General features: G+C 58.6%; 48 protein-coding genes, 1 rRNA gene and 2 pseudogenes (1 of these 51 only partly in view). 31 read left to right on the top strand and 20 right to left on the bottom strand.

Going from position 1 to position 57330, the window contains the following annotated elements; all coding sequences use genetic code 11:
- Positions 1–76: ribosomal RNA gene (gene rrf / locus GIW69_RS26405) — 5S ribosomal RNA — on the top strand; the annotation flags it as partial.
- 214 nt (positions 77–290) lie between these two features.
- Positions 291–2183: a penicillin-binding protein 2 gene (gene mrdA / locus GIW69_RS16155; protein ID WP_236483756.1), complete on the top strand. Its 1893-nt coding sequence runs from the start codon at positions 291–293 to the stop codon at positions 2181–2183.
- Between the two features lie 9 nt (positions 2184–2192).
- On the opposite strand, the pseudogene GIW69_RS16160 reads toward mrdA, so the two are convergent.
- The 3 genes and pseudogenes from GIW69_RS16160 to GIW69_RS16170 form a co-directional block, all read right to left on the bottom strand.
- Positions 2193–2336, bottom strand: a pseudogene (locus tag GIW69_RS16160) (LysR family transcriptional regulator); the annotation flags it as partial.
- Between the two features lie 73 nt (positions 2337–2409).
- Positions 2410–2814: a lysozyme inhibitor LprI family protein gene (locus tag GIW69_RS16165; protein ID WP_236483879.1), complete on the bottom strand. Its 405-nt coding sequence runs from the start codon at positions 2812–2814 to the stop codon at positions 2410–2412.
- Positions 2815–2868: 54 nt separating this feature from the next.
- Positions 2869–3789 (bottom strand): ADP-ribosylglycohydrolase family protein, encoded by a 921-nt coding sequence (locus GIW69_RS16170; RefSeq protein WP_236483758.1) that lies wholly within the window; start codon positions 3787–3789, stop codon positions 2869–2871.
- 197 nt (positions 3790–3986) lie between these two features.
- Here GIW69_RS16170 and GIW69_RS16175 point away from each other — a divergent pair, with 197 nt between their 5' ends.
- Positions 3987–4475 carry an SRPBCC family protein gene (locus tag GIW69_RS16175; RefSeq protein WP_236483760.1) on the top strand — a complete coding sequence of 163 codons (489 nt, stop codon included), beginning with the start codon at positions 3987–3989 and terminating at the stop codon, positions 4473–4475.
- 295 nt (positions 4476–4770) lie between these two features.
- On the opposite strand, the gene acnA is transcribed toward GIW69_RS16175, so the two are convergent.
- Positions 4771–7512 (bottom strand): aconitate hydratase AcnA, encoded by a 2742-nt coding sequence (gene acnA, locus GIW69_RS16180; protein ID WP_236483762.1) that lies wholly within the window; start codon positions 7510–7512, stop codon positions 4771–4773.
- 220 nt (positions 7513–7732) lie between these two features.
- Here acnA and rlmM point away from each other — a divergent pair, with 220 nt between their 5' ends.
- Together rlmM and tusA are read left to right on the top strand one after the other, a co-directional pair.
- Entirely contained in the window at positions 7733–8806 is a 1074-nt protein-coding gene (rlmM, locus tag GIW69_RS16185) for a 23S rRNA (cytidine(2498)-2'-O)-methyltransferase RlmM (RefSeq protein WP_236483763.1), read from the top strand.
- Positions 8807–8874: 68 nt separating this feature from the next.
- Positions 8875–9126, top strand: a complete 252-nt coding sequence (gene tusA / locus GIW69_RS16190; protein WP_236483765.1) for a sulfurtransferase TusA — start codon at positions 8875–8877, stop codon at positions 9124–9126.
- 132 nt (positions 9127–9258) lie between these two features.
- Here tusA and GIW69_RS16195 read toward each other — a convergent pair whose 3' ends face one another.
- Positions 9259–10668, bottom strand: coding sequence for an MATE family efflux transporter (locus GIW69_RS16195; RefSeq protein WP_236483767.1), 1410 nt, complete (start codon positions 10666–10668; stop codon positions 9259–9261).
- Positions 10669–10916: 248 nt separating this feature from the next.
- Between GIW69_RS16195 and pdxB the strand changes: the two genes are divergently transcribed.
- On the top strand, positions 10917–12059 hold the full coding sequence (pdxB, locus tag GIW69_RS16200; RefSeq protein ID WP_236483769.1) for a 4-phosphoerythronate dehydrogenase PdxB: 1143 nt from the start codon (positions 10917–10919) through the stop codon (positions 12057–12059).
- A 117-nt stretch (positions 12060–12176) separates the two neighbouring features.
- Here the strand turns inward: pdxB and GIW69_RS16205 are convergent, their stop codons facing one another.
- Positions 12177–12356: a PA1571 family protein gene (locus GIW69_RS16205; protein WP_236483771.1), complete on the bottom strand. Its 180-nt coding sequence runs from the start codon at positions 12354–12356 to the stop codon at positions 12177–12179.
- A gap of 259 nt (positions 12357–12615) precedes the next feature.
- On the opposite strand from GIW69_RS16205, the gene GIW69_RS16210 reads away from it, so the two are divergent.
- Entirely contained in the window at positions 12616–14391 is a 1776-nt protein-coding gene (locus GIW69_RS16210) for an ABC transporter transmembrane domain-containing protein (protein WP_236483773.1), read from the top strand.
- A 242-nt stretch (positions 14392–14633) separates the two neighbouring features.
- Here the strand turns inward: GIW69_RS16210 and GIW69_RS16215 are convergent, their stop codons facing one another.
- On the bottom strand, positions 14634–16562 hold the full coding sequence (locus tag GIW69_RS16215; protein ID WP_236483775.1) for a transglycosylase SLT domain-containing protein: 1929 nt from the start codon (positions 16560–16562) through the stop codon (positions 14634–14636).
- 215 nt (positions 16563–16777) lie between these two features.
- Between GIW69_RS16215 and GIW69_RS16220 the strand changes: the two genes are divergently transcribed.
- Positions 16778–18697 (top strand): ATP-binding cassette domain-containing protein, encoded by a 1920-nt coding sequence (locus tag GIW69_RS16220; RefSeq protein WP_236483777.1) that lies wholly within the window; start codon positions 16778–16780, stop codon positions 18695–18697.
- A gap of 90 nt (positions 18698–18787) precedes the next feature.
- On the opposite strand, the gene GIW69_RS16225 is transcribed toward GIW69_RS16220, so the two are convergent.
- Positions 18788–19225 carry a universal stress protein gene (locus GIW69_RS16225; protein ID WP_236483779.1) on the bottom strand — a complete coding sequence of 146 codons (438 nt, stop codon included), beginning with the start codon at positions 19223–19225 and terminating at the stop codon, positions 18788–18790.
- A 103-nt stretch (positions 19226–19328) separates the two neighbouring features.
- On the opposite strand from GIW69_RS16225, the gene GIW69_RS16230 reads away from it, so the two are divergent.
- From GIW69_RS16230 to GIW69_RS16260, 7 genes are all read left to right on the top strand, one after another.
- Positions 19329–19766, top strand: coding sequence for a hypothetical protein (locus GIW69_RS16230; RefSeq protein WP_236483780.1), 438 nt, complete (start codon positions 19329–19331; stop codon positions 19764–19766).
- Positions 19767–20294: 528 nt separating this feature from the next.
- Positions 20295–22442 (top strand): fatty acid oxidation complex subunit alpha FadB, encoded by a 2148-nt coding sequence (fadB, locus tag GIW69_RS16235; protein ID WP_236483783.1) that lies wholly within the window; start codon positions 20295–20297, stop codon positions 22440–22442.
- Positions 22443–22471: 29 nt separating this feature from the next.
- Positions 22472–23647 (top strand): acetyl-CoA C-acyltransferase FadA, encoded by a 1176-nt coding sequence (gene fadA / locus GIW69_RS16240; RefSeq protein WP_008028488.1) that lies wholly within the window; start codon positions 22472–22474, stop codon positions 23645–23647.
- A gap of 99 nt (positions 23648–23746) precedes the next feature.
- A complete protein-coding gene (locus GIW69_RS16245; RefSeq protein ID WP_236483785.1) occupies positions 23747–23983 on the top strand; it encodes a DUF1653 domain-containing protein in 237 nt (78 codons plus the stop codon).
- 114 nt (positions 23984–24097) lie between these two features.
- Positions 24098–26734 carry a type I DNA topoisomerase gene (gene topA, locus GIW69_RS16250; protein WP_236483787.1) on the top strand — a complete coding sequence of 879 codons (2637 nt, stop codon included), beginning with the start codon at positions 24098–24100 and terminating at the stop codon, positions 26732–26734.
- A gap of 187 nt (positions 26735–26921) precedes the next feature.
- Entirely contained in the window at positions 26922–27446 is a 525-nt protein-coding gene (locus GIW69_RS16255; protein WP_236483789.1) for a DUF6586 family protein, read from the top strand.
- A gap of 105 nt (positions 27447–27551) precedes the next feature.
- Positions 27552–27785: a hypothetical protein gene (locus GIW69_RS16260; RefSeq protein ID WP_236483791.1), complete on the top strand. Its 234-nt coding sequence runs from the start codon at positions 27552–27554 to the stop codon at positions 27783–27785.
- A gap of 96 nt (positions 27786–27881) precedes the next feature.
- Here the strand turns inward: GIW69_RS16260 and sulA are convergent, their stop codons facing one another.
- The gene (sulA, locus tag GIW69_RS16265) at positions 27882–28355 is read right to left on the bottom strand and encodes an SOS-induced cell division inhibitor SulA (protein WP_236483793.1); all 474 of its coding nucleotides are present in this window, start codon (positions 28353–28355) and stop codon (positions 27882–27884) included.
- Between the two features lie 10 nt (positions 28356–28365).
- Entirely contained in the window at positions 28366–28974 is a 609-nt protein-coding gene (gene lexA, locus GIW69_RS16270; RefSeq protein ID WP_236483795.1) for a transcriptional repressor LexA, read from the bottom strand.
- A gap of 228 nt (positions 28975–29202) precedes the next feature.
- Here lexA and GIW69_RS16275 point away from each other — a divergent pair, with 228 nt between their 5' ends.
- The 5 genes and pseudogenes from GIW69_RS16275 to GIW69_RS16295 form a co-directional block, all read left to right on the top strand.
- Positions 29203–29910, top strand: coding sequence for a TetR/AcrR family transcriptional regulator (locus GIW69_RS16275; RefSeq protein ID WP_236483798.1), 708 nt, complete (start codon positions 29203–29205; stop codon positions 29908–29910).
- Between the two features lie 170 nt (positions 29911–30080).
- On the top strand, positions 30081–31079 hold the full coding sequence (gene nagZ, locus GIW69_RS16280; protein WP_236483880.1) for a beta-N-acetylhexosaminidase: 999 nt from the start codon (positions 30081–30083) through the stop codon (positions 31077–31079).
- 12 nt (positions 31080–31091) lie between these two features.
- Positions 31092–31829 (top strand): S-methyl-5'-thioinosine phosphorylase, encoded by a 738-nt coding sequence (locus GIW69_RS16285; RefSeq protein ID WP_236483800.1) that lies wholly within the window; start codon positions 31092–31094, stop codon positions 31827–31829.
- Between the two features lie 130 nt (positions 31830–31959).
- A complete protein-coding gene (locus GIW69_RS16290; RefSeq protein WP_236483802.1) occupies positions 31960–32292 on the top strand; it encodes a hypothetical protein in 333 nt (110 codons plus the stop codon).
- A pseudogene (locus GIW69_RS16295) lies at positions 32286–32444 on the top strand (SNF2-related protein); the annotation flags it as partial. The gene GIW69_RS16290 and the pseudogene GIW69_RS16295, both read left to right, overlap by 7 nt.
- 131 nt (positions 32445–32575) lie before the next feature.
- Here the strand turns inward: GIW69_RS16295 and GIW69_RS16300 are convergent.
- From GIW69_RS16300 to mfd, 3 genes are read right to left on the bottom strand one after another with little or no spacing between them, the layout of a single operon-like run.
- Positions 32576–35266 (bottom strand): DEAD/DEAH box helicase, encoded by a 2691-nt coding sequence (locus GIW69_RS16300; protein WP_236483804.1) that lies wholly within the window; start codon positions 35264–35266, stop codon positions 32576–32578.
- Between the two features lie 9 nt (positions 35267–35275).
- Positions 35276–35842: a CsiV family protein gene (locus GIW69_RS16305; protein ID WP_236483806.1), complete on the bottom strand. Its 567-nt coding sequence runs from the start codon at positions 35840–35842 to the stop codon at positions 35276–35278.
- A gap of 10 nt (positions 35843–35852) precedes the next feature.
- Positions 35853–39302: a transcription-repair coupling factor gene (gene mfd, locus GIW69_RS16310; RefSeq protein ID WP_236483808.1), complete on the bottom strand. Its 3450-nt coding sequence runs from the start codon at positions 39300–39302 to the stop codon at positions 35853–35855.
- A 353-nt stretch (positions 39303–39655) separates the two neighbouring features.
- On the opposite strand from mfd, the gene GIW69_RS16315 reads away from it, so the two are divergent.
- A complete protein-coding gene (locus tag GIW69_RS16315) occupies positions 39656–41119 on the top strand; it encodes a glyceraldehyde-3-phosphate dehydrogenase (RefSeq protein ID WP_236483810.1) in 1464 nt (487 codons plus the stop codon).
- A gap of 162 nt (positions 41120–41281) precedes the next feature.
- Here GIW69_RS16315 and GIW69_RS16320 read toward each other — a convergent pair whose 3' ends face one another.
- Positions 41282–42580, bottom strand: coding sequence for an MFS transporter (locus GIW69_RS16320; protein WP_236483812.1), 1299 nt, complete (start codon positions 42578–42580; stop codon positions 41282–41284).
- 180 nt (positions 42581–42760) lie between these two features.
- Here GIW69_RS16320 and GIW69_RS16325 point away from each other — a divergent pair, with 180 nt between their 5' ends.
- Positions 42761–43717: an FAD:protein FMN transferase gene (locus GIW69_RS16325; RefSeq protein WP_496570925.1), complete on the top strand. Its 957-nt coding sequence runs from the start codon at positions 42761–42763 to the stop codon at positions 43715–43717.
- Between the two features lie 187 nt (positions 43718–43904).
- Entirely contained in the window at positions 43905–45299 is a 1395-nt protein-coding gene (sthA, locus tag GIW69_RS16330) for a Si-specific NAD(P)(+) transhydrogenase (RefSeq protein WP_236483816.1), read from the top strand.
- Positions 45300–45341: 42 nt separating this feature from the next.
- On the opposite strand, the gene GIW69_RS16335 is transcribed toward sthA, so the two are convergent.
- Together GIW69_RS16335 and GIW69_RS16340 are read right to left on the bottom strand one after the other, a co-directional pair.
- Positions 45342–46064, bottom strand: coding sequence for a glycerophosphodiester phosphodiesterase family protein (locus tag GIW69_RS16335; RefSeq protein ID WP_236483818.1), 723 nt, complete (start codon positions 46062–46064; stop codon positions 45342–45344).
- Between the two features lie 14 nt (positions 46065–46078).
- Positions 46079–46660, bottom strand: a complete 582-nt coding sequence (locus GIW69_RS16340; RefSeq protein ID WP_236483820.1) for a PilZ domain-containing protein — start codon at positions 46658–46660, stop codon at positions 46079–46081.
- 94 nt (positions 46661–46754) lie between these two features.
- Between GIW69_RS16340 and GIW69_RS16345 the strand changes: the two genes are divergently transcribed.
- The 5 genes from GIW69_RS16345 (at position 46755) to queF (ending at position 51540) form a co-directional block, all read left to right on the top strand.
- Positions 46755–48005 (top strand): lipoprotein-releasing ABC transporter permease subunit, encoded by a 1251-nt coding sequence (locus tag GIW69_RS16345; protein WP_236483822.1) that lies wholly within the window; start codon positions 46755–46757, stop codon positions 48003–48005.
- A 7-nt stretch (positions 48006–48012) separates the two neighbouring features.
- Positions 48013–48696 carry a lipoprotein-releasing ABC transporter ATP-binding protein LolD gene (gene lolD / locus GIW69_RS16350; RefSeq protein ID WP_236483823.1) on the top strand — a complete coding sequence of 228 codons (684 nt, stop codon included), beginning with the start codon at positions 48013–48015 and terminating at the stop codon, positions 48694–48696.
- A 62-nt stretch (positions 48697–48758) separates the two neighbouring features.
- A complete protein-coding gene (locus tag GIW69_RS16355; protein ID WP_236483825.1) occupies positions 48759–50003 on the top strand; it encodes a lipoprotein-releasing ABC transporter permease subunit in 1245 nt (414 codons plus the stop codon).
- A gap of 111 nt (positions 50004–50114) precedes the next feature.
- Positions 50115–50648, top strand: a complete 534-nt coding sequence (gene copI / locus GIW69_RS16360) for a copper-resistant cuproprotein CopI (protein ID WP_236483827.1) — start codon at positions 50115–50117, stop codon at positions 50646–50648.
- A gap of 61 nt (positions 50649–50709) precedes the next feature.
- Positions 50710–51540: an NADPH-dependent 7-cyano-7-deazaguanine reductase QueF gene (gene queF, locus GIW69_RS16365; RefSeq protein WP_236483829.1), complete on the top strand. Its 831-nt coding sequence runs from the start codon at positions 50710–50712 to the stop codon at positions 51538–51540.
- A gap of 99 nt (positions 51541–51639) precedes the next feature.
- Here the strand turns inward: queF and GIW69_RS16370 are convergent, their stop codons facing one another.
- Together GIW69_RS16370 and pcrP are read right to left on the bottom strand one after the other, a co-directional pair.
- Complete coding sequence (locus tag GIW69_RS16370) at positions 51640–51903, bottom strand: DUF4404 family protein (RefSeq protein ID WP_236483831.1); 264 nt, start codon at positions 51901–51903, stop codon at positions 51640–51642.
- Positions 51904–52011: 108 nt separating this feature from the next.
- Positions 52012–52632 (bottom strand): HAD superfamily inactivated hydrolase PcrP, encoded by a 621-nt coding sequence (gene pcrP / locus GIW69_RS16375; RefSeq protein WP_236483833.1) that lies wholly within the window; start codon positions 52630–52632, stop codon positions 52012–52014.
- Between the two features lie 196 nt (positions 52633–52828).
- On the opposite strand from pcrP, the gene GIW69_RS16380 reads away from it, so the two are divergent.
- From GIW69_RS16380 to rssC, 3 genes are all read left to right on the top strand, one after another.
- Positions 52829–53518 carry an MlaA family lipoprotein gene (locus tag GIW69_RS16380; RefSeq protein WP_236483835.1) on the top strand — a complete coding sequence of 230 codons (690 nt, stop codon included), beginning with the start codon at positions 52829–52831 and terminating at the stop codon, positions 53516–53518.
- Between the two features lie 318 nt (positions 53519–53836).
- Positions 53837–55018: a two-component system response regulator RssB gene (gene rssB, locus GIW69_RS16385; protein WP_236483881.1), complete on the top strand. Its 1182-nt coding sequence runs from the start codon at positions 53837–53839 to the stop codon at positions 55016–55018.
- Positions 55018–55500 (top strand): anti-sigma factor antagonist RssC, encoded by a 483-nt coding sequence (rssC, locus tag GIW69_RS16390; RefSeq protein WP_042560140.1) that lies wholly within the window; start codon positions 55018–55020, stop codon positions 55498–55500. The genes rssB and rssC overlap by 1 nt, the downstream gene beginning before the upstream one ends.
- Positions 55501–55667: 167 nt before the next feature.
- Here the strand turns inward: rssC and tal are convergent, their stop codons facing one another.
- Both tal and GIW69_RS16400 read right to left on the bottom strand, forming a co-directional pair.
- Positions 55668–56594, bottom strand: coding sequence for a transaldolase (gene tal, locus GIW69_RS16395; protein ID WP_236483837.1), 927 nt, complete (start codon positions 56592–56594; stop codon positions 55668–55670).
- A gap of 215 nt (positions 56595–56809) precedes the next feature.
- Positions 56810–57330, bottom strand: the 3' portion of a protein-coding gene (locus GIW69_RS16400; protein WP_236483840.1) for a glycosyl hydrolase family 5. It continues 445 nt past the right edge of the window; the window shows 521 of its 966 coding nt (coding positions 446–966); its start codon lies beyond the right edge, outside the window — the gene reads right to left on this strand; the stop codon is at positions 56810–56812.

Here is a 57330-nt window from a genome sequence, read left to right on the forward strand (position 1 = left end):
CGAACTCAGCAGTGAAACGATGCATCGCCGATGGTAGTGTGGGGTTTCCCCATGTGAGAGTAGGTCATCGTCAAGATTAAATTCCGAAACCCCATTTGCGAAAGCAGATGGGGTTTTGTTTTGTCTGTAAAAAAATTCTCTCGCCTATCCGACGATCGCCAAGCTAACCGTTTGAGGAAATCGCCCTGAAGTAGCCGTGGGTTTTTGATATGGTGCAGCTCGCTTTTTAATGGACTGATATCACGCCCACGGATCGGCGCCCATCTTTTTGTCAAAGAGTTGCTGCAGAAATGCCTGAACCCATACCAATCAAGGATCACGAAAAAGAGACGCGCTTGGTCAACAAAAGACTCATCGCCTGCGCATTGCTGGTTTTCGCCATCAGCTGTGCGCTGGTGATACGCCTGTACATTTTGCAGGTGGTTGAGTTCGACTATCACTCGACGATCTCCGAAAACAACCGCGTTCACGTCCTGCCAATCGCCCCCACTCGAGGTCTGATCTACGACCGAAACGGCGTTCTGCTCGCTGACAATCGCCCTAGCTACAACCTGACGATTACCCGCGAGCGCGCCACCGACGTCAATCAGGAGTTGGACGAAGTCATAGACCTTTTGCATCTGCCAAGTGAAGAGCGCGCTGTCTTCGACAAGGCCATGAAGCAATCACGTCACCCCTTCACACCAGTGACGCTGTTCTACGAATTAACCGAAGAACAGATTGCCGTGCTCGCTGTAAATGAGTTCCGCTTGCCAGGGCTGGACGTTGAGCCGCAATTTGTCCGTGACTACCCATTTGGCACGCACTTCGCCCATTCGATAGGTTATGTGGGCCGTATTAATGAAAAGGAATCCAAGACCCTCGATTCGGTGGAGTACCGCGGTACCCAGTCAATCGGTAAGACAGGCATCGAGCGATTCTATGAAGCGCAGTTGCACGGCCACGTAGGCTACGAAGAAGTCGAAACAAACGCTCAGGGCCGAGTCTTGAGGGTGCTTAAGCACACTGATCCAATTCCCGGCAAAAACATCGTGCTGAGTCTCGACGTCAAACTACAGGAGGCTGCCGAAGCTGCCCTGGGCGACCGCCGAGGTTCTGTGGTGGCACTCGATCCATCCACGGGCGAGGTATTGGCCATGGTCAGCAATCCGAGTTTTGACCCGAACCTGTTTGTGACCGGCATCAGCACCAAGCAATATTCCGCGCTACGCGACTCCATCGACCGACCGCTGTTCAACCGTGTATTACGCGGACTCTACGCACCTGGCTCGACCATCAAGCCAGAAGTGGCCATCGCTGGACTCGATGCTGGCGTCGTGACGCCACAGACCCGCGTATTCGATCCCGGTTACTACCAACTACCGGACTTCGACCACAAGTACCGCAACTGGAACCACAGCGGTGATGGCTGGGTCGACATGGACGCCGCGATCATGCGCTCCAACGATACCTATTTTTATGACCTGGCCCACAAGCTCGGCATTGATCGCTTGCACGACTACATGGCGATGTTCGGCCTTGGTGAGAAGGTTTCGCTGGACATGTTCGAAGAGTCCGCAGGGCTGATGCCGTCGCAGGCCTGGAAGCGCGCCACGCGCCGCCAGGCTTGGTTCCCCGGTGAAACGGTGATCCTCGGCATCGGCCAGGGTTACATGCAGGTCACGCCGCTGCAATTGGCCCAGGCCACGGCATTGATCGCCAACAAAGGTGTATGGAACCGTCCTCACCTGGCCAAGACTGTCGATGGTGTTGCACCGGTGGATGAGCACCCGATGCCGAATATTCTGCTGAAAGACCCCCGTGACTGGGAGCAAGTCAATCACGGCATGCAGATGGTGATGCATGACGCTCGCGGCATCGCCCGGGCAGCAGCAGCGGGCGCGCAGTATCGCATTGCCGGCAAAAGCGGCACCGCGCAGGTGGTCGCGATCAAACAAGGCGAGCGCTATAACCGCGAAAAAACCCTCGAACGCCATCGCGATAACGCCTTGTTCGTGGGATTCGCTCCGGCCGAGCATCCAAAAATCGCCATTTCCGTCATGATCGAAAACGGTGAGGCGGGCGGTCGCGTCGCCGGCCCCGTAGTGCGTCAGATCATGGATGCCTGGCTACTCGATCAGGACGGTCACCTCAAACCGGAGTACGCGGCACCGACCAAGGAACCGGGCGATCCTCACGTATAGACCGCTCAGCTACTGAACCGTCAGACATGCCTGCAAGCGTTCGATGAACAGCTTCTCGGCGCGGCGCATGCGCTGGTCGCGGTTCCACAGCAGATGAATGTCCACATCCGCGATCCCTTCGCGAGGCGGCAGGCACCAGAGCAAGCCGCTCTCGTTGAGTTTTATGTGATCTGACGCGCCGCTATCGCTGGCTTGCCAGCGATGAGGCCATATAAATTCCAGAAAATCAGGCTCCAGGCACCGGGCAAGTCATATCACCCTCCTCACACTTCAAATACCGCTTCAGCGCCTCGACCCGCACTTTGGTCACGCTCGTCATACAGCTGCTGTAAATCAACGGATAAACACTACCGCCGGCTACCCCCGAAGCGGAGAACTTGCACTCGGCATCACGAAAACCAAGCCACGCCCTCTGCGCACTGACCAGCAACTTTTTGCCGTCGGGATTGTTCTTCAAGCGCCCGGTGATCTGCTGATACACCGTGTTCAGCTCCTTGTCCGCCGCTTTGTAATCCTCCCCTGCGCATTGATTCATCGTCGCTTGGTCACTGGCGTTGGCACAATCGACGGCGGCATGGGCGAGGGGGGTGAAAAGCAGTAGCGTCAGGGCCAGGAGGATGCGTGGGGACATGGGGATCTCGCTGTCGGCATTGAAAACGTCCATCAGTGTAGCGTTTTGCTCTTTTTACTGGGATTCACTTTGCTGGGATGATTCGAACAACCGCTCAGCCGTTTGTGCGATGTCTGTACCGTCGTGCAATTTCGCCAGCCACTCGCTGGGAATCGCCTTGATCCCATAATGCGCACCGGCCAGTTGGCCGACGATAGCAGCGGTGGTATCCGCATCATCGCCGAGGTTGGCGGCTTGCAGGATTGCACCGGCAAAATCGTCGGTGTGATGAAAACACCACAAGGCCGCTTCCAAGGATTCGATGCAATAGCCGCCGCCTCGAATCTGTGTAATCGGCTTTTCAAGATAATCGCCCCGAGCAATGGCGGCGACTTTGGGTTCAGAAAATGATGTCGACAGGTGTTGGCGCAGATCTGCTTTTTCGGCACCACGCAATGCGGTGGCGATCAGTCCGGCGAAGAGCTGACAACACTGGATCGCTTCCGGTGCCGCGTGAGTGGTTCGCGAGCTGTCGGCGGCGAATCGTTGGATTCGCTGCTCGTCGGGAAAGAAAAAAAGAATCACGGGCGCCAGGCGCATCAACGAGCCATTCCCTGCACTCATCGGATCTGTGGAACCGGCGAACGGCTCACCGGTTTGCTGGTAGCGGATCAGCGCCTGGCTGACGGTCATGCCAATGTCGAAGCATTGTCCGGTCGAACTCAGATACCCCCATTGCCACCAATTGAGGTAGCGGCCCATTTGATCGGCCGCGTTGAAGGCGTTTTTTGTCAGCAGGCTTTCAGCCAGACACAGCGCCATCGAGGTATCGTCTGTCCATTGACCGGGTTGTAGGTTGAACGGGCCGCCGCCAACCATGTCGGTCAATGGCATGAAGGATCCACGGGGCTTGAACTCTAGAGTCGTCCCGACCGCATCACCACAAGCCAGGCCCAGTAGGGCGCCGTGATAGCGTTCGGCAAGAGAGGGTGGCATGAATCATCCTTTTTTCGTTTGATTGCGGTTTGAACCCTAACAGTTTTACGGTGTGGGTTCGCGCACGCCATGACCGTATCGACAGGAAAAATGAGGCCGCGTGTTTCGCCGTTAATCGTCAACGACTGCCGCTTTGATACAACTTCGCATTGGACATGTGGTCATACAAGCCTAGTGTTCAGAACAGGAGGTGTCGTATGAAACCAGTACCTAACAGTTTCGAACGCAAGATCATGCTCAAGGCGTCGCGCCCGCATGTCTGGCGGGCGTTGGTTGATGCCGAAGCGTTCGGCCAGTGGTTTGGCGTGGCTCTGGAGGATCGACGCTTCATTGCCGGCGAGTGGACGCAAGGGCAGGTGACGTATCCCGGTTATGAACACGTGTTGTGGAATGTGCTGGTCGAACGGGTCGAGCCGCAGCAATTGTTCTCGTTTCGCTGGCACCCGTACGCGGTGAACCCGAAGATCGACTACTCCCAGGAGCCGACCACGCTGGTCAAGTTCGAGCTGGAAGACTTTAACGGCGAAACCCTGCTCAAGGTGTCCGAGTCCGGTTTTGCGCATATTCCTGATATTCGCCAGAAAGAGGCGTATTACATGGACAGCCGGGGTTGGGAAGAGCAACTCGGCAGGCTTGAGCATTTCCTTGTCGAAAGCGCCAAGGCGCGGGAGCGCGAGCAGGAGTGAATGGTCAATGCCTGACACGTATAAGGGTTTTCGGAAGGGCGCGAATGGCGAATGTCTTACACGCGATGGTAGCTATGTCGACTATTGCCGATTGGATCCCAAGCGTAATCTAGCCACATCAACTGAAGCACAGGGAGTGCTTCAGGATCACGGATGATCGACCAAGCAAGGATGGCGACCGACAGGGAGTCGTAATGGTCTTGGGAAAACCCGCTTCGGCGGGTTTTTTTTCGCCTGCAGGAAGTGGCCCGTGTGTAGGAGCAGCCTGCGGCCGCTCCTACACACGGGGTAGCATTTAGGACGCGATCAGCTGTCGCAGGACGTAATGCAGGATCCCGCCGGCCTTGAAGTACTCGACCTCGTTCAGCGTATCGATCCTGCATAGCACTTCGATCGTCTCCTGCTTGTTATTCTCGCGGGTGATGACCAGTTTCAGGTTCATCCGTGGCGTCAGCTCTACGTCGGTGAGGCCATGGATATCCAGGGTTTCCTTGCCGGTGAGGTTGAGGCTCTTGCGGTTCTGATCGAGCTTGAACTGCAACGGCAGCACGCCCATGCCCACCAGGTTGGATCGGTGGATACGCTCGAAGCTTTCGGCAATCACCGCTTTCACCCCCAGCAGATTAGTACCCTTGGCCGCCCAGTCGCGACTTGATCCGGTGCCGTATTCCTGGCCCGCAATCACCACCAGCGGCGTGCCAGACGCTTGATAACGCATGGCCGCGTCATAAATCGCCAATTTCTCGCCGGTTGGAATGTAGATCGTGTTGCCGCCTTCCTCGCCGCCAAGCATTTCGTTGCGAATGCGGATGTTGGCGAAGGTGCCGCGCATCATCACTTCATGATTGCCCCGCCGTGAGCCGTAGGAGTTGAAGTCACGGGGTTCCACGCCTTGCTCGCGCAAGTAGCGTCCGGCGGGGCTTTCAACCTTGATGTTGCCGGCGGGGGAGATGTGGTCGGTGGTCACCGAATCGCCGAGTAGCGCCAACACACGAGCGCCCTCTACATCTTTGATCACTGGCAATGGCCCGCCAATGTCATCGAAAAACGGCGGATGCTGGATGTACGTCGAGTCCGCTTGCCACACATAGGTTGCCGCTTGCGGCACCTCGATGGCTTGCCATTGTTCGTCGCCCGCGAAGACTTCGGCGTATTCCTTGTGGAACATCGACGTGTTGACCTTGTTCACCGCGTCGGCAATTTCCTGGCTGGTCGGCCAGATGTCGCGCAGATACACCGGGTTGCCGTTCTGATCCTCGCCCAAGGGCTCGCTGCTGATGTCGGTGCGCACGGTGCCCGCCAGCGCATAGGCGACCACCAATGGCGGCGAGGCTAGCCAGTTGGTTTTAACCAGCGGATGCACGCGGCCTTCAAAGTTGCGGTTGCCCGATAGCACCGACGCCACGGTCAGATCCGCCTTGGTCACGGCTTTTTCAATCGGTTCCGGCAAAGGCCCGGAGTTGCCGATGCAAGTGGTGCAGCCGTAGCCCACCAGCGAGAAACCCAGTTGATCGAGGTATTTCGTCAGCCCGGCAGCCTTGTAGTAATCGGTAACCACTTTTGAACCCGGTGCCAGTGAACTCTTGACCCAGGGTTTGCGGGTCAGGCCTTTTTCCACGGCTTTTTTCGCCAGTAACCCGGCGGCCATCATTACGCTCGGGTTCGAGGTGTTGGTGCACGAAGTGATCGCGGCGATGACCACCGCGCCGTTTTTCAGACGATAGGTGCGGCCCTCGGATTCATAATCCGCTTCGCCCACCAGATCGGCATTGCCCACTGCCACGCCACCGCCGCCCTCGCTTTCGAGACGACCTTCTTCTTTGCTCGTGGGTTTGAATTGCAGATCGACAAAGTCAGTAAACGCTTGCGGTACATTCGGCAGCGACACGCGATCCTGCGGACGTTTCGGCCCGGCAAGACTGGCTTCGACGCTGCCCATGTCCAGCGCCAGGCTGTCGGTGAACACCGGTTCCTGGCCGGGCAGGCGCCACAAACCCTGAGCCTTGGTGTAAGCCTCGACCAGTTTCACCACTTCCGGCGGCCGGCCGGACAAGCGCAAGTATTCGAGGGTCACTTCATCGACCGGAAAGAAGCCGCAGGTGGCGCCGTATTCCGGGGCCATATTGGCAATGGTCGCGCGGTCGGCCAAGGGCAGGTCGGCGAGGCCGTCACCGTAAAACTCGACGAATTTGCCGACCACGCCTTTCTTGCGCAGCATCTGCGTCACGGTCAGCACCAGATCGGTGGCGGTGATGCCTTCCTTGAGTTTGCCGGTGAGTTTGAAGCCGATCACTTCAGGAATCAGCATCGACACCGGTTGCCCGAGCATCGCTGCTTCCGCCTCGATACCGCCGACGCCCCAGCCGAGCACGCCGAGGCCGTTGATCATGGTGGTGTGAGAATCGGTACCGACCAACGTGTCGGGAAACGCATACGTGCGGCCGTCTTCATCTTTGGTCCACACGGTACGCCCAAGGTATTCGAGGTTGACCTGATGACAGATCCCGGTGCCCGGCGGCACCACGCTGAAATTGTCGAAGGCGCTTTGGCCCCAACGCAGGAAAGCGTAGCGCTCGCCGTTGCGCTGCATTTCAATGTCGACGTTTTGTTCGAAGGCGCTGGCGGTGGCGAATTTATCGACCATCACCGAGTGGTCGATCACCAGATCCACCGGCGACAGCGGGTTGATTCGCTGTGGATCGCCGCCAGCCTTGGCCATCGCCGCGCGCATGGCGGCGAGGTCGACCACGGCGGGAACACCGGTGAAGTCTTGCATCAGCACGCGGGCGGGGCGGTATTGAATCTCGCGGTCGGAGCGGCGCTCCTTGAGCCAGGCGGCAATGGCCTTGAGGTCGGCGCCGGTGACGGTCTTGTCGTCCTCCCAGCGCAGCAGGTTTTCCAGCAGCACTTTCAGCGACATTGGCAGTTTGTCGAGATCACCCAGGCGCTTGGCGGCATCGGGCAGGCTGAAGTAGTGGTAAGTCTTGGCGTCGATTTCTAATGTTTTGAGGGATTTCAGGCTATCGAGGGAGGGCATTGCGATCACTCCTTTGAGTCCGCACGGCTACGGACTGGGGAACGGACAGAGCTTTCAAACTAGCCCTGTTTTAGGTAGCTGGCTAATAACTGGACTCTATCGACAAGTCCAAGGTTCCGATCTCGGTTATCATGCGCCGGTTTTCGTGACAGGCATTGCTTCAATGCAAGGCTTGGGCATCGCGCAGGGCCGAATGATCGCCCCGCGCCCAGGAGTAAGAATGAACACCCTCTTTATGCATTGCCGACCTGGTTTCGAAGGCGAAGTCTGTTCCGAGATTTCCGACCTTGCCGCGCAATTGAACGTGTCAGGCTACGCCAAGGCCAAAACCGCCACCGCGTGCGCCGAATTTGTCTGCACCGAAGCAGACGGCGCCGAACGCCTGATGCGCGGCCAGCGCTTCGCCGAGCTGATCTTCCCGCGCCAATGGGCGCGCGGTGTCTTCATTGATCTGCCGGAAACCGACCGCATCAGCGTGATCCTCGCGCACATGGCCGATTTTCCGGTGTGCGGCAGTCTGTGGCTGGAAGTCGTGGACACCAATGACGGCAAGGAACTGTCGAATTTCTGCAAGAAGTTCGAAGGCCCGTTGCGCAAGGCCCTGACCGGTGCCGGCAAGTTGATCGAAGACGACAGCAAGCCGCGTCTGCTGCTGACCTTCAAGAGCGGTCGCGAAGTGTTTCTGGGCATGGCCGACGCGGGTAACTCGGCGATGTGGCCAATGGGCATTCCGCGTCTGAAGTTCCCGCGCGAGGCGCCGAGCCGTTCGACGTTGAAGCTGGAAGAGGCGTGGCACCACTTCATTCCGCGTGATCAGTGGGAAGATCGTTTGCACAGCGACATGACTGGTGTCGATCTCGGCGCCGCGCCGGGCGGCTGGACTTGGCAACTGGTCAACCGCGGCATGCTGGTGACCGCCATCGACAACGGCCCGATGGCCGAAAGCCTGATGGACACCGGACTGGTGCAGCACCTGATGGCCGATGGCTTCACCTTCAAACCGAAGCAGCCGGTGGACTGGATGGTCTGCGACATCGTCGAGAAGCCGGCGCGCAACGCCGCGATGCTTGAAGAGTGGATCGGCGAAGGCCATTGCCGCGAGGCGGTAGTCAATCTCAAGTTGCCGATGAAGCAGCGTTACGCCGAAGTGAAACGTTTGCTGGAACGCATCGCCGACGGGTTCAAGGCGCGGGGCATTAAGGTCGATATCGGTTGCAAACAGCTGTACCACGACCGCGAGGAAGTGACTTGTCATCTGCGCCGGCATGACATCAAAAAGACCAAGTCCCGCTGATCCCCAGGGTAAGGGTGACGATACACCCGGCAATACGCGACAATGCCGGCCAGTTTCAGGAGTGAGTCATGAGTGAAATGATCGATGCCCCCGTCGATGGCACCCTCGATGCCACCGGCCTTAATTGCCCGGAACCGGTGATGATGCTGCACCAGCATATTCGCGACCTGGCGCCCGGCGGACTACTCAAGGTGATCGCCACCGATCCCTCGACCCGTCGCGACATCCCGAAATTCTGCGTGTTTCTCGACCATGAACTGGTAGGGCAGCACGAAGAGGCCGGAACCTATCTGTACTGGATCCGCAAAAAAGACGCGTGAGCCTCAGGCAATGTAAAAACAACGGTGCGAGCCAGCCTGCTGGCGATGAGGCAATCCGATCAACACAATGTTGACTGATTGGCCGCCATCGCCAGCAAACTGGCTCGCACTTTTTTGCCTCGAATAAAAGACTCAGCCCATTGAACGACTGATCCGGATCCGCTTGCGCGCACTGCGAGTCAGTCGGATCGACAGCATCACCGCCGCGCAACTCAGACCGACAATCAAACCCTGCCACAAACCGCTTGGGCCACGCGGTTCGCCGAGCCAGTCGGTGAGGCCGAGGGCGTAACCCACCGGCAAACCAATGCCCCAATACGCAAACAGAGTCAGGATCATCGTCACCCGGGTGTCCTGATACCCGCGCAGGGCGCCGGCAGCGGTGACCTGGATCGCGTCGGAGAACTGGAACAGCGCCGAGTAGACAATCAGCATCGCCGCAATGTGAATCACCGTCGGGTCGGCGGTGTAGATCGACGCGATGGGCTCGCGCAGCAACAGCATCATGCTCGCTGACAGGCAGGCGTAGGCCAGCGCCGTGCCCATGCCGACACCGGCGGCGAAGCGTGCTTCACGCGGCTCTTCACGGCCCAGCGCCTGGCCGACCCGCACCGTCACGGCCATGCCCAGCGAATAAGGAATCATGAATACCAGCGAACTGACATTCAGCGCAATCTGGTGCCCGGCTACAACGGTCGCGCCAAGGCTGCCGATCAGCAGCGCGATCACGGCGAAGATGCTCGACTCGGCAAACACCGCGATGCCGATCGGCAGACCGATGGCCAGCAGGCGTTTGATCACGGCCCATTGCGGCCAGTCGAAACGGTTGAACAGTTCGCTCGAACGATAGGCCGGTGCCCAGCGCTCATAACCGGCAAGCCCCAGCGCCATCACCCACATCACAATCGCCGTGGCCCAGCCGCAGCCGACGCCGCCCATGGCCGGCACACCGAAGTGGCCATAGATAAAGATGTAATTGAGCGGAATATTCAGCGCCAGACCGCACAGCCCCAGCACCATCGCCGGCCGTGTACGCCCGAGGCCATCGCTGAAGCAGCGCAGCACGTGATAAAACGCCACCGCCGGCAAACCGCTGGCGATGCCGTGCAGGTATTGCATGCATGGGCCGATCAGTTCCGGGTCGACTTTCATCAGATGCAGAATCGGTTCGGCGCTAATCAGCATGGTGGTCGCGATCAACCCCACGACGAGCGCCAGCCACAAGGCTTGGCGGACGATCGGGCCGATCTCGCCGTGGTTGCCGGCGCCGTAACGTTGGGCGACTTTCGGTGTGGTCGCCAGCAACGTGCCGGTCATCAGCAGGAAGACCGGCACCCAGATCGAATTGCCTAACGCCACCGCCGCAAGATCCTTTGGCCCCACGCGCCCTGCCATCACTGCATCGACGAAGCCCATGGCAGTGGTCGCCAGTTGCGCGATGATGATCGGCAGCGCCAGGGCGAGCAGGTTTTTGAGCTCCAGGCGAATCCGCGCGGGGCGGGTGAGGGAAATGGCAGAAGGGCGGTCAGTTACGGAATTCACAGGCAAAGCGTCCACGAAGGTTAATGCGCAAAGCGGGGAATTCTACGCCGCTGACGCATCGGTCAGGAAAAATCCTCTGTTAGCGATTTGTAAGCGTTTTCGTGCTGCGCGGCTAGGCGGATTTACACGTCCCCATGGAGCTGCCGAAGGCTGCGATCTTTTGATCTTGATCTACAAATGCAAAATCAAAAGATCGCAGCCTTCGGCAGCTCAGTTAAACTGCCTGCCCGCCAAAGGAGCCTCCTGCCATGCTGATTGTTGCCGACGAGAACATTCCCCTGCTCGATGACTTTTTTGCCGGTTTCGGCGAGATCCGCCGAGTGTCGGGGCGCACTATTGATCGCGCCACCGTCGAACAGGCCGATGTCCTGCTGGTACGTTCGGTGACCCACGTCAATCGTGCGCTGCTGGAAGGCAGCAACGTTCGCTTCGTCGGTACTTGCACCATCGGTACCGATCACCTGGATCTGGAGTATTTCGCCGAGGCCGGCATTACCTGGTCGAGCGCGCCGGGTTGCAACGCCCGGGGCGTGGTCGATTATGTGCTCGGCAGTCTGTTGGCCCTCGCTGAACTCGAAGGCGTTGATCTGACCCGGCGCACCTATGGCGTGGTCGGCGCCGGCGAGGTTGGCGGACGGCTAATCAGGGTATTGCAAGGATTGGGCTGGAACGTCCTGGTCTGCGACCCGCCGCGTCAGGTTGTTGAAGGGGGGGACTATGTCAGCCTGGAGCAGATCGTCGAGCAATGCGACGTGATCAGTCTGCACACGCCATTGACCCGCGAAGGCGAGGGCGCGACCTGGCATTTATTCGACGAACAACGCCTGCAACAACTCAGGCCGGGCACCTGGCTGATCAATGCCGCCCGTGGCCCGGTGGTGGACAACGCCGCATTACTTGAAGTGCTGCTGCAACGCGAAGACCTGCAGGCGGTGCTCGATGTCTGGGAGGCCGAGCCTGCCGTCGATGAAGCCCTCGCCGACCTGTGCGTGCTGGCCACGCCGCACATCGCCGGTTACAGCCTGGACGGCAAGCAGCGCGGCACGGCGCAAATCTATCAGGCGTATTGCGCTTTCATTGGCCAGGCGCAATCCGTGCAATTGAACGAGTTACTGCCGGCGCCCTGGTTGTCGCACGTGACCCTGCACGCTGATGCCGATCCGGCCTGGGCGCTGGCAATGTTGTGTCGCGGTGTATACGACCCGCGCCGGGACGACGCGGATTTTCGTCGCAGCCTCATCGGCAGCCCCGCCGAACAGCGCGCTGCGTTCGATGTGTTGCGCAAGCAATATCCGTCGCGACGGGAGATCGATAGTTTGCAGGTGCGAATCGAAGGCGATTCGCCAGCGCTGCGCCAGATCGTCATCGCATTAGGCGCCACGGTCCTGTAACGCAACCTTCGGCAGCTCCACACGGTTTATGAATCACGAATTACGAATCGTCGATCACAAATCCGACAGACAGAAAAAACCCGGCCACCAGGCCGGGTCAGGAAGACGTTGGCTATATCACTCTTGTTCGGCAGGCTTGACCAATCGCTGTTCCAGTTCGCGGCAAGCGTCCTGAATCATGTCTTCAGTGATCGGTACTTCACGCCCGTCCTTATCGATCATCGAGCAACCCAGAGGCTGGCCGGGCTGGGTGCGGATCACTTCAATTCTGTCTTCGCTGCTGTGTTGCAAGGACATGGCCTGTCTCCTCATCAGGTTGTGTGCCTAGATTAAAACCGCCAGGTGACCGGGCGATGACATCTCCCTGCGGTCTGTCCGGAACGGCATCTCCACTCAAACAGAAATGACCGTTTGCCTCAACCCGAACGTTAGACCGATAGTGTCTAGCGGCTAGTCTTGCCGGACATAATTAACCTGACTCATTGTGATTTACAGAGTTCCACGTTCGTTGAACCTGTAGGCTGGCCCCATCCCTCAGCACAAGACGTGAACCTGAATGATCTCTTTGCTTTCCTCTCGCCACCGACGCGCGCTGCGCTTGGCCAGTCAATTTCTTGCGCCTTATCGCTGGCACGCATTCGGTGCGTTGCTGGCGCTGATCGTCACCGCCGGGATTACCTTATCGATGGGGCAGGGCATTCGTTTGTTGGTCGATCAAGGGTTCATGACCCAGTCTCCGCATTTGCTTAATCAAAGCATTGGCCTGTTTATGCTGCTGGTGCTCGGTCTGGCTGTGGGTACGTTCGCGCGTTTTTACCTGGTGTCATGGATCGGTGAGCGCTGCGTGGCGGACATCCGTCGGCGGGTCTTCAACCATTTGATCTATCTGCATCCGGGGTTTTACGAGAGCAACCGCAGCTCGGAAATCCAGTCGCGTCTGACCGCCGACACTACGCTACTGCAATCGGTGATCGGCTCGTCGCTGTCGATGTTCCTGCGCAATCTGCTGATGGTGATCGGCGGCATTGTGCTGTTGTTCATCACCAACCCCAAACTCACCAGCATCGTCGTCATCGCGCTACCCCTGGTAATCGCGCCGATTCTGATTTTTGGTCGTCGGGTGCGCAGCCTGTCGCGGTTGAGTCAGGATCGCATTGCCGACATTGGCAGCTACGTCTCGGAAACCCTCGGCCAGATCAAAACCGTGCAGGCCTATAACCATCAGGTGCAGGACGAACAGCGTTTTGCCGACACAGTCGAGCAGGCATTCGAAACCGCACGTAAACGCATTTTTCAGCGTGCATGGTTGATCACGCTGGTGATCGTACTGGTGCTCGGTGCAGTGGGCGTAATGCTCTGGGTCGGCGGCATGGACGTGATCGCCGGGCGCATTTCTGCCGGTGAGCTGGCGGCGTTTGTCTTCTACAGCCTGATCGTCGGTAGCGCGTTCGGTACGTTGAGCGAGGTCATCGGCGAGTTGCAACGGGCTGCGGGTGCAGCTGAGCGGATTGCGGAACTGCTGCGGTCGGAAAATGTTATTCAGCCACCTGTTACTGGGCTAGTGAAATTACCGGCGCGGGTCAGGGGCGAATTGGAGCTTCAGGATGTGCGCTTTTCCTACCCGTCGCGTTCAGAAAGCTTTGCTATCGATGGCTTGAATCTGACGGTTCGGGCGGGCGAAACCCTGGCACTGGTCGGGCCATCGGGCGCAGGCAAGTCCACGGTGTACGACTTGCTCCTGCGTTTCTACGACCCGACGGAAGGACGCATTCTGCTCGACGGCGTGCCGCTGACCCGCCTTGATCCGCTGGATCTGCGCCGCTGTTTTGCGCTGGTCTCGCAGACGCCCGCGCTGTTCTTCGGCAGCGTCGAAGACAACATTCGCTACGGCCTTCCGGGCGCAACCCTGGCACAGGTGCAGGAAGCGGCAAAAATAGCCCACGCCCACGACTTCATCGAGCAAATGCCCGACGGCTACCAGACCCATTTGGGCGACGGCGGGCTCGGCTTGTCTGGCGGCCAGCGCCAACGCCTGGCCATCGCCCGCGCCTTGTTGGTGGATGCCCCCATCCTGCTGCTCGACGAAGCCACCAGCGCCCTTGATGCACAAAGCGAACACCTGATCCAGCAAGCACTGCCGCGCCTTATGCACAATCGCACCACGCTGGTCATCGCCCATCGCTTGGCCACGGTGAAAAACGCCGACCGCATCGCGGTGATGGATCAAGGCAGACTGGTGGCGGTGGGCACGCATCAGGAACTGATTTTGAGCAATCCGCTGTATGCGCGGTTGGCAGCGTTGCAGTTCAATGATGGGCATGATGTCGAATGAATGGGCTGCTGGGGCACATGGCGCCGCCGAATGGCAATCGTTGATACTCAGCCTGTGGCGACCGGTGTTGACCTACTCGCATCGTCTGACTGAATGCGGTAAAGCCACGCTCGCAAAACTGAATTCACACTAACTTGTATTAGAACGCTTGAAAAATGCCCGCATCTGTCGATGTTGGCATTTTCATTTTGGCGAAGCAACAAGACTCGCCGCTTGAAGCCAAGGTCTTGCCGCCTCAGCCTTTATTGATCGTCAAAGTAGCGTTCGTGCCAATCCACCAGCGGTTGCGGTGAGTTGAGTTTCTGGCCGTAGATCACCGAATAAGACAGCACGTTTTGCACGTACTGGCGGGTTTCGTCGAAGGGAATGCTTTCCACCCAGACGTCGAAACTCAGGTGATCGGCGCCTCGCAGCCATTGACGGACGCGGCCGGGGCCGGCGTTGTAGGCGGCGGAGGCGAGGACGCGGTTGCCGTTGAACTGGGCGTGTACCTGACTCAGGTAAGCGGCGCCGAGCTGGATGTTTTTGTCCGGGATGAGCACTTGCTGCGGCGAAGCCAGCGGAATGCTGAATTTGCGCGCGGTTTCTTTGGCGGTGGCGGGCATCAATTGCATCAGGCCGCTGGCGCCAACGCCGGAGCGGGCATCATCCATGAAGGCGCTTTCCTGACGGGTGATGGCGAACACCCAGCTCGAATGCAGGCCGCGCACTTTGGCTTCTCGCACCAACGTTTCGCGGTGAGCCATCGGGAAACGGATGTCAAGATCGTCCCAATACTGCGCTTGGCTGATGGTGCGGATCGCCGGGAAATACCATTTCAAGTCGTACGCCAGTTTCGCCTGGGCGACCATTTCGTCGCGGTTGAAATGCCGGCTGACGTGATACCACTCGCGGCGGCCATCGACGATTTGCCCGCGTGCATGGAATTCCAGCGCACGACGCACACCCGGCGTATTGCGCACTTTGTTGATCAAGGCCTGGCTGAGCACCAGCGGCTTGTTGTTCAGGGAGTAAGGCGATTGTGAGCGGTCGGCGGCGAGGAAGCCGTAGAAGTCTCGTTCGCGCGCGAGGTTCTTGTACAGGGTTTGCGCTTCCGGGTTTTTCGGTTGCGCGAGTTCGAGGCTACGGGCCTGCCAGTAGCGCCAGCGGTTAGTGGTCGCCAGATCCTGCGGCAAGCGGCGGGTCAACTGATAGGCGTCGTCCCAACGCGCGAGGCGCAAAAGCAGACGCAGACGCCATTCGGACACCGTGTTGTCGCGCAGTTCCGGGTCATATTTGGTCATGACATCCAGCGCGCGGCCATCGAAACGACGAGCGAGGGTCAAACCAATTTCCCGGGCGATCGCGACTTTTTCATCACGGGAGAAATGCATGCTGCTGGCATAACCGTCGAGCAGTGCCATGGCCTTGTCCGGATTCTGACGGGCGAGACGGCGCAGGCCGAGGCTGACCACATCGGACATCGGCTCGTCGGCCGGGGTGAAGCGCGACGGCTGATTGAGCAGTTCCGGTTTTTGCGCCACGTCCACCAGCAGCCGACCGCGTGGGGCCAACGTGGTCAGGCCGTTGACCAGGCTGTTGGCCAGCGGATAGTTGCGTGCCTGGGCGGCGAGTTTGGTGCGTTCCCAGCGTTTCTGTTCGGTCAGTTGGCCGTCGGCGGCCCAGATGCCGAACAGCGCATCGCATGCCGCCGGCTGAGACTTGCCGGTCAGCCAGAGTTTGTCGGCATTGGCGTAGCCTTCGGCTTTTTTGTCATGGGTGATCTGGTATTGCGCGTTGAGGCAGTCCAGTTCGGTGAAATTCAGTTTAGGGTCGTAATATTTGACGAAGGTCGCCCAGTCGCCGCGATCCGCCAGCCAGCGCAACCAGCGCAGCTTCATCCAGTTGGCCTGGGGCAGGTCGCCGTGTTCAGCGAGGAATTTCTCGATCTCCGCGTTGCTCGCCGTTTTCAGGCGCGCGGTCAGTTCGTCGTAGGCCAGATACGGTTCAAGCGGGTAATCGGCCAAAGCCTGGCTATAACGGAAATACGGGCCGGTATCGCCCTTGGCCAAGGCGCGTTTGGCTTCATCGTAGTACTGGCGTTGGGTGGAAAGATCCACCGCCTGGGCGGATTGAACGGCAGCGGCGGTAAGTAAAAAACATGACAAAACACTAAGAAGGCGACTGCGCATGAGACATCCGGGCAGAGAAAATCATGACTAGCGCCGACGGTAGCCGACACTGAATTGCCTGTAGCTTAGCCTTTTGCCAGCAGCCGGCGAAAGCTTTCCCAGCCCTGTGGCACAAGTTCGCAACAAATGTTGTGCAGAGTGCGTCGACAACGAAATTGCCGGCCTGTTGGCACCTCATTTCAGGTAGAATGCGCGCCCGGTTTTTGGAGAAGCTCATGACCCTGCTCAAATTCAGCGATGTGTCCCTTGCATTCGGCGCGATGCCGTTGTTGGACAAGGTGTCCTGGCAGATCGCCCGTGGTGAGCGGGTGTGCATCATCGGCCGTAACGGCACTGGTAAATCCAGCATGATGAAACTGGTCAAGGGCGACCAGAAGCCCGATGACGGCTCGGTATGGCGTGCCCCCGGTCTGAAAATCGGCGAATTGCCGCAAGAATTGCCGGTGGCCGACGAGCGGACTGTTTTCGACGTGGTTGCCGAAGGCCTCGATGGCGTTGGCGCGCTGCTCGCCGAATACCATCACCTGAGCCAGAACATCGTCACCGACGCCGATCTGGACAAGCTGATGCACGTTCAGCACGATCTCGAAGCCCGTGATGGCTGGCGCCTGCAAACGCTGGTCGACAGCACCCTGAGCCGCCTGCAGCTGCCGGCCGACAAGACCCTCGCCGAATTGTCCGGCGGCTGGCGTCGTCGCGTGCTGCTGGCGCAGGCGCTGGTGTCCGAACCGGATCTGCTGCTGCTCGACGAACCGACCAACCACCTGGACATCGGTGCGATTGCCTGGCTCGAAGAAGCGCTGAAAGATTTCCAGGGCGCCGTGCTGTTCATCACGCACGACCGTTCTTTCCTGCAGAACCTCGCTACGCGCATCCTCGAACTGGATCGCGGCGGCCTGATCGACTGGAATGGCGATTACGCCAGTTTCCTGGTGCACAAGGAAGCCGAACTGGCGGCCGAAGCCACTGCCAACGCGCTGTTCGACAAGCGTCTGGCCCAGGAAGAGGTGTGGATCCGTCAGGGCATCAAGGCGCGTCGTACCCGCAACGAAGGCCGAGTGCGTGCATTGAAAGCCTTGCGTGTTGAGCGCAGTGAGCGTCGCGAGCGCACCGGCAAGGCCAACATTCAGCTGGAAACCGCCGACAAGTCCGGCAAGCAGGTCATGGTGCTCGAAGACGTGAGCTTTGCTCACCCGGGCGGCCCGTTCCTGATCAAAGACTTCTCGATGGTGCTGCAGCGCGGCGACCGAATCGGTTTGCTGGGCGCCAACGGCACTGGCAAAACCACCCTGTTGAAACTGATGCTCAGCGGTCTGCAACCGACCAGTGGCAAGGTGGAAGAGGGCACCAGAATCGACGTGGCCTACTTCGACCAGTTGCGCCATCAACTGGATCTGGAAAAAACCGTGATCGACAACGTCGCTGAAGGTCGCGACTTCATCGATATCGACGGCCAGAGCCGCCACGTCCTGAGCTACCTCGGCGACTTCCTGTTCAGCCCGCAGCGTGCTCGCACGCCGGTGAAGGCGTTGTCCGGCGGTGAGCGTGCGCGTTTGCTGCTGGCCAAGCTGTTCAGCAAACCAGCGAACCTGCTGGTACTCGACGAACCGACCAACGATCTCGATGTGGAAACACTCGAACTGCTGGAAGAGGTCTTGCTGACCTTCAACGGTACCGTGCTGATGGTCAGCCACGACCGGGCATTCCTCGACAACGTAGTCACCAGCACCCTGGTCTTCGAAGGTGAAGGCAAGGTGCGCGAATACGTCGGTGGTTATCAGGACTGGCTGCGTCAGGGTGGCTCGCCGCGCCTGTTGGGCGTGACCGAGAGCAAGTCCGGCAAGGCTGACTTGAATTCGGCAGTGGTCAAGGCTGAGCCAGCGCCGGTTGCTGCGTCCGCTGCTGCGACACCGGCCAAGAAGAAGCTGAGCTACAAGTTGCAACGCGAGCTGGAAGCGCTACCGGGCGATATCGACGCCAAAGAGAAGCAAATCGCTGCCGTAGAAGCGGAAATGGCTGACGCCGGTTTCTATCAGCGTCCTGCGGCCGAGACGGCCAAGGTGATTGCTTCGCTTGAAACGTTGCAAGCCGAACTGGACGTCCTGGTGGAACGCTGGGCCGAGTTGGATGCCTGACAGATCCTGCAATAAAAAAGCCCGGCACTCAGTGATGAGCGCCGGGCTTTTTGTAGGCGCTGCCGCAGACGCGGGCAACACCTGCGCAGGTCAGCGTTTGACCAGGTGCACGGCGAGCACGTCGCACGGTGCGCCGTGCAGCACGTCATTGGCGGTGGAGCCGAGCAGTAGCGCCAGACCATGTCGACCATGGCTGCCGACGACGATCAGGTCGCAGCCCTGTTCCTTGGAAAAGTGGTGGATTTCCTGGCGTGGCTGGCCATAGGTCAGATGGCAGTTGGCACCTTCAAGCTCGGTGTACTTGAGTTTCAATCGCTCGAGACGTTCCTTGGCCTGGTCAAACTGCTGTTGTTGCAGTTGTGACAGATCCATCGGCACGTCACCACCGAAGGCCATGGCCATAGGTTCGACGATATGCACCAGCGACAGCTTGGCGCCATTGCTCACCGAAAGCTCGCGTGCGCGGTGGATCACAGGGTCGCACTCTTCGGTCAGATCCACGGCGACCAGGATATGGTGGTAGGGCATGAGGTGCTCCTCGTGAGGTTTCAATATTGGTAAGTATGGCTGGTTTCAAGCGCATTGGTTCCAAAGCGAAGCAATGAGCTCATTCAGATTCGGGAGTACAGATATGACGGTCTGGTTGGTGGTGTCAATCCTGCTGGTGGTTTTGAGTCCGTTGGCCTGGTTGCGCCCCTCGCGCGCGCAGAGTGGCCGGATCGCCCTGCGCATGGAGGCCCGCCGCATCGGCCTGGCTATGCAACTCGCGCCTCAGGAATGGCCGCACTGGATGGCGCAGGAGCCTCCGAGCCCGTGTGCGCAGTACCATCGGCCACGGCGCGGCAATCAACCGGCATGCTGGGCGTATTGGCAGAAATCCCCTGGATTGTGGGTCAATCAGTGGCAGGAAACCTGTGAAGATCCACTGTTGCTCAATCATTTCGAAAAATTGCCGGCCAACGTTTTCAAGGTCGAGGCCGACCAGCAGATGATCGCCCTGTATTGGGGTGAGAAGGGCGAAGCATCGGTTTTGTCGGACATCGACGCTACGCTGAAAGCGCTGGCATGACGCGACGACATTTCCCGCTGCAATGGCGGGATGTGTCTGGCAGACGCGCAATAAAAAGCCCGACATTATCGTCGGGCGGGTGTGGCCAGGCAGGCCGGTAACTTACTCTATCGTCTTAGCGCTCTCGCCAAGATGTTACGTTTCTCTTCGTCTTTGCCCAGCGTAGCCTGTTAACCAAGGTGTGTCGGTTATTAGGGCGAATTTTCTAATGATTGATCTTATGAATAGCGGTGCATGCAGGCGCGTGTTGCAGGTCTGCACGGGCCGGAAATGACCGTGAGGTCGCATTTCATCCCGTATTTCGGGCGATTGACAATTGTCGGAATTTCCGTGAAGGTGATGCACCCGAATCAAACGGGCGTATGAATTGAGCGTTTGTATTTCAGACCGCTCCTACAGAATCCCGACTATCGCGTTGGCGGGTGTGCCGGGTGGATTGGTGTCAGCATCGACGATTAAGCGTCTTGCCAAGCCATTCGCCTGCGTCCGACGTGTACTGTTCAGCTTCCATATCGTGGAGATCAGTTGATGATTTACGAAGGTAAAGCCATCACGGTTAACGCTCTTGAAAGTGGCATCGTCGAATTGAAATTCGACCTCAAGGGTGAGTCCGTCAACAAGTTCAACCGTCTAACCCTGAACGAACTGCGTCAGGCTGTTGACACCATCAAGGCAGATGCTTCGATCAAGGGTGTGATCGTCAGCAGTGGCAAGGACGTCTTTATCGTCGGCGCCGACATCACCGAATTCGTCGACAACTTCAAGCTGCCGGATGCCGAGCTGGTTGCTGGCAATCTCGAAGCCAACAAGATCTTCAGCGATTTTGAAGACCTCAACGTTCCAACTGTTGCCGCGATCAACGGCATCGCCCTTGGTGGCGGTCTGGAAATGTGCCTGGCTGCGGACTATCGCGTCATGTCCACCAAAGCCAAAATCGGTCTGCCGGAAGTCAAGCTGGGCATCTACCCGGGCTTCGGCGGCACCGTGCGTCTGCCGCGCCTGATCGGTGCCGACAACGCCATCGAGTGGATTGCAGCCGGCAAGGAAAACCGCCCTGAAGACGCCCTGAAAGTAGGTGCTGTCGACGCCGTGGTTGCTCCTGAAAAGCTGCAGGAAGCTGCCCTTGAGATGATCAAGCGCGCCATCTCCGGCGAGTTCGACTACAAGGCCAAGCGCCAGCCAAAGCTTGAAAAGCTCAAGCTGAACGCAATCGAACAGATGATGGCTTTCGAAACGGCCAAAGGTTTCGTGGCTGGCCAGGCTGGCCCGAACTATCCGGCCCCGGTCGAAGCGATCAAGACCATCCAGAAAGCCGCGAACTTCGGTCGTGACAAGGCACTGGAAGTTGAAGCCACCGGTTTCGTCAAGCTGGCGAAAACTTCGGCTGCACAGAGCCTGATCGGCCTGTTCCTGAACGATCAGGAACTGAAGAAAAAAGCCAAGGCCTACGACGAGATCGCCAAAGACGTGAAGCAGGCTGCTGTATTGGGCGCCGGCATCATGGGTGGCGGTATCGCTTATCAGTCGGCCTCCAAAGGCACGCCTATCCTGATGAAAGACATCAACGAGCACGGTATCGAGCAGGGTCTGGCCGAAGCCGCCAAACTGCTGGTCGGTCGCGTTGATAAAGGTCGCATGACCGCCGCGAAAATGGCCGAAGTGCTCAACGGCATTCGTCCTACGCTGTCCTACGGCGATTTCGGTCACGTCGACCTGGTGGTCGAAGCCGTTGTCGAAAACCCGAAGGTCAAGCAAGCCGTACTGGCCGAAGTCGAAGACAAGGTCAAAGAGGACACCATCCTCGCGTCTAATACCTCGACCATTTCCATCAGCCTGCTGGCGAAAGCCCTCAAGCGTCCGGAAAATTTCGTCGGCATGCACTTCTTCAACCCGGTGCACATGATGCCGCTGGTAGAAGTCATTCGTGGTGAGAAGTCCAGCGAGTTGGCGGTTGCCACCACCGTTGCCTACGCAAAAAAAATGGGCAAGAACCCGATCGTCGTTAACGACTGCCCGGGCTTCCTGGTCAACCGTGTGCTGTTCCCGTACTTCGGCGGTTTCGCCAAACTGGTCAGCGCTGGTGTGGACTTCGTCCGTATCGACAAGGTCATGGAAAAATTTGGTTGGCCAATGGGCCCGGCATACCTGATGGACGTGGTCGGCATCGACACCGGTCACCACGGTCGTGACGTGATGGCTGAAGGTTTTCCGGATCGCATGAAAGATGACCGTCGCTCGGCCATCGACGTGCTTTACGAAGCCAAGCGTCTGGGTCAGAAAAACGGCAAGGGCTTCTACGCTTACGAGGCCGACAAGAAAGGCAAGCAGAAGAAAGTCGCCGATCCGTCGGTGCTGGAAGTGCTCAAGCCGATCGTCTACGAGCAGCGCGAAGTCACTGACGAAGACATCATCAATTGGATGATGATCCCGCTGTGCCTGGAAACCGTGCGTTGCCTGGAAGACGGCATCGTCGAAACCGCCGCCGAAGCCGACATGGGTCTGGTCTACGGTATCGGTTTCCCTCCATTCCGTGGTGGTGCGCTGCGCTACATCGACTCGATCGGTGTTGCCGAGTTCGTTGCCCTGGCTGACCAGTACGCTGATTTGGGCGCGCTGTACCACCCGACCGCGAAGCTGCGCGAGATGGCCAAAAACGGCCAACGCTTCTTCGGTTAAGCGCCCCCAACTAGAGTGAGAGTGAACGTATGAGCTTGAATCCTAGAGACGTCGTGATTGTCGACTTCGGTCGTACTCCGATGGGCCGCTCCAAGGGCGGCATGCACCGCAACACCCGCGCTGAAGATATGTCGGCGCATCTGATCAGCAAATTGCTGGAACGTAACGTCAAGGTCGACCCGAACGAAGTCGAAGACGTGATCTGGGGCTGTGTGAACCAGACCCTTGAGCAGGGCTGGAACATCGCGCGCATGGCCTCGCTGATGACGCAGATCCCGCACACGGCGGCCGGTCAGACCGTCAGCCGTCTGTGTGGCTCGTCGATGAGCGCTCTGCACACCGCTGCGCAAGCGATCATGACCGGTAACGGTGACGTATTCGTGGTGGGCGGCGTCGAGCATATGGGCCATGTGAGCATGATGCACGGTGTCGATCCGAACCCGCACATGTCGCTGTACGCGGCGAAAGCCTCGGGCATGATGGGCCTGACCGCTGAAATGCTGGGCAAAATGCATGGCATCACTCGCGAGCAACAGGACGCTTTCGGCGTGCGTTCCCATCAGTTGGCCCACAAGGCAACGGTGGAAGGCAAGTTCAAAGACGAAATCATCCCGATGCAGGGTTATGACGAGAATGGTTTCCTGAAACTGTTCGACTACGATGAGACCATTCGTCCGGAAACCACCCTGGAAAGCCTGGCGGCGTTGAAGCCGGCATTCAATCCAAAGGGCGGCACCGTGACAGCGGGTACTTCGTCGCAGATTACCGATGGTGCTTCGTGCATGATCGTGATGTCGGCGCAGCGTGCTCAGGATCTCGGTATCCAGCCTCTGGCGGTGATTCGTTCGATGGCGGTGGCGGGTGTGGATCCTGCAATCATGGGCTATGGCCCGGTTCCAGCCACGCAAAAGGCACTGAAGCGTGCGGGTCTGGGCATCAACGATATCGACTTCTTCGAGCTCAACGAAGCTTTCGCTGCACAGGCGCTGCCAGTGCTGAAAGATTTGAAAGTGCTCGACAAGATGAACGAGAAGGTTAACCTGCACGGCGGCGCGATCGCCCTGGGTCACCCGTTCGGTTGTTCCGGCGCACGGATTTCCGGCACTTTGCTGAACGTGATGAAGCAGAATGGCGGCACCTTCGGGGTGGCAACGATGTGCATTGGCCTCGGCCAGGGCATCTCCACCGTCTTCGAACGCGTTTAAGCGTCTCGTCGATGGAAGCCGGGGCCAAGTGCCCCGGTTTTTTGTTTTTGTGGCTTTATATTATTTTTATTTTGAAAAAATTTGAGAGAGGGCCGAAGCATGCCGATACAACCTGGGCTCTATCAGCATTACAAAGGTCCGCAGTACCGTGTCTTCAGTGTCGCAAGGCATTCCGAGACCGAAGAAGAAGTGGTCTTCTACCAAGCCCTGTATGGGGAATATGGCTATTGGGTACGCCCGTTGAGCATGTTTCTGGAGTCGGTCGAGGTTGACGGCGAACAGGTACCACGCTTTGCTTTGGTGCAGGCTGAAAAGAGCATTTTTCCCGAGGCATAAGCTGAGTGCGCGCAGAACCCTGCGCTTGACCTCACCTTGTAGCCACTATATATAGCGGTGCCGCGTCAGGCGCCAACCGCCTTTCACTTCTAGAATTCAGGAATTTTCTGATCCATGGGCAAATCGCTGGTCATTGTGGAATCCCCGGCTAAGGCCAAGACCATCAACAAGTATCTGGGCAACCAATACGTGGTGAAGTCGAGTATCGGCCATATCCGAGACCTGCCCACCAGCGGTTCGGCTAGCGCCAGCAAAGAGCCAGCCGCCAAGCGCGGCAAGGCTGCCGCGGGCGAAGGTCCGGTGCTCACGCCGAAAGAGAAAGCGCGCAAGCAGCTTGTCTCGCGTATGGGCGTCGATCCCGAGCATGGCTGGAAAGCCAAATACGAGATCCTCCCGGGTAAAGAGAAGGTCATTGAAGAGCTGCGCAGGCTCGCCAAAGATGCCGATACCATCTATCTCGCAACGGACTTGGATCGCGAGGGGGAAGCCATTGCCTGGCACCTGCGCGAAGCCATCGGTGGTGACGACAGCCGCTACAAGCGTGTGGTCTTCAACGAAATTACCAAGAAGGCGATTCAGGAAGCCTTCTCACAGCCAGGCGAGCTGGACATTGATCGCGTCAACGCGCAGCAGGCGCGCCGTTTTCTTGATCGCGTCGTCGGTTACATGGTTTCGCCACTGCTGTGGGCGAAGATTGCCCGTGGCCTGTCCGCTGGCCGTGTGCAGTCGGTCGCCGTGAAGCTGGTGGTTGATCGTGAGCGTGAAATTCGCGCGTTTATTCCGGAAGAATATTGGGAAATTCACGCCGATCTCGGCACTGCAAAAGGCTCGACCGTTCGCTTCGAAGTTGCCCGAGAAAAAGGCGAGGCCTTCAAACCGCTGAACGAAGCCCAGGCCAGCGCCGCGCTGGAGAAGCTCAAATCTTCCAGCTACAGCATCGTCAAGCGCGAAGACAAGCCGACCAGCAGCAAGCCTTCGGCGCCATTCATCACGTCCACCCTGCAACAGGCCGCGAGCAATCGCCTGGGCTTTGGCGTGAAGAAAACCATGATGATGGCCCAGCGTCTGTATGAAGCCGGCTACATCACTTACATGCGTACCGATTCGACCAACCTCTCGGCCGATGCCGTTGAGATGGCGCGTTCTTACATCGAAACCGAGTTCGGCAAGAAATATCTGCCGGAAAAGCCGAACGTCTACAGCAGCAAAGAAGGCGCGCAGGAGGCTCACGAAGCGATTCGTCCTTCCGATGCCAACACCACGCCGAGCAAGCTGTCGGGTATGGAGCGCGATGCCGAGCGTCTGTATGAGCTGATCTGGCGCCAGTTCCTCGCTTGCCAGATGCTTCCGGCCCAATACCTGTCGACGACCGTCAGCGTTGGCGCAGGAGACTTCGAGCTGCGCGCCAAGGGCCGCGTCCTGAAGTTTGACGGTTACACCCGTGTCATGCCGCAAATCGCCAAACCGGGCGATGACGACATTCTGCCGGACATGGCCCAGGGCGACGTGATGAAGCTGGTCAAGCTCGATCCGTCGCAGCACTTCACCAAACCGCCGGCGCGTTACTCGGAAGCTAGCCTGGTAAAGGAAATGGAGAAACGCGGTATCGGTCGTCCATCGACTTACGCCGCGATCATTTCGACCATTCAGGATCGAGGTTACGTCACGCTGCACAACCGTCGTTTCTATTCGGAAAAGATGGGCGACATCGTCACCGAGCGTCTGTCGGAGAGCTTCTCCAATCTCATGGACTACGGCTTCACAGCCGGCATGGAAGAGAACCTCGATGACGTGGCCCAGGGCGAGCGCGACTGGAAGAGCGTATTGGACGAGTTCTACGGCGATTTCAAGAAGAAGCTTGAAGTAGCCGAGAGCCCGGAAGACGGTATGCGTGCCAACCAGCCGGTCATGACCGATATCCCTTGCACCACTTGCGGCCGTCCGATGCAGATTCGTACTGCGTCGACCGGTGTGTTTCTCGGCTGCTCGGGCTACAGCCTGCCGCCGAAAGAGCGTTGCAAGGCCACCGTCAATCTGGTGCCGGGCGATGAAATTGCTGCGGACGACGAAGGTGAGTCGGAATCTTTGGTTCTGCGCGGCAAGCATCGCTGCCCGATCTGCAGCACCGCGATGGACGCCTACTTACTCGACGAGAAGCGCAAGTTGCACATCTGCGGTAACAACCCGGATTGCGCCGGCTACGAAATCGAAGAGGGCAGCTATCGCATCAAGGGCTACGAAGGCCCGAGCCTTGAATGTGACAAGTGCGGCAGCGAGATGCAGCTCAAGACCGGGCGTTTCGGCAAGTTCTTCGGTTGCACCAATCCTGAGTGCAAAAATACCCGCAAATTGCTGAAAAGCGGTGATGCGGCGCCACCGAAGATGGATCCGGTGAAAATGCCTGAGCTGAAATGCGAAAAGGTCAATGACACCTACATCCTGCGAGATGGTGCGTCAGGGTTGTTCCTGGCTGCCAGTCAGTTCCCGAAGAACCGCGAGACCCGTGCTCCACTGGTGCTCGAGATTCTGCCGCACAAGGACGAAATCGATCCGAAGTATCACTTCTTGTGCGATGCGCCGCAGAAGGATCCTGATGGTCTGCCGGCCGTGATCCGTTACAGCCGTAAGACCAAGGAGCAATACGTGCAAACCGAAGTGGACGGCAAGCCGACTGGCTGGAAAGCGTTTTACGACGGTGGCAAGTGGAAGGTTGAAGACAAACGCACGGCCGCCAAGCCCGCAAAGGCTTAATCAGCCGTTGTTCGACGCAAGCTGACCTCGGTCGGCCGCGGGAGTCAGGTCCCGCATAGCCAAAAGGCCGCATGACAACTTTCGGGTTTCATGTGGCCTTTTTGTTTTGTGCTTGCGGTCAGCTTCCCTGATCCACGACACTGTCCGACCTGTGTGAAGCAATTATTTCGTTGTGGAGGCTGCCGTCATGGCCCACGAACTCTATACCCGTACCAATCAGAAAATCTATTTCGCTGGTCTGTCGCTGGAAGCCTTGGCCAGAGCTGAAGAAGGGCGGGCGATGAATTCACTGGCGCTGATTCAGGCAGGGCGTGAATCGGCGCTGTTCCATCTCTACGGTGCGTTACTGGGGCTGTGCCACGAGATCGCCGGATTTTATCGTTTGCCTGAGGCCAGTTCGCCACGGGCAGAAGCGCTACTGACCCGGGAAGTGCTGGAATCGATCGCGATTCCCGAACTGGCGGAGATGATCGAGTTGGCCGGTAATCCGGAAACCTGGCTGGCAAAATTGCTGGCAGCACATTCGGCGCTGTTCCAGCCACCTCGAGTTCCGCACAAGCCGAAGGGTGATGTTACTCAGCCGTTGATTCTGGCCGTCAATCTGGACGAGGAGGAGCCCTCGCAAGAGTTGAGTCGCGAAGAGCTCGAAAGCTGGCGGCAGAATCTGAAAAATCTTGCGCTGCGCTTTCGTGAAGGCTTGAACGAATGCTGATCAGTGTTGATCGGCGGCAGGGTGCAATATGCAGTTGGTCAACATCCCGAGCGAAGCCTTGCTGATCTCTATATAATCCCCGCCTTTCGTGGAGAACAGACTTACATGCCAACGTCCTTTCTAGAAATTGTCGAGTTACCAGACGGCCGAATCGAACTGCGCAGGGCTGAGGACGAAGGTTCTCTGGTGACGCTGGATTTCTCCGAGGACGCTAAAGCGTTCCTGCAAGGTCAGCATGTTGAAATCGCCAAGGCGATGTTGAGCGTCGGCGTGCAGATGGCAGGCCGCTTGGTTGAAGGCGAGTTTGATAAAGATGAAGGGACGCGGGTTCTTCACTGATACCGCCCGTCGGCGTTTTACCGACATCTCTGCTGACATCGGCTTCTCTATCCTTGGAGAAGCCCCGCGCTCTTCAAGCAGCGCATCAAAAACGGATCAACCCAGTCGAATGTTCAGGCTTTGAGCGTCTCCGGTACGGGCGGCGCTGATCAGTTGTTGCCGAGCGTTTGCATTTATCGGGTTCAGCCAAGTGACAACAGTATGGCTGCGGCCAAGGCGCAGCGCCTCGCAAGCGAGTTGCTGAGCGCTCTGAGTACCGCGCGGTTGCAGCAGCAGAATGCGCTCACGGTTGAGGCCTGCATCCCGAAGCCAGGTTTGGGTCAGGCTGGCGGGCGGGGCGATTAATGTCAGCCATCGCGCATCCTGATCATCGCTGAGTTCGCGAAGAATCGGAGCCAGCAGGTTAAGACAGTTCCCGGCTGCACCGCGCAGTGACAGTTCACTGAACACTTCGGGCTCGGTATTCCAGGGCCGCTCGACCACTTCGCTCAAAGTCGGTGTCAGCGGTTGCGCCATAAACGCTTCGAACAACGGCAGTTGTGTTTGCTGAGGTGTGTGTGGGAACTGCATTAAGCCTCCTTTAGCGGCGAATTACGCCGACACTCAAGCCTTCGATGACCAGTTCCTGATCTTTCAGGTCGACTTCGATGGGAGCGAACTCAGGGTTTTCGGCAATGAGAAAGACTTTGCTGCCGTCGCGCTTGAAGCGTTTCACGGTCACTTCATCGCCGATTCGGGCTACGACGATCTGACCGTTGCGCGCCTCACGGGTGGTATGAACCGCCAGTAAATCACCATCGAAAATACCGATGTCCTTCATGCTCATGCCGTGCACTCGCAACAAGTAGTCGGCGCGAGGATGGAAGAAGGCGGGATTGATATTGCAGGATTCTTCGATGTGCTGCTGGGCAAGTATCGGTGCACCGGCTGCAACGCGACCAATGATTGGCAGGGTGGACTCATCGGCCTTGGCTTCGAAACCGGGTATGCGAATGCCACGGGAAGCGCCCGGGGTCATCTCGATCGCACCTTTGCGAGCCAGTGCCTTGAGATGTTCTTCCGCCGCGTTGGGCGATTTGAACCCCAGCTCTTGGGCAATTTCCGCGCGGGTCGGCGGGTAACCGTTGTCTTCGAGGCAACGTTTGATAAAGGCAAGAATCTCGGCTTGGCGTGGCGTCAGTTTTAACATTGTGATCGCTCTGTCTTTTTATACAGTGACTGGGATTATATACAGTGAATCGGTCTTGGCAATGCTCGTTTTTTCCTGCGCCGCCGGACGGTCGCAAGAGCGCCGATTGAACCTGCGTCCTTATATGGTTAAATAGCTGACCGACCATTCCCGAAACGAACCGCCAGGCTTGACAAGGGACAGGCTGAAACGTATGTTTCAAACAAGTGTTTGTCAGGCGGAGTAGCCATGGCCCAGTCGGAAACCGTTGAACGCATTCTTGATGCTGCCGAGATGTTGTTCGCGGAAAAAGGTTTCGCTGAAACCTCGTTGCGTTTGATCACTAGCAAAGCCGGGGTCAATCTGGCAGCGGTGAACTATCACTTCGGCTCTAAGAAGGCCTTGATTCAGGCAGTTTTTTCGCGCTTTCTCGGGCCGTTCTGCATCAGTCTCGATAAAGAGCTGGAGCGCCGTCAGGCCAAGCCGGAAAACAGACCGACGCTGGAAGAGCTGCTGGAAATTCTTGTCGAGCAAGCGTTGGTCGTGCAGCCGCGCAGTGGCAACGATTTGTCGATCTTCATGCGCTTGCTTGGCTTGGCATTCAGCCAAAGCCAGGGCCACTTGCGACGTTATCTCGAAGACATGTACGGCAAGGTGTTCCGTCGGTACATGTTGTTGGTCAATGAAGCCGCCCCGCGCATTCCTCCTATCGAACTGTTCTGGCGTGTGCACTTCATGCTTGGCGCCGCAGCGTTCAGCATGTCCGGGATTAAGGCATTGCGCGCGATTGCGGAGACCGATTTCGGCGTTAATACCTCTATTGAGCAGGTGATGCGTTTGATGGTGCCGTTCCTCGCCGCCGGCATGCGCGCCGAAACCGGTGTAACCGATACCAACATGGCCTCAGCGCAGTTGCGTCCGCGCAATAAAACCGCGCCAGTCACCGCCAAGGTATAACCGCACACGGGTGGGCGCGGCAGCAGACATCCGCTAAGCTAGCCGCCCATGTCGACTCTCGTTCTGAACCCGCTCCGCAAACAGATCGCCACACCGGCAGGCATTGCCCTTGGTGGCGATCTCTTGCGGAGCGGGTTTTTAGTTATCAAGGAATTTTTATGACTGCTGGCCTGCAAGGCTCGTTGATGGTGGACATCGCCGGTACCTGGCTGACGGCTGAAGATCGCCAATTGTTGCGTCAGCCCGAAGTGGGCGGCCTGATCATTTTTGCCCGCAACATTGAGCATCCGCGTCAAGTGCGTGAGTTGAGCGCCGCGATCCGTGCCGTCCGCCCGGATCTGTTGCTGGCGGTGGATCAGGAGGGCGGTCGCGTGCAGCGTCTGCGGCAGGGCTTCGTGCGATTGCCCGCCATGCGCGCCATCGCCGATAACCCGAACGCCGAATACCTGGCCGAGCAGTGCGGCTGGATCATGGCGACCGAGGTATTGGCCGTGGGTCTCGACCTGAGCTTTGCTCCGGTGCTGGATCTGGATTACCAGCGCAGCGCCGTCGTCGGTACCCGCTCTTTCGAAGGAGATCCCGAGCGTGCTGCCTTGCTGGCGGGTGCTTTCATTCGCGGAATGAACAGCGCCGGCATGGCCGCTACAGGCAAGCATTTTCCCGGCCATGGCTGGGCAGAAGCCGACTCCCATGTGGCGATCCCGAACGACGAGCGCAGTCTCGACGAAATTCGCGCAAACGACCTGGTGCCGTTCGCCCGCCTAAGCCAGCAACTTGCCGCTGTCATGCCCGCGCATGTGATTTACCCGCAAGTCGACGCTAATCCGGCAGGGTTCTCCCGCCGCTGGTTGCAGGACATCTTGCGCGGGGAGTTGCAATTCGACGGTGTGATCTTCAGCGATGACCTGTCGATGGCTGGCGCCCATGTGGTCGGCGATGCGGCCAGCCGCATCGAGGCGGCCCTGAGCGCCGGTTGTGACATGGGCCTGGTCTGCAACGACCGCGCCGCCGCCGAACTGGCCCTGACTGCCGCCCAACGCCTGAAAGTGACGCCGTCCGCACGCATTGCGAGGATGCGCGGCCAGTCGTTCGCCAGTACCGATTATCGTCAGGATCCTCGCTGGCTCACTGCCATCGGCGCGCTCAAAGACGCCCAACTGATTGATTAAGGATTTTTCGAAATGACGGTTTACGCGATTATCGGTGGTACCGGCCTGACCCAACTCGAAGGCTTGAACATTCGCCAGTCGCTGGCAGTGGACACACCCTATGGTGCGCCATCGGCCGAGGTGCTGGTTGGCGAGTACGCCGGCAACGAAGTGCTGTTCCTGGCCCGTCACGGCCATCCACACCGTTTTCCGCCCCACAAGGTCAACTATCGCGCCAACCTCTGGGCGCTGAAGCAGGCTGGCGCCGAGGCGATCATCGCGGTCAACGCCGTGGGCGGCATTCATCCGGCAATGGGCACTGGACATTTCTGCGTCCCGCACCAGATCGTCGATTACACCAGTGGTCGCGAACACACTTTTTTCGCTGATGATCTGGAGCATGTCACACACATCGACTTCAGCTTTCCCTACAGCGAACCATTGCGTCAGCAACTGATCGCCGCGCTGGCGGCGGAAGGTTGTGAATACAGCGATCAAGGCGTGTATGCCTGCACTCAGGGTCCGCGTCTGGAAACCGTGGCCGAGATCGTGCGCCTGGAGCGCGACGGTTGCGACATTGTCGGCATGACCGGCATGCCGGAAGCCGCGCTGGCCCGCGAGCTCGATCTGGACTATGCCTGCCTCTCGCTGGTGGTCAACCCTGCGGCGGGCAAGACCACGGCAGTCATCACCATGGCTGAAATCGAACAGGCCTTGCATGACGGAATGGGCAAGGTGAAGTCGACATTGACGCGGGTGTTGGCGAGCTGATTTCACGACGACGATAGCTGAAAAGCTTCGCAAGCTGCGCTGGGCCGAGGCATACCCCTACGAACAGCAGATCTAAATCCACGAGCACTCAAGCGGGTTTTGTGAGCTTCATTGCAGTTGGACTTGTCCCATGCAAGTTGACTGCAAGCACTGCGCCGCGCTCATTTTTCACCTGCTGGATGAGTCTGTTGATAGCCCAGCCAGCCTCAAGGTTCATCTGAATCGGGAGCTGGAACGCTGGCTCCATGACATCCCCGCAGCTGTTAAGCACACCGATGAACCGCAGCAGGCGATGCGCCTTGTTTATAGACGCAAGGACACTTCGACCGCTGGAAAATGGGCGTTGGAGATCTGCAAGGCGGGTCAGCTCAAGAGTGGCGAACTGCAAGACATCAACAGCCAAACGGGCGTGTCACTTGACGCTTGCCCCAGACATTCCGGCGCGTCAGGCGGCGCGTGCTGATTCCCGATGAAGCGCAGAACATCAAGAACCCGGCCAGCAAAGCCGCCCAGTCAGCCCGCGACCTGCAGGTGCGGCAGCGCTTGTGTCTGTCTGGCAGACCATTGGAAAACCACCTCGGCGAGCTGTGGTCGCAGTTTCATTTCCTGTTGCCAGAAAAGATCCAGGCGTTGCAGCAGGAAAAAGCCGTGCTGGCCGAAGCCGTGCTTGAGGGCGGAACGACCGGCGGATGGAAGTTGGGTGAAGGAGAAATCGCAGCCTTCGGCAGCGCCTACACCGGTGAATCTCAGCGCTTTTCGAGTTTGTCCGGCAACGGCGCGAACAACGCTTCAATATCATCACTCTGCAACTTCCAGTCCCCGGCCTTGCGCCCGTCCAGCACGCCCGCCGCCAGGTCGGACTTTTCCTTCTGCAGCAGCTGAATTTTCTCTTCTACCGTGCCGCGGGCAATCATTTTGTAGACGAACACCGGCTTCTCCTGGCCAATGCGGTAGGCGCGGTCGGTCGCCTGATTCTCGGTTGCCGGGTTCCACCACGGGTCGTAGTGAATCACCGTGTCCGCTTCTGTCAGGTTCAACCCGACGCCCCCAGCCTTCAGGCTGATGAGAAAAATCTGACGCTTGCCGCTCTGGAATTCCTTCACCGGTGCGCGACGATCACGGGTTTGTCCCGTCAGCAGGGCGTAGGCAATGTTGCGTTTTTTCAGCTCATCCTCAATCAGCGACAGCATCGAGGTGAACTGCGAAAACAGCAGAATCCGCCGACCTTCCTCGAACAGTTCTTCGAGCATTTCCATCAGGCTGTCGAGCTTGCCCGAGGTGCTGCCGCGAGCGGGCATGGTTGCGTCATTGACCAGGCGCAAATCGCAACAGACCTGGCGCAATTTGAGCAAGGCTTCAAGAATGATGATCTGGCTGCGCGCCACGCCTTTGCGGGTGATCTCGTCGCGAACCTTCTTGTCCATGGCCAGGCGCATCGTTTCGTACACATCGCGCTGGGCTTCGTTGAGATCGACCCAATGGATGATTTCAGTTTTCGGCGGCAGCTCAGTGGCCACCTGTTCCTTGGTGCGGCGTAGCAGAAACGGTTTGATCCGACCGTTGAGGTGCTGAAGTCTGACTTCGCTGCCGCGCTTTTCAATCGGCACCCGGTAATCGGCGTTGAAGCTTTTGACGTCTCCAAGCCAGCCGGGCAGCAGGAAATGAAACAGCGACCAGAGTTCGCCCAGATGGTTTTCCAGCGGCGTACCGCTCAGGCACAAACGTTGGCGGGCGTTCAGCTCGCGGGCAGCCTGGGCTGCCTTGCTGTTCGGATTCTTGATGTATTGCGCTTCGTCCAGCACGAGGATGTGCAGCGGCTGCTGCGCCAGTCGCTCGACATCTTTGGGCAGCAATGCGTAGGTGGTGAGAATCAGGTCATATTCGACCAGATGCTCGAAGTGCTTCTTGCGACTGGCGCCATACAACGCCACGACTTTCAGTTGCGGAGTGAAATGCGCTGCTTCGTCCAGCCAGTTCGGAATCAGGCTGGTGGGCATCACCACCATGGATGGCCGATTCAAGCGTCCGGCGATCTTCTCGCTGAGAATATGCGCCAGGGTTTGTAGGGTTTTGCCCAGGCCCATGTCGTCCGCAAGGATCCCGCCGACTTCAAGTTGTCGCAGCGATTGCATCCAGCTCAGACCTTCGAGCTGATAAGGGCGCAGCGTCGCGTTCAAGCCCTCCGGCGCTTGCGCGCTGTAATCGCGAATGTCCCGCAGGCGTTGGGCCAGGCTGCGCATCTGCTCGCCGCCCTCCCAGAGCAGTGGAATGCCCTCCAGCGGGTTGAGGCGGATCGCGTCAGCTTTGCTCAGGCGCAACACGGTTTCGCCCGGTGCCTGCATATAGAACTCGCCGAGTGTTGCCAGCACAGGTTTGAGTCGACCCAGCGGCAGCGCGACCTGCAAAGGCCCATGCTCAATGTTGCGTTGTGGCACGTTGACCAGAATCAGCTCGTCGTCACGACGTCGGGCCAGGCGTTCCGGGTTGAGGATCTCCGCATGGGAGCGCATCAGATTGAGCAAGATTGGCAGCAGGCTCAGGCGCTCGCCGTTGACGATGATCCCCAACTCCAGATCAAACCAGTCACGCTCCGGGGCCTGTTCGACCGTGGCGTACCAGTCATCGACGGCCGTCAGATCAAAACCGAACTCTTCATCGATCTGCAATTCCCAGCCTTGGGTGCGCAGCTTCGGCAGTTCGTTCAGGGTAAAGGTCAGCCAGGCGCTGTCATTGACCATCTCGTACAGTTCGCCTGCGCTTTCCGGCAGGGCTTTGCTTTGCCGGGTGGCGATGCGAAAACCGAGAATCCGCAGTTGCTCCCGGTAGGACTGTTCGATTTCCGGATGGCGTTTGACCCGCAGTGTCTGGGTTTCCTGGCGGATCAGAATGTCGCTGTTCTTCTGCCCGCTGACGTATTCGTCCAGATAACTGAACGACAGCGCCGCACGGTGCTGGATGTAGCGCTGCATCTTGCCGTTGCGCGGCTCGAAAGCGCTGAATTCGACACTCGCCAGCCATAGGCGCGGCAGAGGTTGCACGTTGTCGACCAAGACTTGTGGCGGTGCCTTCGGGCTGCGGTTTTCGAGCACGGCCTGGAGCTTTTCCAGTAGCTCGGCGTCCTTGGCAGCGGCGGGGTATTCGAGGGTTTCCTGCACTTGCAGCAATACTGCTGCGCAATGTTTACAGTTGCTGCGGATCGGGCAAGTGCAGGTGGCGTCGACCATCAGCAGCGTGCCTTTGGCTGACTCACGCAGGCGAATGGTCTGACGGTAGACGTTACCGCCAGAGCCTTCGCAACTGGCCGTAATCGTCGCATCGCCGACCTGGGCGATGCGCACGCGATTTTCCAGGGCGTAGCGGCGGCCACGCTCCAGGCTCTGTTCCTTGAACCGACTGACCCAGGAGGGTGCCAGCGGTTTGCTCATGGGCGTGGACATGGGACTTGATCAGTCCGGAATGGCTTCAGGGGCTTCTCGTGGGGCGGGTGCCGTCAGGGAAGTGATCTTGATCAGCAGAGCCAGATGGCCGTTATCCAGATAGTTGAGCTGACCGTTCTTGGTGTGGCTGTCTTGCTTCAGACGTTCGCTGGCGGTGACGAGGCCATTGGCGTCAATCTGGTTGACCCAGAAATCGGCGCTGACGTCCGTAAAGCGGCCTAGCTTCATTTCAAGCGTCCCCTCGATCGGGAACTGACCGAACTGTTCGGCGCCCTCGCTGACCGCCACTTTGGCGGGCGTGTCGCCCAAGGTCTGCTGCCAGGCCTTGTGCATCAACACGCTGTACTCACCGCTGGCGGTGAGCTTCTCAGCAACACCGCCCAGCGCCGGGCTGCGGTTGCTGTCATCGCTCAGGCGCTGGGCGCCAGCGGCCCAGTCTTCCGGTGCGGCGCGGCTGATAATCGCCGGTACGGCGTTTTGTCTGACCAGAATCATTTCGACTTGATACGTGTCATCGGCAAACGCCGTCGGTGCGACCAGGGTTAACAACAAGCTCAGCGAGCGAAACAGGCGCATGCGGCGTCCTTCAAGCAGTTTTCGGAATGAGGCGCTCAAATAGCGCCTCTACAGTATTAAAGCGCTCTTCCGCGCGCTCCATTGGCACCATGAACTTGAACATCGTGGCGCCTTCGAATTTGTAGCGTTTTGGCTGGCCCTGGATCAGTTTGATCAGCGTCAGTGGATCGACCGGCGTCTGCGCGGCGAACTCGATGCGCCCACCTTGCGGGCCACCATCGACTTTCTTGATGCCCAGCAGTTCAGCCTGCAACTTGAGCGCGGTGATGCGCATCAGGTTCTTGGTCGGTTCCGGCAGCAGGCCGAAACGGTCGATCATCTCCACTTGCAGATCTTTCAGGCCTTCTTCGTCGGCGGCCGACGCGATGCGCTTGTACAGAATCAGTCGGGCGTGAACGTCCGGCAAATAATCTTCCGGAATCAGCGCTGGCACCCGCAGGTTGACCTCCGGCCCACCGCCGAGCGGTTGATCGAGATTCGGTTGTTCGCCCTTGCGGATCGACTTCACCGCACGCTCAAGCATTTCCATATACAGCGTGAAGCCCACCGCCTGGATCTGCCCGCTCTGGCCGTCGCCCAGGAGTTCGCCGGCGCCACGGATCTCCAGGTCATTGGTGGCGAGCACGAAGCCCGCGCCAAGATCCTGGGTGTTGGCAATCGCTTCCAGGCGCTTTTCTGCATCCGACGTGATTTGCTGGCGCGGCGGCGTCAGAAGATAAGCGTAAGCCTGGTGGTGACTGCGCCCCACACGGCCGCGCAACTGGTGCAGTTGCGCCAGGCCGAACTTGTCGGCGCGCTCGATGATGATCGTGTTGGCACTCGGCACGTCGATGCCGGTCTCGATGATGGTCGAGGCGATCAGCACGTTAAAGCGCTTGTGATAGAAGTCGCTCATCACTTGTTCGAGTTCACGCTCGCGCATTTGTCCGTGGCCAATGGCGATTCGTGCTTCCGGCACAAGTTCGGCGAGATCCGCTGCACATTTCTCGATGGTTTTTACATCGTTGTGCAAGTAGTAAACCTGGCCGCCACGCAGCAATTCACGCAGCAGGGCTTCCTTGACTGTGCTCTTGTTCTGCTCCATGACGAAGGTGCGCACTGACAGGCGACGCGCCGGTGGCGTGGCGATGATCGACAGGTCGCGCATGCCCGACACCGCCATGTTCAGCGTGCGCGGAATCGGCGTGGCGGTCAGCGTCAGAATGTCGACTTCGCTACGCAAAGCCTTGAGCTGTTCTTTCTGACGCACACCAAAACGGTGTTCTTCGTCAATGATCACCAGCCCGAGGTTTTTGATCTTCACGTCGTCGGACAGCAGCTTGTGCGTGCCGATGACGATGTCGATTTTGCCCTCCGCCAGATCCGCAATGGCCGCGTTCACTTCCTTGGCCGACTTGAAGCGACTCATCACTTCCACGCTCACCGGCCAGTCGGCAAAGCGGTCGCGGAAACTGTTGTAGTGCTGCTGGGCGAGGAGGGTGGTCGGCACCAGAATGGCCACTTGCCGACCGCCGTGCACAGCGATAAACGCGGCGCGCATGGCCACTTCGGTCTTGCCGAACCCGACGTCGCCGCAGACCAGGCGATCCATCGGTTTCGGGGCGAGCATGTCTTCGCGCACGGCTTCGATGGTGGACTGCTGATCCGGGGTTTCCTCGAACGGGAAGCCTGCACTGAATGTCGCGTAGTCGGCTTTTGGGTCGGCGAACGCATAACCTTCGCGAGCGGCGCGGCGGGCGTAGATGTCGAGCAATTCGGCGGCGACATCGCGCACCTGTTCAGCGGCCTTGCGCTTGGCTTTTTGCCAGACTTCAGAACCCAAACGGTGCAGCGGCGCGAGGGCATCGTCGCTGCCGGTGTAACGAGCAATCAGGTGCAGGTTGGCCACCGGCACGTACAGCTTGGCGTTCTCGGCGTATTCGAGGGTCAGGAATTCGGCGGCCTGGTTGTCGATTTCCAGAATCGTCAGTCCCAGGTAGCGACCGACACCGTGATCGATGTGCACCACCGGCGCGCCTTCGCGCAGTTCGGTAAGGTTTTTGATGACGGCATCGTTGGCGACGTCGCTGCGTTTCTCGCGTCGTCGGCGCTGCATGACACGCTGGCCAAACAACGGGCTTTCCGCCACCAGCGCCAGCGCCGGATCGTCGAGTATCAAACCTTCATCGAGCGGCGCGATGGTGATCGCCAGGCGATCTTTACCAGTGACAAAGTCCGGCCAGCTGTCGACGGTTTTCGGCCGCAGCTTCAGGCGTTCGAGCAGATCCAGCAGCACTTCGCGACGGCCCGCGGATTCGGCGGTAAACAGCACGCGTCCGGGAAACTCATCAAGGAATGCCGCGAGTGCCGCTAAAGGTTGAGTCGCTTTGGCTTCAATCGCCAGATCAGGCAGAGTCCTGGCCGGGAATCGCTCGCGGCCGACGCCGCTCTCGACGTCTTGCTGGCTGGCGACCACGCGCGGCCAGCTCTTCAGGCGGGCGAAGCAATCTTCGACCGGCAGGAACAGTTCGTCGGGCGGCAATAGAGGGCGCGATGGATCGACGCGGCGCTCTTCGTAACGATTGCGCACGTCGTTCCAGAAGTTTTCCGCCGCCTGCTCGATGCCCGGCAGCGAGAACACTTGGGTGTCTTGCGGCAAGTAGTCAAACAGTGTGGAGGTTTCGTCGAAGAACAGCGGCAGGTAGTACTCGATACCGGCGGGTGTAATCCCGCTGCTCAGATCCTGAAAGATCGGGCAGCGGCGGAAGTCGACATCAAAACGTTCGCGAAAACGCGCCTTGAAGCGAGTGACCGCGTCTTTCTGCAGCGGGAATTCCCGGGCCGGTAGCAGCTTGACCGAATCGACCTTGTCGATGGAGCGCTGGTTTTCCGGGTCGAAGGTGCGCAGGGTTTCGATTTCGTCATCGAACAGGTCGATGCGATAGGGCAGTTTGCTGCCCATCGGGAACAGGTCGATCAGCGCACCGCGAACAGTGAATTCGCCGTGCTCATACACGGTGTCGACGTAGCGATAGCCGCTGGCTTCAAGGCGCGAGCGCATCAGTTCGACATCAAGCTTCTGGCCGACGTCCAGCACCAGGCTGCTGCCGAGCAGGAACTTGGTCGGTGCCAGGCGATGCAGGGCAGTGGTGATTGGCACCACCAGCACGCCGTGTTCCAGCTCCGGCAGTCTATAAAGGCTGGCGATGCGCTGGGAAATGATGTCTTGGTGCGGCGAGAAAAGATCGTAGGGCAGGGTTTCCCAGTCCGGGAAATGCAGAACCGGCAAATCCGGGGCGAAGAAACCCAGCTCCTGCTCCAGGCGCTCGGCACTTTGGCTGTCGGCGGTTAAAAGCAGGGTGAAGCGCTTGGCAGCGCTGGCAGCCTCGGCAATTACCAGGCTAAGGGCGGCACCGGGCAGATTGCCCCAATGCTGTTTACCTGCTGCGGCAGGGAGTTTTGGTAGACGCAGAACGGACACGGAAGGTTGAGCTCCAGCGTTGCGACAAAGTCGGTAATTGTAGCGGCGTCCGGTATCGGCTGTCAGTTGCAGACTGCGTCTATCTTCGTGGTTTTGGTGAAATGTAGTGGTAAAGACAAAATCAGGTTGTTTTTGAGCGGTTATGTAGTGCCGAAACGGGGTGCTGTTACGGAGGGTTACAGACATCGTCTAACAGTCGTCGGAAAATTGACTGCGCTGGAAGCCCCGGTTTTACTGGCCTGGAAAGCAGCGCAATTTTTTTGAATGCCAATTTGTTACCGATTGCGCGACAGGCGCGCATTGCTACAAGAGGTTCCGGGCGGCATAATGTAGCCCCTTTTTTCTGCCCCTACATGTGGAAGGTTACCGTGACTCAGAAGCCCGACCAGTGTCTTGGTGAATGGATCGACCGTGAAGCTCTCGCAGAAGCGATGATCCCTCTCATCGGTCAGCTCTACCGCAATAACAACGTGGTGAGCTCGATCTATGGCCGCAGTCTGATCAACCAGTCTGTCATCGCGATTCTCAAGGCTCACCGCTTTGCTCGCCACCGCTCCACCGACGACAGCGAACTCTCCGTCCACGAAACTTTCCCTCTTCTTAAAGCCATGAGCGAGCTCAAGCTCGGCGCGGCTTCGGTGGATCTGGGCAAGTTGGCGTTCAAATTCCGTAACGAAGCCAACGGCCGCACCGCCGAGCAGTTCGTGCGTGAAGAAATGGCCGAAGTGCTGGGTCAGCAAAACGCTTCCGCACGTAAAGGCACCGACGTCGTCCTGTATGGCTTCGGTCGCATCGGCCGCCTGCTGGCGCGCATCCTGATCGAAAAAACCGGTGGCGGCGATGGCTTGCGTCTGCGTGCCATCGTGGTCCGTAAAGGCGCCGAAAACGACCTGACCAAACGTGCCAGCCTGCTGCGTCGGGATTCGGTACACGGTTCGTTCAACGGCACCATCACCATCGACGAAGAAAACAACACGATCACTGCCAACGGCAATCTGATCCAGGTGATCTACGCGAAAAACCCGACCGAAGTCGACTACACCCAGTACGGCATCAAAGATGCGCTGCTGGTGGACAACACCGGTGTATGGCGTGACGCCGATGGCCTGGGTCAACACCTGGCATGCCCGGGTATCGATCGCGTCGTTCTGACCGCGCCTGGCAAGGGCAAGCTGAAGAACATCGTTCACGGCATCAACCACAGTGAAATCACCGCTGACGACAAGATCGTGTCCGCCGCTTCCTGCACCACCAACGCCATCGTGCCGGTGCTGAAAGCTGTGAATGACAAGTTCGGCATCATCAACGGTCACGTCGAAACCGTTCACTCGTACACCAACGACCAGAACCTGATCGATAACTTCCACAAGGGCGATCGCCGTGGCCGTAGCGCCGCGCTGAACATGGTGATCACCGAGACCGGTGCTGCCACCGCTGCTGCCAAGGCTCTGCCTGAACTGGCCGGCAAGCTGACCGGTAACGCGATCCGCGTTCCGACGCCGAACGTGTCGATGGCCATTCTCAACCTGAACCTTGAGAAGGCCGCGACCCGTGAAGAGATGAATGAGTACCTGCGCTATATGGCGCTGCACTCCGATCTGCACAAGCAAATCGACTTCGTCAATTCCCAGGAAGTGGTGTCCACCGACTTTGTTGGCTCGCGCCACGCCGGTGTTGTCGACGCTGAAGCGACCATCACCCAGGATAACCGCGTTGTGCTGTACGTCTGGTACGACAACGAGTTCGGTTACAGCTGCCAGGTGGTTCGCGTGATGGAAGACATGGCCGGTGTAAACCCGCCCGCATTCCCGCGCTAAGCCTTAGCTGCACATGAAAACGCCCCGACTTTGGTCGGGGCGTTTTTGTTTGTGCGCCTTTTGGATATTTATCGCCAGTGCTGGGCTCTTCGCGAGCATGCTCTGCTCCTACAGTTGATCACGCTCCGTGTAGGATCAGAGCTCGCTCGCGAAGGCGTCCCGTCAGGCACTACCGGGAACTGCATTTTGCGCAGTCCTCAACTCATGCCTGTTCCCGCGAAACAGCACCAGCGTCGCAACCAACCCTAACACCGCCGCGCCGCTCAGCCAGATCCCCGGCGCAGCCTTGTTATCCAGCATATGAATCAAATAAGTACACGCCGCCGGCGTGAACCCGCCGAACGTGGCAGTCGCCAGGCTGTAGGCCAGCGAGAAACCGGTCGTACGAACTTCCACTGGCATGATTTCAGTGAGCGCTACCACCATCGCTCCGTTGTACGAGCCATACAGAAACGAGAGCCACAACTCGACCGCTAGCAAATGGCTGAAACTTGGGTTCGCCACCAGCCATGACAACGCCGGATACGCCGTGAGAATCGCCAGAATCGTCGCCGCCAGCAGCAGCGGTTTTCGGCCGATCTTGTCGGACACCGCGCCCATCACCGGCAACCAGAAGAAGTTCGACAGGCCGATGCACACCGTCACCAGCAACGCATCAAGATCCGACAGGTGCAATTCGCTTTTGCCAAACGTCGGGGTGTACGCGGTGATCAGATAGAACGACACCGTGGTCATTACCACCAAGGCCATGCCGGCGATGACAATGCCGAAATTCTGACCGATTGAGCGGACGATTTCCCGCAGGGTAGGGCGATGTTTCCTTGCCTGGAATTCCGGGGTTTCCTCCAGCGAGCGCCGAATGACGAAAATCACCGGCACGATCATGCAGCCGATCAAAAACGGCACGCGCCAGCCCCAATCGCCCATCTGTTCGGGGCTCAGCCAATGATTCAGTCCGACCCCGAGCAACCCGGCGAACACCACGGCGGCCTGTTGACTGGCGGACTGCCAACTGACGAAAAAGCCCTTGCGCCCGGGCGTGGAAATCTCTGCGAGGTAGACCGAGACACCGCCCAGTTCCACGCCGGCGGAAAACCCCTGGAGCAAACGCCCGAGCAACACCAGTAATGGCGCAGCGACACCCAGCGTCGCGTAACCCGGCACGCAGGCAATCAGCACCGTACCGGCGGCCATCATCAATAGGGTGATGATCAGCCCTCGGCGGCGACCATGACGGTCTATATACGCGCCAAGGAAAACTGCCCCAAGCGGTCGCATCAGAAAACCCGCGCCGAACGTCGCCAGCGAAAGCATCAGAGACGCGAAGGCGCTGTCGGTCGGGAAGAATGTTTTGGCAATGGCCGTGGCGTAGAAGCCGTAGACCATGAAGTCGAACATTTCGAGGAAATTGCCGCTGACAACGCGAAAGATCGCTTTGCCTTTACCGGTCGTGGAGGACATTTGCAGTTACTCACTCTTAAATCTTGTAAGAAAGCGTTGCGCTCAAGTGTGAGCGGCCCGGCGCTGTAGCCCATAATGGCCGGCGTGGTTTTGCGGGGAGATGAAGATTTGTTCACTGGACGATGCTGGGGTGTTTCGGTCTTGGTTGCCATATTGGCCGGTTGTGGCCAGGGCGATTCCATGGAGAGCTTTAGCGGCCCGACCATGGGCAGCACGTATTCAATTAAATACGTGCGGCACGCAGGTTTGGCCGAACCGGTGAAAGTTCGCGGCGAAGTGGAACGCATCCTCGCCGAAGTTGACCAGCAGATGTCGACTTATCGAAGCGATTCCGATATCGCTCGCTTCAATGCCTTGGCCGCCAATCAGTGTCAGAAAGTGCCTGCAGCAGTCCTCGAATTGATCAGCTTCGGCGAAAAGCTCTCCGTGCAAAGCGAAGGTGCCTACGACCTGACCGTCGAGCCGTTGCTCAACCTGTGGGGTTTCGGCCCGCAGAGCCGGGTCAGTGAAGTGCCAGGCGACAGTGCGCTCGCCGAGGTTCGCCATCGGGTCGGCTACAGGCATCTGCGCATCGACGGTGAACGACTCTGCAAAGATGCGCCGGTCGCCGTGGATTTCAGCAGCATCGCCGCCGGTTACGCGGTTGATTTGATTGCCGCGCGGCTCGACGCGTTGGGCATCCACGACTACCTCGCCGAGGCGACTGGCGAGCTCAAGGCTTCCGGGAAGAAACTCGACGGTTCGCCGTGGCGAATTGCTCTCGAAGAACCGCGCGACGATCTGCAAGTGGCGGAGCGGATCATCAACATCGATGGCCTGGGCGTTTCGACTTCCGGCGATTACCGAAATTATTTTCAGCAGGGCGGTCGGCGTTTTTCCCACGCCTTCGATGCTCGCCTCGGCGCCCCCGTCCTACACAACCTGGCGTCGGTCACGGTCATTCATCCTTCAGCGCTCATGGCCGATGGACTATCGACGCTGTTGCTGATTCTCGGTCCTGAAAGCGCGTGGGACTATGCCGAAAAACATGACATTGGTGCATTCTTTGTCATTCGTGCCGATACAGGTTTTGTGACCCGCACGACACCGGCTTTCGAGCGCCTCGCTGGCGGCGAATCGGCGGAAAAAAACCATTGAAAACTGGCGTTGTCGTGCAGGCAAAAGTAGCCTGTGACGCGACCAAGGGTTAATGTGCGCGGCGTTGACGCTTCTATAGACTGTGTCCGGGTTCTGCATTGGCCCCAAAATTGTTCCTTCGCGCCGCCGTTCGGCGTGATTTAGCCGCCGGTGCTGCTGGCATCGCGGCCTGTTCTGAGGAGTACGCATGGCTGTCTACAACTACGACGTGGTGGTACTGGGTTCCGGCCCGGCGGGAGAAGGCGCGGCAATGAACGCCGCCAAAGCGGGGCGCAAGGTGGCGATGGTCGACAGCCGTCGTCAGGTCGGCGGTAACTGCACCCACTTGGGCACCATCCCGTCCAAGGCACTGCGTCACTCGGTGCGGCAGATCATGCAGTTCAACACCAACCCGATGTTTCGCGCCATTGGCGAGCCGCGCTGGTTCTCCTTCCCGGACGTGTTGAAAAGCGCCGAGAAAGTGATCTCCAAGCAAGTGGCGTCGCGCACCGGCTACTACGCCCGTAACCGTGTCGACGTGTTCTTCGGCACCGGCAGCTTCGCCGACGAGCAAACCATCGAAGTGGTCTGCGCCAATGGCGTAGTCGAAAAACTCGTCGCCAAGCACATCATCATTGCCACTGGTTCGCGCCCTTATCGCCCGGCGGATATCGATTTTCACCACCCGCGTATCTACGATAGCGACACCATCCTCAGTCTCGGCCACACCCCGCGTAAACTGATTGTTTATGGCGCCGGCGTAATCGGTTGCGAATATGCATCGATCTTCAGCGGTCTGGGTGTACTGGTCGAACTGGTGGATAACCGGGGTCAACTGCTGAGCTTCCTGGACTCGGAAATCTCTCAGGCGTTGAGCTACCACTTCAGCAACAACAACATCACCGTGCGCCACAACGAAGATTACGATCGCGTTGAAGGCGTGGACAACGGCGTGGTTCTGCACCTCAAGTCCGGCAAGAAGATCAAGGCCGACGCCTTGCTCTGGTGCAACGGCCGTACCGGTAACACCGATCAGTTGGGTCTGGAAAACATTGGCGTGAAGGTCAACAGTCGTGGCCAGATCGAAGTCGACGAGGCTTATCACACCTGTGTGCCGAACATCTACGGTGCCGGCGACGTGATCGGCTGGCCAAGTCTGGCGAGCGCAGCTCACGACCAGGGCCGTTCGGCCGCTGGCAGCATCGTTGATAACGGCAGCTGGCGCTTTGTGAATGACGTGCCGACCGGCATCTACACCATTCCGGAGATCAGCTCGATCGGCAAGAACGAGCAGGAGTTGACCCAGGCCAAGGTGCCATACGAAGTGGGCAAGGCCTTCTTCAAGAGCATGGCACGGGCGCAGATTGCCGGCGAGCCGCAAGGCATGCTGAAAATCCTGTTTCACCGTGAAACCCTGGAAGTATTGGGCGTTCACTGCTTCGGTTATCAGGCGTCGGAAATCGTCCACATCGGTCAGGCGATCATGAGCCAGCCGGGCGAGCTGAACACGCTGAAGTACTTCGTCAACACGACCTTCAACTACCCAACCATGGCCGAAGCCTATCGGGTAGCGGCATACGATGGCCTCAACCGGCTTTTTTGACGGGCTCCGGCCGGTGGCCTGAGCCGGCCGGGGAGACCGATTTCAGCAATTCTCGAGGGTGGCAGTGGCCAAACCGGGAAAGTCTGTAATCAGGCTGTCAACGCCGAAGTCGGCGAGTCTGCGCATCAGCGCAGGCTCGTTGACCGTCCACACCGACACATGCAGCCCCTGACGCTGCGCCTTCTGCAGGCGCTCCGGCGTACACAGTGTCCAGTTCAGCGCGAGAATGTCACAGCCATAGCTTTGCGCGACTTTCAAAGGGTCGAGCCAGGCGTATTCGGCGACCAGTCCGCGTGAAACATCCGGTACCAGATCCAGCGCCGCTTTCAGCACTTCCCGTGAGCTTGAGGTGATCGACACTTTGTCGAGCACGTTATGCCTGACTGCCATTTCACGAATCGCCAGCACCGTGGTTGCGGCGCGAGTGCGTGAAGCGCTTTTGACTTCCAGTTGCCAGTGCTCGAAATCGCATGTCTCGAACAATTCTTCCAGCGTCGGAATCGGGCACGGCTTGATCCAGCCGGGGCCGCCCTTGCGAGCGTCATAGGTAACCAATTCGGCGGCCGTGTGCTCGACGACTTTGCCGCGCCGGTCGGTGGTGCGCTTGAGGGTCGGGTCGTGAATGACCATCAGCTCACCGTCCTTGGACAGGTGCAGATCGAGCTCGCAACGGCGCACGCCGTGCTTGAGACACTCCTGAAAGCTGCTCAGGGTGTTTTCCGGTGCTTCGCCCTTGGCGCCGCGGTGGCCGTAGATGAGGGTCACGGTTCTTCCTTAAATTAAATGCCTGATTCGTTCTGTTCGCGGGCCAGACGTCGTTCCTGGGCCTGCTTTTGCAAAATATAGCGAGCGAGCAACTGGCGCTGGGCATCGGTCGGGTGTTCGAACTCGGTGCCGATGTCATAGCCGTCGCCCTTCGGATCGCAATGGGTGACGCGGGCGCGCAGCAACAGGCCGAGCGCCTGGGGCATCAGCACTAGCTTGACCGACAGGTGCGCGCCGGTTGCGATCGGGGTCGGATACTGAAAGTCGATGCCACCTTCGGAGATGATCACCGGTTGCGGCTCGCCGATATGGCCGAGCACGGTCAGGGCAACGACTTGGCCAAGCAGGTCGATGCGCTTGTTCTGGGATTTCAGAAACGCAGCGATGGCCCGGTCGCGCTCGCTGATCTGGCGCAGCAGGTGCTGGGACTCGAATTCGCTCAGGTGCAGTTCGCTGAGCAGGTTGAACAGCGGGGAAGCATCCTGCAACACTTCCTGGCCTGCGGCTTCGGGAGCAGACAGGGGCCGAATTTCCAGTGCGATCATGTCCTCGATACGGTAGTATTCGCGGCGATCTTCTTCATCTAATGTCGACATGGCGAACCCATGGTAGCGGCGGTGGTCTGAGTGTAAAGCTGGTTATCGACCCCCGCCACAAGGACGTTCCTTTTCCCTCCGAACAAGCCCCGACATGTTCAGACCTCTCTTCGTTTTTATCGGCACGCGTTATACCCGTGCCAAGCGTCGCAATCATTTTGTTTCATTCATTTCCCTGACCTCGATGATCGGGCTCGCCCTTGGCGTGGTCGTGATGATCGTCGTGCTGTCGGTGATGAATGGCTTCGATCATGAGATGCGCACGCGCGTGCTGGGCATGGTGCCCCACGCGACCATTGAATCCGGCGAAGCCATCAGCGACTGGCAGAGCCTGGCCGACAAGGTCAGGCAGAACCCGCAAGTGACGGCCGTGGCGCCGTTCACCCAGATGCAGGGTTTGCTGACCAACAATGGCCAAGTGTCCAAGGTGCTGCTCAATGCCGTCGATCCGGCGCTTGAGCGCAACGTGTCGATCATTGACCGCTTCATGCAACAGGGCAAACTCGACGACCTGACCCCTGGAAGCTTCGGCATCGTCATCGGCGACAAGGCTGCGACCAAGCTTGGCGTAACCCTCGGTGACAAAATCACTTTCGTGGCGCCGGAGGTCAGCGTGACCCCGGCCGGGATGTTCCCACGCATGAAACGCTTCACCGTGGTCGGCATCTTCCACGTTGGCGCCGGTGAGCTGGACGGTTATCTGGGCATCACCAACCTGCAGGATCTGGCGAAGATGCGCCGCTGGAAACCCGATCAGGTGCAGGGCATTCGCCTGAAATTCGACGACTTGTTCCAGGCGCCGCGCGTTGCCTGGAACATCGCCCAGCAACTGGGTGAAAACCATTATTACGCCCGCGACTGGACCCGCACCCACGGCAATCTGTATCAGGCGATCCGCATGGAAAAAGCCATGATCGGCCTGTTGTTGCTGCTGATCGTTGCTGTGGCGGCGTTCAACATCATTTCCACGCTGGTGATGGTGGTAAATGACAAGAAGGGCGATATCGCGATTCTGCGTACCCTCGGCGCGACGCCTGGCACCATCATGAGAACGTTTATGGTGCAAGGCACGGTCATCGGGATCGTCGGCACGGCTATCGGTGCCGTGGTCGGGATTTTCGCGGCGCTCAATGTCAGTGCTGCGATCTCGGCACTTGAAGGCCTTATCGGCCATAAATTCCTTAACGCCGACGTGTATTTCATCGATTACCTGCCGTCGCAGGTGCAGAGCCAGGATGTCGTCATGGTCTGCTCCGCCGCGTTGATCCTGAGTTTCCTCGCCACCCTGTATCCAGCCTGGCGTGCCGCGCGCACCCAGCCGGCGGAGGCGCTACGTTATGAGTGAGTCGGGCATGAGTGAAAAAGCAATCTTGAGCTGCCGCAATCTGGGCAAATCCTACGAGGAAGGCCCGGAGTCGGTTGAAGTATTGGCCGGTCTGCAACTGGAGCTTCATCCGGGTGAGCGCGTGGCGATTGTCGGCAAGTCCGGCTCGGGCAAAAGTACCTTGCTCAACATGCTCGGTGGCCTGGACACGCCGACCACGGGCAGTGTCTGGCTCGACGGCGAAGAACTATCGGCTTTGAGTGAGAAGAAGCGCGGCCTGTTGCGCAATCGTGCGCTCGGTTTCGTTTACCAGTTCCACCATTTGCTGCCGGAATTCACCGCGCTGGAAAACGTCTGCATGCCGCTGCTGATCGGCAAGACCGCGATCCCTGAAGCCCGTCAGCGCGCGACGGCATTGCTGGAGCGGGTAGGGCTGGGCCATCGACTGGAACACAAACCGGCCGAGCTCTCCGGCGGTGAGCGTCAGCGCGTGGCAATTGCCCGTGCCCTGGTGAACAACCCGGGCCTGGTGATGCTCGACGAGCCGACTGGCAACCTCGACTCCCATACGGCCGAAGGCATTCAGGACTTGATGCTGGAACTCAGCACCTCGATGCGCACCGCGTTCCTGGTGGTGACCCACGACATGAATCTCGCTCGCCAGATGGATCGCGTCCTGCAATTGCAGGAAGGTTGCCTCACGCCCATCTGATTGGCTGAAACCCGGCGTCTGAATAAGGCGTCGGGTCTTTTATTTTTTACGGTGCCCAGCGAATGTTCAGACCGTTATCGATCTTTATCGGCGCACGTTACACCCGTGCCAAGCGCCGCAATCGCTTCGTTTCATTCATTTCGATGACCTCGATGATCGGGCTCGCCCTTGGCGTGCTGGCGATGATCGTGGTGTTGTCAGTGATGAACGGCTTCCAGCGCGAAATGAGCTCGCGCATTCTCGGCATGGTGCCCCATGCGACCATCGTTGGCGTCAAGCCGATCGACGACTGGCAGCCAGTAGCCGCCGCCGCCCTGAAAAATCCGGAGGTCACTGCCGCCGTACCGTTCACCGAGATGGAAGGCATGCTGTCCTACAAAGGCTTGATGCAGCCGATCCAGATCAGCGGCGTCGATCCGGCCCAGGAAGGCAAAGTCTCGATTGTTGCCCAGCACATTGTTCAGGGCCGTCTCGACGACCTGAAACCGGGCGAATTCGGCGTGGTACTCGGAGAAATCACCGCGCGCCGGTTTCGTTTGAATGTCGGCGACAAGATCACCCTGATTGTGCCGGAAGTCAGCACTGCTCCAGGCGGCATCACGCCGCGCATGCAGCGGCTGAACGTGGTTGGCGTGTTCAAGGTCGGTGCCGAGCTGGACGGTTCCATGGGCCTGATCCATGTTGCCGATGCCGCGACCATGCAGCGCTGGGAACCGAATCAGGTACAGAGCGTGCGTCTGGCCGTGAAGGATTTGTACGCCGCGCCGAAAGTCTCGTCGGACATCGCCACGGGTCTGGGCGCAGCGTTCAAGGCGGATGACTGGACTCACACCCAGGGCAGCCTGTTCAGCGCGATGAAAATGGAAAAGACCATGATCGGTCTGCTGTTGTTGATGATCGTCGCGGTGGCGGCGTTCAACATCATTGCGACACTGATTATGGTGGTGAACGATAAAGGCGCCGACATTGCGATTCTGCGCACCATCGGTGCCACGCCCCGGCAGATCATGGCCATCTTCATGGTACAGGGCACGGTGATCGGGATTGTCGGGACGCTGATCGGCGGCGTCCTCGGGGTAATTGCGGCGCTCAACGTCAGTGAGCTGGTGGGTTGGCTGGAGCGGGTTTCCGGGCAACATATCTTCAGTTCCGACGTATATTTCGTCAGCAACCTGCCGTCCGAGTTGCAGGGCGGCGATGTGCTGCTCATTTGCTCGGCGGGTTTCATCCTGAGCTTCCTGGCCACGCTGTATCCGGCGTATCGGGCGGCGAAGATTGAACCCGCGCATGCGTTGAGGTATTCGTAAGCCTTCCCCGGCGTTTTCGCGAGCAAACTCGGCTCCTACAGATTATCTTCGTAGGAGCCGAGCTCGCTCGCGAAGGCGTCAGACCTACCCACCCCGATTTGGAGTACGACGATGTTTTTACGCAACCGACTGGCTCTGGCCACCTGTTTGCTGGCATTGAGCTCGCCGCTGTGGGCGGCGACCGGGCATCACTTCGAGTTCGGTCAGGCCGCGCCAGCCGCCAAGGCAACCCGTAGCATCGAAGTGGTCATGGGCGACATGTCGTTCGATCCGAAGACCATTGAAGTCAAATCCGGTGAGACCGTTCGCTTTGTGTTGGTGAATAAAGGTCAGTTGCTGCACGAGTTCAACCTCGGCGATGCGGCGATGCATGCCCGGCACCAGCAGGAAATGTTGCAGATGCAGCAAAGCGGCATGCTTACGCCTACCGGCATCAAAGACATGTCCCACGACATGGCGGGCATGGATCACGGGGCCATGGGCCATGGCATGAAGCACGATGACCCCAACAGCGTGTTGGTCGAGCCGGGAAAGACAGCCGAGCTGACCTGGACGTTCAGCAAGCCCACTAGCCTTGAATTTGCCTGCAATATTCCAGGCCACTATCAGGCGGGAATGGTCGGCAAACTGACAGTCAGTCAGTAAGCACTCAAAGGCGGGCGCAAAGGCTGATAGAATCCGCTGATTCTTCAGTCAGGTTTCCGCCATGCATCCCGCAGCCGAACATTCGCCGCTGGGCAAATCCAGCGAATACATTTCCACTTACACGCCGTCGTTGTTGTTCCCGATTCCGCGCACCGCAAAATGGGCCGAACTGGGCCTGACGGCGGAAACCCTGCCGTACAAAGGTGTGGATTTCTGGAACTGCTTCGAGCTGTCGTGGTTGCTGCCGTCGGGCAAACCCGTGGTGGCGATCGGCGAGTTCAGCATTCCGGCGGATTCGCCGAATATCATTGAGTCCAAGTCGTTCAAGCTGTACCTGAACTCGTTGAACCAGACGCCGTTTGCCGACGTTTCCAGCCTGGAAACCACGCTGGTCAAGGATCTTTCCGCCGCTGCCGGCAAGCCTGTCGGTGTCCGTGTGCGGAGTCTGGAAGAAGTTGAGGCTCAAGGCATCGTTGCCTTACCGGGCATTTGCGTCGATGAACTGGATATCAGTGTCAGCAACTACGCGCATCCGCGTCCGGAGCTGCTGCGTTGCGACGATTCGCAAATCGTCGAAGAAAGCCTTTACAGCCATCTCCTCAAATCCAACTGCCCGGTGACCAGCCAGCCGGACTGGGGCAGCGTGGTGGTGCAATACCGTGGGGCGGCGCTGGATCATGCGAGTTTTCTGGAGTACATCGTCAGCTTCCGCCAGCACTCGGACTTTCACGAACAGTGTGTCGAGCGGATCTTCCTCGATCTGCAACGGTTGTTGAAACCGGAGAGGTTGACGGTGTTTGCGCGGTATGTGCGTCGGGGCGGGCTGGATATCAATCCGTATCGCAGCACGGAGAGCGGGCAGTTGCCGAACCATCGCCTGGTTCGTCAGTAAGCAAAAGAGCGCAGCCGGCGGCAGTTCCTGCATCAGGAATACGTTCCCCCCGTAGGAACTGCCTCGGGCTGCGATCTTTTGCGTTTGATATTTTTTGAATCAGATCCCCATGCTGCCCAACGCATTCACAATGTTGCGCAGCGTGCCGGCAATGGCCGGGTGATCGACTTCGAAGCGTTCAACCGCCAGGTTCACACCATCGGCAATGTTGGTGTCCGGCGTTGACTCCTCCAGTTTGATTTTGGATTCAATCTGCGCCATGAGTTCGTGCAGGTTTTCACGCTCTGCTTCAGACAGTGGCGGATTCTGCTCCAGTTGCTCGCGCAGTGTATTGAGCTGTTGTTGCAGTTCGCGGGCGGGCATGGTTTTTTCCTTTTATCGATAGGCACTGGCATAGACCGCAGCCGTACGCCAAAGGTCTGTGACTCACCTTTAGACTAATCCACTCTCGACGGATGTGCATGATCCCGATCAGGGCTTTTCGCCTTTGAGTCGGCGCAGGCTGATGTCGGCCAGACAGGTGTCAAGTTCGCCCAGATGGTCAATGACCGAATGCACGCCCAAGCCAAACAGCTGCACGGTGGCTTTGCCGCGCAGGTGCTCCCGTTCCTGTTGACTCAGGGCCTGCCACTCCCCGGGCGCCAATCCGCACAGTGAGCCGCAGGACGCCAGGCCAATGGTCCACAGACCGGCGTTCAAGCCCGATTGCAGCAGACGCGGTTCGCCACTGACCAGCACGCAGCCATCGAGTCGGTCGACATTCAACGCCATCAATGTTTGCCAACAGGCGTTCGGAGCGGGCCACGGAATGATTGTTGCCGGATATTGCGACGGCTTGATCCATTCCGGCAGCGAGGCGGCGAGCGGCCGACTCAATGCCACAGGAAGCTCATCGAGCCAGGCACACGGGATTCCCTGGCGTTGCAAGCTGTTCAGGCTTTCCAGAGCGCCGGGCGTGGACTCGGCATGTTCTGCAACGACCGTGCGCTGATTGCGTGCTCGAGCACCGAAATCCACCAGGCAGCCACTCAAACCGAACAGAACGGCAGTCAGGCTGGGGGCGGCTATTGGCAAGGCATCGGCATTCGGCATGGAAACGTCCCTGAAATAGCGTCGAGGCTAAAGGAGGGCGGTGACAGTTGCATGACCGTGTGATGAAAGTGGTTGTAGGAAGAATCCTGTCGCGACTGCAAGCAGAAACTGCCTAAAACGCCATTTCCGAATTATACTAGCGCCCTTATCGGCGGGGCTGCATTGCCCGCGCCAGTACAATCCAAGGAGTTTTTCTATGCGCTGGAGCAACCCTCTCGCTCAGCTTTGTGTATGTGCCAGCGTGTTGCTGGTTCCGTTCGCTGCTCAGGCCGCGACGGAAGAAGACCCTTGGGAAAGCGTCAACCGTCCGATCTTCCAGTTCAACGACTTCGTCGATACGTATGCGCTGAAGCCACTCGCACAGGGCTACGAATTCGTCACCCCGCAATTTGTGGAAGACGGCATTCACAACATGTTCCGCAACGTCGGTGACGTTACCAACCTGGCGAACAATATTCTTCAGGCCAAACCGGCAGCGGCCGGTGTCGACACCGCACGCTTGATCTTCAATACCACGTTTGGCCTGCTCGGTTTCTTCGACGTCGGTACGCACATGGGCCTGCAACGCAGTGACGAAGATTTCGGCCAGACCCTCGGATACTGGGGTGTCGGCAGCGGTCCTTACGTGATGCTGCCTCTGTTGGGGCCAAGCACCGTGCGGGACGCGCCGTCTAAATATGTTGACGGCTACACCGGCCCTTATCGCTACATCAACGACGTGCCGGTGCGTAACTCGATCTTCGGCCTGAACATCGTCGATACCCGCGCCAGCCTGCTGTCGAGCGAAAAGCTGATCAGTGGCGATAAGTACACGTTCATACGTAATGCCTATTTGCAGAACCGCGAATTCAAAGTGAAGGACGGTCAGGTCGAAGACGATTTTTGATTTCGACGGATAGAACCGGCGGCCTCAGGGCCGCCTTTTTTGTGGGCGCGATCCTTTCATTGAGTTACGGATGAAGGCTTTTTTATAACTCCCGGTAATTTGACATTTAAAGTCTTCAAGCGACCATCGGCACATGCTTGAAACGCCCTGCGGATGGGAGTACCGTCTGCGCCTTAGAAGGGCACCTCTGTGCAATCGCGTTTGGAGCAAATCGCCCAAAGCGCTGCAACAGAGAGGCTAGAAAGCGAATCCAGTAGTCTGCGCCGGGCCTTTAGCCCCGCCTGCTACGCCAACCTAATTCTGGCGCCGTTTGCCCACATGCCAAAAACCAGTGCCACGCTGCTGATAATCGATGATGACGAAGTAGTGCGCGCGAGCCTCGCGGCCTATTTGGAAGACAGTGGTTTCAGCGTCCTGCAGGCCGGAAACGGTCAGCAGGGTCTTGAGGTGTTCGAGCAAGACAAGCCCGATTTGGTCATCTGCGATCTGCGCATGCCACAGATGGGCGGTCTCGAACTCATCCGTCAGGTCACCGAACGGTCCCCGCAGACACCGGTGATCGTGGTCTCCGGCGCCGGCGTGATGAACGACGCGGTCGAGGCCCTGCGCCTGGGCGCGGCGGACTACCTGATCAAGCCTCTCGAAGATCTGGCGGTGCTTGAGCACTCTGTGCGCCGGGCCCTGGATCGTGCGCGCCTGCTGCTGGAAAACCAGCGCTACCGCGAGAAGCTGGAAAAGGCCAACCGTGAACTCGAAGCCAGCCTGAACCTGCTGCAGGAAGACCAGAACGCCGGTCGCCAGGTGCAGATGAACATGCTGCCGGTCAGTCCCTGGACGATCGACGAGTTCCAGTTTGCGCATCAAATCATCCCGTCGTTGTACCTGTCGGGAGATTTTGTCGATTACTTCCGTGTCGATGATCGACGCGTTGCGTTTTACCTGGCGGATGTTTCGGGGCACGGCGCTTCTTCGGCTTTCGTGACCGTGCTGCTGAAGTTCATGACTACACGGCTGCTGTTTGAATCCAAGCGCAACGGTACGTTGCCGGAATTCAAGCCTTCGGAAGTGCTCGGGCATATCAACCGGGGGTTGATCAGTTGTAAGCTGGGCAAACACGTCACAATGGTCGGTGGTGTCATCGACGAGGAGACCGGTTTGTTGACCTATAGCATCGGCGGCCATCTGCCGTTGCCTGTGTTGTACACGCCTGACAGTGTTCGTTACCTCGAAGGACGTGGTTTGCCGGTGGGCCTCTTCAATGAGGCCACCTATGAAGACCACGTGCTAGAGCTGCCGCAGACGTTCAGCCTGACGCTGATGTCTGATGGCATTCTGGATCTTTTGCCAGAACCCACACTCAAAGAGAAAGAAGCCGCTTTGCCGCAAAAGGTGAAGTTGGCGGGCGGCAGCCTGGATGGTCTGCGGCAGGTTTTTGGATTGGCCACGCTAGGGGAGATGCCGGATGATATCGCCCTGTTGGTGTTGAGCAGGAATCTTTAATGAGTACCGGTAGAATCCAGTTCGCCGAGCAGGATGGCACCTTCGTCCTGAAATTCGTCGGTGAAGTTCGCCTGACCCTGTGTTCGGCGTTGGATGCGACGATCGAGAAAATCTTCACTGCGCTGAATTTCAACGCCATCGTGATCGATTTGACCGAGACCCGCAGCATCGACAGCACTACATTGGGCTTGCTGGCCAAGTTGTCGATCCTGTCGCGGCAAAAGGTCGGCTTGCTGCCGACCGTGGTCACTACCCACGACGACATCACCCGTCTGTTGCAATCCATGGGTTTCGAGCAGGTGTTCAACATTGTGAACCACCCTGTGCCGTGCCCTGAATGCCTTGATGATCTGCCGGATCAGGATCAGTCGGAAGAAGTGGTGAGGATCAAGGTACTCGAAGCGCACAAGATCCTCATGGGCCTGAACGATTCCAATCGCGAAGCCTTCCACGACCTTGTAAATGCCCTCGAAAGGCACTGATTCAACCCAGCGCCAGCAGGCTGGCGCCCCCAGTGAATCCCACACATTTCCCCTGTGGGAGCAAGCCTGTTCGCGAAGGCGCCAGTTCAGCCAAAGCATTTCAGACAATAACGAAAAAGGGCGAACCTTAACGGGTTCGCCCTTTTTGCGTTTGCGCTGAACTCAGATCACAGCTTGGCTTGTAACAACGCCTCAAGCTTTTCCTGATCGCGGGCAAACTGACGGATGCCTTCAGCCAGTTTCTCGGTGGCCATCGCATCTTCGTTGGACAACCAGCGGAATTGCGCTTCGTTGAGGCTCAGGCGCGCTTCGCCGGCATGACCTGGCGCCAGTTTGCGCTCCAGTTTGCCCGTGTCGGCCGCCAGCTTGTCGATCAGATCCGGGCTGATGGTCAGGCGGTCGCAGCCGGCCAGTTGCTCGATCTGGTTGAGGTTACGGAAGCTCGCGCCCATGACCACGGTTTTGTAGTCATTGGCCTTGTAGTAGTTGTAAATGCGGGTCACGGACTGCACGCCCGGATCGTCGGCACCGGTGTAATCGTTGCCGTTGGCTTTCTTGTACCAGTCGTAGATGCGGCCCACGAACGGCGAGATCAGGAATACGCCGGCGTCGGCGCAAGCAGCGGCCTGGGCGAACGAGAACAGCAACGTCAGGTTGGTCTGAATCCCTTCCTTTTCGAGGATCTCGGCGGCGCGGATGCCTTCCCAGGTCGAGGCGATCTTGATCAGTACGCGGTCGCGGCCAATGCCGGCCTTGTCGTACAGTTCAATCAGGCGATGCGCGCGTTTGAGCACGGCATCCTGATCGAACGACAGGCGCGCATCCACTTCGGTGGAAATGCGGCCCGGAATCACTTTCAGAATTTCCTGGCCCACGGCGACGCCAAAACGGTCGCTGGCCAGGCCCACATCGCCCTTGCAGTCGCTGACGCAAGCATTCAGCAGTTCGGCATAACCGGAAATGGCAGCGGCCTTGAGCAGCAGGGAAGGGTTGGTGGTGGCGTCTACCGGTTTAACGCGGGAGATCGCTTCGAAGTCGCCGGTGTCGGCAACCACGGTGGTCATTTGTTTGAGTTGTTCCAGCTTGGAAGTCATGAGTGTGCTCTGTCCTGTGGGTCTGGTGACATTACCCGAGCGCCGACAGCCACTCAAGGGCATGAAGGCGTATCGACGACCCCTGCGGCAACAACCTGAAAACGGCTGTTTGAAAGGCGGGGCGCGGTATCGTTGAGTTCGATGCCAAAACACGGCACAGGTTCAAAGCGACTGACCGGTTGCGCCCCGTGAGCACGCTTGTCATCAGTAAGCGCTTACTGCGCATTCAATAGCGTCTCAGCCGACGCTCGTGCGGGTTTCGGTTGGCCATCGGCGGTCAGAAAGCCGAAGTTTTTTTCCCGATCACTGCTGCCTGTATCTGTGTTTTTCCATTCATAGATCGATGTCAGCGGAATCTGCTGCTTTTTCACATCGGCGATGAACGCACTGATTTTGCTCGCCTGGCCCTCGGCGCCGCCGTTGGATGCAAGTGCCGAGACGCCCCATTCACTGATGACCCCCGGCAGATGGAAGTTTTGCTGAATGAACGCTTGAGCATTGCTGACCTGCGTAGGCGTCATGCCATAAGGGTGGTAGGAAATGGCATTGAGGCATTTAGGGTATTCAGTGACGATTTTGCTTAGCGCTACGGTTGATGCGGAGCCGGCGGTCGGCGGACGGGCGAAGCCGAAACCGACCCGTGGTGTCGACTGCGGTTGCCCTTGCAGCGACTTGCACATGGCATTCATGAACGGCACGAACGTCGTGTCGAAGTTGCCCGTCGGCCAATAGGTCG

It is taken from the genome of Pseudomonas syringae, from assembly GCF_021605415.1.
Taxonomy (GTDB): domain Bacteria; phylum Pseudomonadota; class Gammaproteobacteria; order Pseudomonadales; family Pseudomonadaceae; genus Aquipseudomonas; species Aquipseudomonas syringae_S.

What these genes read in the sequence shown, in the direction of transcription:
- mrdA (WP_236483756.1), top strand. Translation starts at nt 291, where the DNA reads ATGCCTGAACCCATACCAATCAAGGATCACGAAAAAGAGACGCGCTTG.
- GIW69_RS16165 (WP_236483879.1), bottom strand. Translation starts at nt 2,814, where the DNA reads ATGTCCCCACGCATCCTCCTGGCCCTGACGCTACTGCTTTTCACCCCC.
- GIW69_RS16170 (WP_236483758.1), bottom strand. Translation starts at nt 3,789, where the DNA reads ATGCCACCCTCTCTTGCCGAACGCTATCACGGCGCCCTACTGGGCCTG.
- GIW69_RS16175 (WP_236483760.1), top strand. Translation starts at nt 3,987, where the DNA reads ATGAAACCAGTACCTAACAGTTTCGAACGCAAGATCATGCTCAAGGCG.
- acnA (WP_236483762.1), bottom strand. Translation starts at nt 7,512, where the DNA reads ATGCCCTCCCTCGATAGCCTGAAATCCCTCAAAACATTAGAAATCGAC.
- rlmM (WP_236483763.1), top strand. Translation starts at nt 7,733, where the DNA reads ATGAACACCCTCTTTATGCATTGCCGACCTGGTTTCGAAGGCGAAGTC.
- tusA (WP_236483765.1), top strand. Translation starts at nt 8,875, where the DNA reads ATGAGTGAAATGATCGATGCCCCCGTCGATGGCACCCTCGATGCCACC.
- pdxB (WP_236483769.1), top strand. Translation starts at nt 10,917, where the DNA reads ATGCTGATTGTTGCCGACGAGAACATTCCCCTGCTCGATGACTTTTTT.
- GIW69_RS16205 (WP_236483771.1), bottom strand. Translation starts at nt 12,356, where the DNA reads ATGTCCTTGCAACACAGCAGCGAAGACAGAATTGAAGTGATCCGCACC.
- GIW69_RS16210 (WP_236483773.1), top strand. Translation starts at nt 12,616, where the DNA reads ATGATCTCTTTGCTTTCCTCTCGCCACCGACGCGCGCTGCGCTTGGCC.
- GIW69_RS16215 (WP_236483775.1), bottom strand. Translation starts at nt 16,562, where the DNA reads ATGCGCAGTCGCCTTCTTAGTGTTTTGTCATGTTTTTTACTTACCGCC.
- GIW69_RS16220 (WP_236483777.1), top strand. Translation starts at nt 16,778, where the DNA reads ATGACCCTGCTCAAATTCAGCGATGTGTCCCTTGCATTCGGCGCGATG.
- GIW69_RS16225 (WP_236483779.1), bottom strand. Translation starts at nt 19,225, where the DNA reads ATGCCCTACCACCATATCCTGGTCGCCGTGGATCTGACCGAAGAGTGC.
- GIW69_RS16230 (WP_236483780.1), top strand. Translation starts at nt 19,329, where the DNA reads ATGACGGTCTGGTTGGTGGTGTCAATCCTGCTGGTGGTTTTGAGTCCG.
- fadB (WP_236483783.1), top strand. Translation starts at nt 20,295, where the DNA reads ATGATTTACGAAGGTAAAGCCATCACGGTTAACGCTCTTGAAAGTGGC.
- fadA (WP_008028488.1), top strand. Translation starts at nt 22,472, where the DNA reads ATGAGCTTGAATCCTAGAGACGTCGTGATTGTCGACTTCGGTCGTACT.
- GIW69_RS16245 (WP_236483785.1), top strand. Translation starts at nt 23,747, where the DNA reads ATGCCGATACAACCTGGGCTCTATCAGCATTACAAAGGTCCGCAGTAC.
- topA (WP_236483787.1), top strand. Translation starts at nt 24,098, where the DNA reads ATGGGCAAATCGCTGGTCATTGTGGAATCCCCGGCTAAGGCCAAGACC.
- GIW69_RS16255 (WP_236483789.1), top strand. Translation starts at nt 26,922, where the DNA reads ATGGCCCACGAACTCTATACCCGTACCAATCAGAAAATCTATTTCGCT.
- GIW69_RS16260 (WP_236483791.1), top strand. Translation starts at nt 27,552, where the DNA reads ATGCCAACGTCCTTTCTAGAAATTGTCGAGTTACCAGACGGCCGAATC.
- sulA (WP_236483793.1), bottom strand. Translation starts at nt 28,355, where the DNA reads ATGCAGTTCCCACACACACCTCAGCAAACACAACTGCCGTTGTTCGAA.
- lexA (WP_236483795.1), bottom strand. Translation starts at nt 28,974, where the DNA reads ATGTTAAAACTGACGCCACGCCAAGCCGAGATTCTTGCCTTTATCAAA.
- GIW69_RS16275 (WP_236483798.1), top strand. Translation starts at nt 29,203, where the DNA reads ATGGCCCAGTCGGAAACCGTTGAACGCATTCTTGATGCTGCCGAGATG.
- GIW69_RS16285 (WP_236483800.1), top strand. Translation starts at nt 31,092, where the DNA reads ATGACGGTTTACGCGATTATCGGTGGTACCGGCCTGACCCAACTCGAA.
- GIW69_RS16290 (WP_236483802.1), top strand. Translation starts at nt 31,960, where the DNA reads ATGCAAGTTGACTGCAAGCACTGCGCCGCGCTCATTTTTCACCTGCTG.
- GIW69_RS16300 (WP_236483804.1), bottom strand. Translation starts at nt 35,266, where the DNA reads ATGTCCACGCCCATGAGCAAACCGCTGGCACCCTCCTGGGTCAGTCGG.
- GIW69_RS16305 (WP_236483806.1), bottom strand. Translation starts at nt 35,842, where the DNA reads ATGCGCCTGTTTCGCTCGCTGAGCTTGTTGTTAACCCTGGTCGCACCG.
- GIW69_RS16315 (WP_236483810.1), top strand. Translation starts at nt 39,656, where the DNA reads ATGTGGAAGGTTACCGTGACTCAGAAGCCCGACCAGTGTCTTGGTGAA.
- GIW69_RS16320 (WP_236483812.1), bottom strand. Translation starts at nt 42,580, where the DNA reads ATGTCCTCCACGACCGGTAAAGGCAAAGCGATCTTTCGCGTTGTCAGC.
- GIW69_RS16325 (WP_496570925.1), top strand. Translation starts at nt 42,761, where the DNA reads ATGGAGAGCTTTAGCGGCCCGACCATGGGCAGCACGTATTCAATTAAA.
- sthA (WP_236483816.1), top strand. Translation starts at nt 43,905, where the DNA reads ATGGCTGTCTACAACTACGACGTGGTGGTACTGGGTTCCGGCCCGGCG.
- GIW69_RS16340 (WP_236483820.1), bottom strand. Translation starts at nt 46,660, where the DNA reads ATGTCGACATTAGATGAAGAAGATCGCCGCGAATACTACCGTATCGAG.
- GIW69_RS16345 (WP_236483822.1), top strand. Translation starts at nt 46,755, where the DNA reads ATGTTCAGACCTCTCTTCGTTTTTATCGGCACGCGTTATACCCGTGCC.
- lolD (WP_236483823.1), top strand. Translation starts at nt 48,013, where the DNA reads ATGAGTGAAAAAGCAATCTTGAGCTGCCGCAATCTGGGCAAATCCTAC.
- GIW69_RS16355 (WP_236483825.1), top strand. Translation starts at nt 48,759, where the DNA reads ATGTTCAGACCGTTATCGATCTTTATCGGCGCACGTTACACCCGTGCC.
- copI (WP_236483827.1), top strand. Translation starts at nt 50,115, where the DNA reads ATGTTTTTACGCAACCGACTGGCTCTGGCCACCTGTTTGCTGGCATTG.
- queF (WP_236483829.1), top strand. Translation starts at nt 50,710, where the DNA reads ATGCATCCCGCAGCCGAACATTCGCCGCTGGGCAAATCCAGCGAATAC.
- GIW69_RS16370 (WP_236483831.1), bottom strand. Translation starts at nt 51,903, where the DNA reads ATGCCCGCCCGCGAACTGCAACAACAGCTCAATACACTGCGCGAGCAA.
- pcrP (WP_236483833.1), bottom strand. Translation starts at nt 52,632, where the DNA reads ATGCCGAATGCCGATGCCTTGCCAATAGCCGCCCCCAGCCTGACTGCC.
- GIW69_RS16380 (WP_236483835.1), top strand. Translation starts at nt 52,829, where the DNA reads ATGCGCTGGAGCAACCCTCTCGCTCAGCTTTGTGTATGTGCCAGCGTG.
- rssB (WP_236483881.1), top strand. Translation starts at nt 53,837, where the DNA reads ATGCCAAAAACCAGTGCCACGCTGCTGATAATCGATGATGACGAAGTA.
- rssC (WP_042560140.1), top strand. Translation starts at nt 55,018, where the DNA reads ATGAGTACCGGTAGAATCCAGTTCGCCGAGCAGGATGGCACCTTCGTC.
- tal (WP_236483837.1), bottom strand. Translation starts at nt 56,594, where the DNA reads ATGACTTCCAAGCTGGAACAACTCAAACAAATGACCACCGTGGTTGCC.